A 57,671-nucleotide genomic window follows, 5' to 3' on the forward strand; every position below is an offset into this window, starting at 1 on the left:
GATGAGCGAAACAATCAGATTCTCCGTTGTTGCCCGACATATTTCCTCCCTTCAAGTGGCTTCTTGGCCCCACCGACGCCACACCAGACCAAAGTCGATTACCCATCGAACACGGCGCGCACCGTCCATCGGCGGTACGCCCGATATCTCGTGCTGCACGACGCAGATCAGCGCCTACATGCTATAATCCGCCGCTAGGCCCTGCGACGCAACTTATTGCGACGTTGGGCAGGCAACGGGACAGCTATCTACTTCGGGAGACGCATGACTCGCACCAAGGTTTTCCTCGGTTACATCGCAGCGGCTCTTGCATCGAGTCTTGTATCGGCTTCCTGCGCGCGACAGGAACGGTCGGAGTCCGGAAGTGGCGAACCAGCTGCTCCGTCGCACGCGCCTTCTGTAGCGAAGTCCGCGAACAAGGATCCCGAGATGTCCTCCAGCGAGGTGGAACCAAGCCCGGAGCCCACGCTTCAGCCACAAGCCGCGAACGACTTACCTCAACCTACGCCTCGCTCCCCTCCGATCCTCGAGGCGGACCCGAATTCGAAGGGCGTGAGAATGGGTAAGCCGCTTTTTTCCTGCGGCTACGCGAATTTTGCCTGGGGCAGTAAGGCTTACGGGCACGTCCTTGATGATCAGGGCCGAATTTGGTTCTACGACCTGGGAAGGACCTGGTCTCCCCAACCCGCCGGGGACGGACTCTATCTGGAGACCGGGCTGAGAGAGCGATTCAGAAATCCCGTCCTCCAGTCGCGCCGCGTTCCTCCTGCGCAGCTGGCCGACATGCGGAAGAAGGCGGAGATCGCTCGAGGCGGTCGAATCGAGAAGAAGCGCGCGGGGTATGATGCGGGCAGCGCCGGCTGCGAGGCCTACCTGTGGGAGAGATCCGACGCGTACCGGGAAGTTGAGCTCGGCAGCAGTGGCGGCTATGAGATTCGCAACTCCAGCTTAGAGGCCGGCCATCTCCAAGAGTGGCTACGGGAAGAACTCGGCATGGGCACCCATCCGCAGTCCCGGCGGAAGTAATGGCTCCGAAAGCGTACACGAAGCTGCCCAACTCACGGCTGCACACCGACGAGCGATTCCGTGGCGCCTGCGGCGCCCCTCCGTCGCTCGCGGGTGGCGAACCGCCTCGACGTCGCCCGCGGCGAGCGCCGCTCCGGCCAGCGCTACCCGCCGCGGCGAACGCGCTCGGCGGCGACGTCAATGACGCCGGCAGCATCGACTCCCGGCGCGTCGAGCAGCCGCCCGATCGTCTCGTGGGCGATGCGCGCCGCCTCCACGTCGCCCGCCGCGAGCGCGGGCCCAGCCGGGGCTACCCGCCGCGCCGGGTGCGCTCGGCGGCGAGGTTGATGACGCCGGCCGCGTCGTAAGCGGCCGAGGTGTGGCGCCCCGTTCACGCGTTGCGTCTCGCGCCGCGATTTGGACGGAAAATCCGCATGGATCGGGGAGGTACGAGCTTTGCTCTCACCGCCGTCATGAGTAACTGCTTTCGTTCGCTGGTTCTCGTGGGGGCTCCTTTCATGTTCGTCGCGGGCTGCGGCGGATCGGACGGCGACACGATCGCCGAGCCCACCGCGGCGCCGGCAACCCCGTCGACTCCGGCGGAGGTAAACACCACCTATGAACAGATCGGGCGCGGCTGCGGCGATAACGGCTCCCTCGTTCGCTCGCTGACGCACGTCCCCGCGCTCACCACCAACAACCTCTGGATCGCCCCAAACAACGACGCCGCCGGCCTGGCCGCGTCCAAGGACGACAATGGCTGGGGAGCGAGCGTGGGCGTCTACGAGCTCGGGTTCGAGTCGAGCGGGGACAACATGGAGAGCCGCTCCGCCGAGCAGGCCGCACGATGCGACGCGGTCAGCGAGATCTTCGACCCCGCCGGGGACGGCGCGCGGCAACGCTTCCTCAACGTCCTCGTCTACGCCGGCGATCACCCGCACGCCGAGGCGATGCCCGCTGAGGGTCTCCCCGCCGCGGTCGAGGCGCCGGTCCGCCTGAAGGGCTATCTGGACGTGGCCGCGGGCACGCGCGAGGAGATCAAAGACGGCGTGGTGTACCGGGACGCGCAGCACCAATACCTGCCCATCTACGTTCGCTGCGAGAAGCCCATGGAGATCACCTACGAGGAGCGCCTGTTTTCGCGCGAGGAGGTCGAGGCGCTGAAGATCGACACCCGCATCTGTCGCCCCGTCGCCGAGGACGGCTACGGCTGCCTCTTCGAGCGCCCGCAGCCGATCGAGGGTGCGTGCACGTTTGTGGCGGCCGACGCGAAGTACGTGGCGACGAGCGGCGAGGAGCACAACATATCGCTCGGTGGCCGCATCGAGCGCGGCGAACAACTCAGCTACAAGATCACGGTCGACCGCTTCGCCTTCCGCTGAACGAGGGTCCTCGGTCAGGGAGCGTGACGTCGGAGCGCGGGCACGTGCACCGGGATGCGCTCGAGGGCGCGCCGAGCAGGCGCCCGATGGTCTCGTGGGCGATGCGCGCCGCCTCGACGTCGCCCGCGGCGAGCGCCGCCCGCATGCCTTCCGCCAGCTGACCGAGGAGCACCGTCCGCGGGTCTGCGGGTTTCGTCTGCGATTCGTCCGGCGCACGAGGTTTCGCGCAGTTAGCTGCCGTCGACGGCACGGTTGCCGCCCCCGTCTCATGCAGAAACCCACGCGATCCCTGCAGATCCCCACCCTCGGCAGGCGTTTCGATTCCCGGCGCCTCCACTAAAAAGACACGGTGAGAACCGTGTCTTTTTTCTTTTGTGTGCCCTGCGTGTGACCTGACAAATTTTGGGTCCCTACCCTGTGGTGCAGGTATGAACCGCGACGAGCTGCTGGACCGGATCTCCATCCACCCCAACGTCTGCTTCGGCCAGGCTTGCATCCGCGGGCACCGGATCTGGGTGTCGCTCGTGCTCGACTTCCTCGCCAGCGGCCTGTCCGTCAAGGAGGTGATGGACGAGTACGGGATCGAGGAGGCCGACGTCCTCGCCTGCATCGCCTACGGCGCCGAGATGGCCCGGTTCGCCGACGTCGCGGTGTCGCAGGACGGGAATCGGCCGAGCTAGCTGGGTCACTGGCCGGAGGCCTCGCAGAGTCGGAGCTCCACGGCGGGCACCAGGTCGGCGGGGCGGATCCCGGGTCCGAGTCTACGCGCTGGCGTGCTGGCGCAGCCCGGAGCCGAGCGAGCGGATGCTGCTGACGCGGGAGGCTGGCGGCGAACGGCGGATGAAATCGCTGCCCTGTAGGGCCGGCCGCCATGGCGCCGAGCGGGCTCCTCTTGACACGCGGCGATATCTCCGCTCGCCTCGCAGAGCCGGGGGAGGACCAGATCGAGCTGTCAGCGCCGCATGTCGCCCGGCAAGGAAGCGAGGGCGCCCCGGCAAGCGCGAAGGGACACGCACGTCATGCGATCGGGCAGCACGAGAGCGCAAGGGCGGTCGAGGCCGCTGGTGTCCGGCGCCGCAGGCGCGCTGACCAGCCGTCTGTGAAGCAGGTAGGCGGGCGTCCGCCGACCTGAGGCGCGGACGAGCAGCGCGGAGGCGAAGCGAATAGGACTCGCCCCAAGACGAGCCCGAACCCGGCGGAGAGAAGCGAGCGCAGCCCCGCGCCGCCGCGGGCCACGGAACCTCCAGCCGGTGCCCCGGGCAAGGCGGCGCAGGCGGACGCCCGGCGGTTTGGCGGTCATCTCGTCGCCGAGCGGCGAGGAGCGTGCGAGTTCATGAGTAGACCACCAGGCGACGGGGAACTCGTTGGCGTGGCTGACCGAGGGAGGCGAGTAGAGCGCGATCCTACCCCTCTGCCCCACCGTCCGGCTCCGGCGCTGCTCCCGGGACAGGAGCCGGCGGCGTGCTCGCCTCCAGCAGGAGTGCCCATTCTGGGAACACGGTTTCTCCATGCTCATGCACCGTCAGACGCCCCCTCAGGGTGTACCACTCGATGTACTTGGAGAGCGCGAAGATGCCGAGGATTGCCGCGCCTAGCCCGTCGGTTCCCCACACTGGCGGCAGTTTCCACGGCTTCTCTGGATCCAAGATGTCGATCTGGACCTCCCAACCGTCATCCGGCCGTTGTTGAGGTCGGCCGACGCGAAGGGAAATTTCGCGCTCATGCTCCGCTCCGGCCGGCTGAAAGACGACTTTCCGTTCGCCGATGATGTCCATGATGACATCATAGCACCCGATTTTCTCCCAAGCCCATCAACCGGCGCGTCAGGGACAACGCGCGTGGCATGCGGCGTTTCCAGAAGCCTTCGCGACATGGCAACGAACCTTCCAGTTAGCTGGTACCTGCTTGCAAAACCTGTCGATGACCTCCCAGTACGCCATGCAGGCGTCCTCGCATCTACCGCGCGGGGCCGCATCCGGTGTTGCATCCGTCGCCGCTGGTGTTGCCAAGAGCTCGAAGCTTTCCAAGCCGTCCAGGTTTTGATGGCTGTCCCGCATACCGCCGGAAATGGCCGCGATCCAGGCCTCGATGTCGGCGTCCGTCTCCTGCGTCGCTTCCGGGCTCAGGGCGCACGATGCAGCGCAGAGCGTGCACAAGAGGGAGAGCAGCATTGCTGAGGCGAGATGATGTGTTCGCATGTGCGCTGCCTAAGCGAGTCGCAGGCCACCGCGGAGCGATTACCGAGGGAACGACTGGTCCTCGGCGCGGTCGTGATCCATCTGCCGGCTGCGCACGTCCGGAGCGGATCGATCGGTGGCTCCGGCCCTGGTTACAGGCAGCCCGCCGGGTTCGTGATGCCGTGTGACCTCCGTGTGCCCCGACGTCTGGGCACGGGGCTCCACGAGAGGGCTCTCGGGTATACGAGAGGAATCGAGCCCTCGATGGTCTCTGACACCGTTCCGAGGCCTCCAACGCGGCGTCCGCTGTATCTCTCGCGCATGCGGCCCTCAGATTCGGCTCCGGGTTCGATTCCCGGCGCCTCCACTAAAAAGACACGGTGAGAACCGTGTTTTTTTTCTTTTGTGTGCCCTGCGTGTGACCTGACAAATTTTGGGTCCCTACCCTGTGGTGCAGGCATGAACCGCGACGAGCTGCTGGACCGGATCTCCATGGACCCCAACGTCTGCTTCGGCCGGGCTTGCATCCGCGGGCACCGGATCTGGGTGTCGCTCGTGCTCGACTTCCTCGCCGGCGGCCTGTCCGTCAAGGAGGTGATGGACGAGTACGGGATCGAGGAGGCCGACGTCCTCGCCTGCATCGCCTACGGCGCCGAGATGGCCCGGTTCGCCGACGTCGCGGTGTCGCAGGACGCATGAAGTTCAAGCGGGACGAGAACCTCGGCAGACGAGCGGCCGACCTGCTCTGAAAAGCTGGTCACGACGTCGCTACCGTGCCGGAGCAGGGGCTGTGCTCCGCCTCGGACCCGACCGTGATCGATGTATGCAAGGCCGAGGGCCGGTGCCTGGTCACGCTCGACCTCGACTTCAGCAACCCGGTCCGGTTCAAGCCCGCCGACTACCCCGGCATCGCCGGGCTGCGACTCCCCCCACGGCCAAGCCCCAAGGACCTGACCGATTCGGTGCTCACGCTCCTCAACGCCTTGGCGCAGTCCAGCATCGAGGGGAAGCTCTGGATCCTCCAGCGGGCCGCGTTCGCGTGTACGCGCCGCAGCAGGACCCACAATATCCGGCAACTTCGCAGCCGTTGCCCCTGCTCCCCGCGATCGCCCTTGTTCGTCTTATCCCCCGCGATCGCCCTTGTTCGGCTTATCCCCCGCAACTGGGCCTCTCGCGCTCGCTGGCTGAATTGACCAAAGGACACCGTCGATGCCCGGGACAAGCCGCGGTATCCCTCGTCGATGTTCGCGAGCCGGGCCCCTCAACATGCGTCAGGCCGCCTACCCTTGCAACGCCGCGTCACCCGCCGGCGCCGCTGCTGCCCGACGCGCCGCTCCCGGAGGCGGCGTCGCCGGAGCCGCCAGCCCGGGCGCGCTCGAGCCGTCACCCCGGGGCTCGTCGCCGCCACAGCCCATCGCAGCGCCGGCGCGGACGAGACTGCACAAGTGCCAGAGGAGCAGAAGTCGACGCATTGCTGCACGCTCCTGCTGCAATGATATGCCATCTCCGGTCTCGGAGCCCGGGGCGAAATGCACTAGGGTCGATCGGCCGCTCGAGGCGTGGAAGGGCGCCGAGCTCCGGCGCCGAGTGGGAGCAACGCGATGAACGAGATCAATTTCTACAAGCTTCCGCGTACCATCCAGGACGGCGTGCTCGAGGCGTTCCGCGGGCGGTTCGCGCCGGTGCCGATCCTCAGCCGGCTCGGGACTCGGCGCACCATCGTGGCTTGGCTCGCGGTCAGCGCCGCGGCGGGCCTCCTGCTAGCGGCGCTCTGCGCGGCCGGCTTCGGCGACGTCAACAGCGTCCTCGTGCTCCACCCGACGGCAGCGGCCGCCGCGTACGTGCTGCTCGCCGCGACCACCGCCATCGGCGTGCTCCAGGCGCTCGCCTACAACGCCGACGTCATCACGCTGCCGTTCACGCCCGGCCTGTTCGTCTTCCCCGCGAACCTGATCGACGCGCGCGACCACAGGCTCCGGGTCTTCTCGCTCGCGGAGCTCTCGCGCGTCTCGGCGGCCCCTCGGGGCGCCGTGGTCCTCACGTTCGGCGGCACGCAGCACGCATTTCCTCTCGCGGACCCGTCGCGCTCGGACGACGTGATCCGGGAGGTTGAAGCGGCGTGGAGCCGCATGAAAGCGAAGCCCGAAGCCGCGGAGCTGCGCCGGCTCGATCCATTCGCGCCGCCTGCTATCGAGAGCCCGTTCGCGTCGCCGATCCCGCTCTCGCGCGACGTCCCGGGGTGGCAACGCTATGCATGGCTCCTCGCCGCCGCGGTCGGCGTGGCCCTCGGTTTGGGGCTCTTCGTCCTCCGCAACCGGATGAGCGACGCTCGGATGTACGCCGCGGCGCGGGCGCGCGACGACGTGGCCGCGTACCAGGGCTACATCACGCGCGGCCGCGGCCACGGGGAGGTCGTCTCGCACGTGCTGCTGCCCCGGGCCGAGCTGCGCCTCGCGGTGGCGAAAGGCTCGGTGGAGGCCATCGACGACTTCATCCGCGCCTACCCCAAGACGGGCATCCAGGCCGAGGTCGCCGCCGCCCGCCGCGCCGCGCTCGTCGCGGAGCTCGAGCGGGCGCGGGAGGTGGGCACGCTCGCGGCGCTGCTGGCGTTCGCGGAGCGCTACCCGAAGCACGGCCTGGATAAGGCGTTCAACGACGCCAGGCACGCGCTCTATGTGCGCGCGCTCGATCGGTACAAGAGCGAGATGCCCAAAGGGAGCGAGCAGAACGCGGATTTCGTGCGGCGGCTCCTCGCCTACGCGGAACGCGTGGGGCCCAGGAGCACGCCGCAGGGCATCCGCGGCCCGGCCGTCCACGTCCGCTTCCGGCGGCTTCCGTCGCAGGACCTGGAGCGCGCCGACGATGTCGTGATGAAGAGCCCGATGTTCAGCGGTGTCACGTCCCTGCCGACGCGCTATGTGGATGCGACCCACCTCGATCCCCAGGAGAAGCGGACCGCGTCGGCCCTGGCGGAGGGGCTCGCGCGGGGGTTCGAGCCGGAGCTCGTCACCTTCGAGCCCGGCCCGCCTTTCGAGGGCTCCGCCGAGGAGCAGCTCTCCGTGATCTCCCCCTCCCTCGTGGTGAGCTATCGTGTCGAGTCGTCCGGGATCGCCTATGCCAGCAAGAAGCCGCAGATCATCATCTTGGGGCTCAGGTTCTTCTTTAAAACGGAGCTCATCTTGCCCGGAGACGCTCAAACGCTGCTCACGAGCCACAAGGTCGTGCAGCGGGTCCCGGACGGGATCATAAAACAGCAAACCGTCTTCCCGCCCCCTGGGACCCTCGAGCCCATCATCTACGAGGCCATGATGCGCGACGCCTTCATCGACTTCGGGGAGCGCTACCTCTCCAAGTGGTTCCTGAAGCGCGACGAGCCCCAGTGAAGGTGGACGAGCTCATCAGCGTTCCTGGTACCGTACACGACCTGCCCCGAACTCCGCAGACCACAAGGCCGCCAAGAGCAAGGCCGCCAAGAGCAGGCCCCGCGCCTGGGCGAGCTCCGCGGTGAGCGTTCCCGTGTAACCGTTAGCGCCGTACAACATCCACACCCGCGGCACTGTAGTGGCCCTGCAGGAAGCCCGGAAGCCGCTTGCCGGCTCGGAGGGCTGGCACGCCGGTTGCTCTGTCTGTAGCGTTGGCACACATGGTGTGGATGAAATCCGCAATTCGAGCGTCCTTCGGCCTGGGGCCGCGGCACGACGATCCGGGTTTGGCACACCGGCACACCAGCCCCCGTGCCGCCAAAGGAGCAGGAAAACCCGTGCGCACCCAACGAATTGTCTCCACCCTGGTCAGCGTCGGCTTGCTGGCGGCGTGTTCTGGTTCCACCGAACAGGGCGGGCCGGGCCCCGCAGGTCCCGGCGACGAGCGTCCCGAAGACGTCGGAACCCAAGTGCAGCTCGATCTCAGCTCGGTCGCCGCGACCGAAGTCGAAGCCCAGGTGGCCACCGCCAAACAACACGACGCGGCATCCCTCCAAGAGGCCTACACGGTCTCGTTTTCGAACGATCTGGGGTACGGTCTCAGGGACGTTCAGAACCTCGATCTGATCCAGGGATCAGAGTTGGGTCTGAATGACGCGGAACTCGAGGTCTTGGCTGCGAACGGCTTCGTAATTTCCAGTCGACTTGCCTATCCCAGCTTTCCCTACGCCTACGCTGCCATCTACGTGCACGATTTGCCGGTTTTCGTGAGCGGCGACATGGTGCTCGAAGCCATGCACCGTTCGTACGACGACATCTTGCAGACCCTGGAACAAGCCGTGTTGATCCCGCGTGTCACCCGCTTGCTCGACACGATGCGTGCTCGCTTGGCGTCCGGAGATTCCGGGCTCTCGGAGCAGGCAGCAGCCGACGCGGACTTCTACCTGACCGTCGCGCGCAGTCTGCTGATGGGAGCGCCGAGCGAACCCGTGGCGGGAGCCAGCAAAGCTGACGTCGCGTCCTTCCTGACTCATGCCGAAGCGGCCGACGGAGAACAGAAAAAGTCCATGTTCGGCGTTCCGCGCCGCTTCGACTTCTCTCAATTCAAGCCTCGGGGCCACTACACGGACACGGTGGCGCTCGAGCGCTATTTTCGCGCCATGATGTGGATGGGACGCATCGATTTTCGGCTCATCGAAACCATGCCCGATGGTTCGCGCGTCTTCTGGCGCCGTCAGCTCGAGGCAGCGCTGGCGATGCGTGACTTGATGGATGCCGCGGCGCTGGAAGACTGGTCGGGCATCGATCGAACCGTTACCGCGTTCGTGGGTGAGCACGACTACATGATCGTGCCCGAACTGGACGAGCTGTTGAACGGCCTGGGGGTGTCTGCTACGAGCGGGCTTGCTGCCATCGATGACACGACGATTGCGCAGGCGATCATCGACGGGCACTACGGCGAGCAGCGCATCGCAAGTCACATCATGCGAAAGAACGGCAGCGATCCCACGTTCCCGCTCAATGCGAGCTTTGCGTTCTTCGGGCAGCGCTACGTGATCGATAGTCACGTGTTCTCCAACGTGGTGTACGACCGCACCGCGACACGCGTGGTTCCGAACCCGCTCGACGCCGCGTTCGCCGCCCTGAAGAACGACCATGCGGTGAGCCTGCTCGCGAGTGAACTCGAAGAATGGAACTACGCCGGCGATCTGGCAGCCGTTCGCGCCATCGCCGACGCCCACCCGCCATCGTACTGGGAAGGCAGCCTGTACACGTCTTGGCTTGGGGCGCTACAGACGCTCTCGACAAACGCCACGACCCTGGGGCCAGCCGCGGAAGGTCTACCCAGCGTGGCGCGCAGCGAAGCCTGGGGGCGCCGTTTGCTGAACACTCAGCTCGGATCGTGGGCACAGCTCAGGCACGACACGATCTTGTATGCCAAGCAGTCGTATACCGGCAGCAATGGCTGCGACTTTCCGGATGCGTACGTCGATCCCTACCCCGAGCTGTTTCAAAGGATCGCCAAATTCGCCGACCAGGGCCAGGCCTTGGTCGATACCCTCGACTTCAGTTTGAACGGGAACGAAACGTTGGCGGAGCAGGTGAGTGCCTACTTCGGCACCCTGTCACGTATCGCGACCACCTTGAGTGAAATGGCGGAAGCGCAGCGGACGGGCATGCCGCACTCGGAAGAGCACATGACCTTCATCAAGCAGGCGATTCACATCGAGGGCGGTGGCAGCGGTGACCCCTGGCAAACGGGCTGGTACAAAGATCTGTTCTTCAATCCCATCGACGGCTTGAAGAGCGACCCGACCATTGCCGATGTGCACACGGACATCGGAGGCGAACTGCCGGTCCCGCGATCTCCGTCGGTGTTGCACGTGGGCACCGGCAATCCACGCATGATGGTCATGACGGTCGATACCTGTCAGGGTCCTCGCGCGTACGCGGGCGCAGTGTTCGCCTACCACGAGCACCTGGCAGAGGGCTTCACCCGACTCACCGACGAGGAGTGGGCTCAGAAGCTGTATGAGGATCCGCCGGCCGACGTGCCGTGGATGGCGCCGGTGCTGGCGGAGTAGAAACCGGCGCGGCCAGGCCTCGGCGCGGGGTCGACCTTCAAGCTGGACGAGAACCTCGGCAGACGGGATCCCGTAGAGCCAAGCGCTCTGGGTGCCCTCCTCCAGCGCCACGTACGTGTCGCCAGCGATCGTCTTGAGGCGCTCCACAAGAGCTTGTCCGTTGGTCTCCACGACGTGCGTCCCCAGCCGCTTGCCGCTCTCGCTGAGCACAGCGAACGTCGTGCTGGTGGCGTGCACGTCCAATCCGATGGTTCTCTTCATCGGCGCTCTCCTTTCTGGGGGCTTGTGTGCCTAACCCAAGGTCCCCAAAGGCGGAGGGAGAGCACCATCCTGCCATCCCATGAGATCGCGCGGCCGACAGCTCCTTACGGCAGCCGACCTCGTGCTGCCCTCCCTCCTGCCCCGAGATCGAGCCCCCAGCGGAGCGCCCCTCCGCCGTCGCCTCAGGTGTCCCGCGCCCGCCGCGCCGGCCCGCGCTCGACGGGCAGGTGCTCGCGCCGGCTCCAGTCGACGTACGAGCCGTCGTACATCCTTGTCGGGTAGCCCAGGTAGCGGGATACGAAATAGGCGAACGACGACTGCATGCCGGTGCGGCAATAGACGACCACGGTGCGATCCTCGCGTGCCCCGGCCCGTTCGAACATCGCGCGCAGCTCGCCGGCGGGGCGCAGGCGGCGCGCGTCGCGATCGACGAAGAAGTCGCGCCAGAAGAGGTTCTGGGCCGTCGGGATGTGACCGCGGCGCGCGACGTCCCCATTCCCTGCTTCGCCGCGGAACTCGTCTGGCGGGCGCGCGTCCACGAGCACCACGCCGGGATCGTCGAGGTGGGCAGCCACCCAGTCCGCGTCCACGACGCGCTCGGGCTCCGGCTTGCTCGTCAGCGTGCCCGGCCGAGGCTCCGCGGCCTCCGACGAGATGGGATGGCCCTCGGCCCGCCAGGCACCGAGGCTCCCGTCGAGCAGGGCGGCCCGATCGCCATGCCCGATGACGTCGAGCGCGAAGAACGCGCGGGCGGGCGCGAGGCCGTCCATCCCGCCGTAGAGCACCACCTGGGAGCCATCGACGACCCCGGCGCGCTCGAAGGCGGCCTTCACGTCCGCGAGCGGAGGCAGCTCGTTGGGGACGTCCCGATCGATCGCCAGGGCGTCGACGGACAGGAAGCGCGCGCCGGGGATGTGCTCCCGGTCGTACGTGCGGCGATCGCGGTCGACATGGATCACGACGACGCTCGGATCATCCAGGTGCGCCGCGACCCAGGCCGGCGACTGGAGGAGGCTCGCTCCTGGCTGGGGCGCGCTGGCGCTGGTCTCCAGGGCCTCGGCGCGGGTCACGCAGCCGGACAGACCGAGGGCAGCCGCGATCAGGGTGGCTCTTCGGGATGCGCTCTTCATGGCGGACCTGCGGAGAGCAACCGGCGTTCCGCGCCGGCGCGGCGCAGAGGACGAGCCCGACGCCGCGCTTGCCGCATCCGCCGTATCCGGACGAGAGCCGCCCGCGCGGATGAGCTCATCGAGCGGCTCCCTCTCGGCTATCCGACCCTGATCGGTCGCGGCGGTGTGGCGCTCTCCGGCGGCGAGCGGGCTCGCCGGGCCGGGAGGGGGGCGCCGCCGCCATCTCGCCATCCCATGAGAGCGCGCTCCGCCCTCCCCCGCTCCCGATGCTCGCCCGGGCTGCGGGAGGGGGAGAGGGAGAAGGGAACTTGGCCCGAGGGGGCGCCGCCCGGCAGCGTTACGCGGCGATGGTTGGAGCTCGCCGGTGAGCCATGGCACACGAGGCGGCGGAGGCGGCCGGGGGGCGGGCGCGCGCCCGCCGCACCCGGCGACCGTGGTGCAACGCAAGGGGCTGCCGCCTCACCCGGCGACGGTGGTGCAGCCGAAGGCGCCGCACCCCGCCACGGTGAGCCAGCAGCGGCCACCCCACGCCGCCGCGGCGGTTCAGCAGCGGCGCGCGGCGGGCGCACCGGCCGGCCGGACGGCGCCGGCGCCCGCCGTCGCTCAGCGGTGGTGGATCCTCGACGCCATGTTCGGCAGTTGCACCGATCGGTTCCGGCCAGCCCGTGCCTATGTGCCGCTGGGAAACGTGGCCATCGGTCCGTCGCTCGCCGACCTGCGGGCCATCGCTGATGCCGACGCCATGTTGCAGCGGAGCAACACCATCTCTGGAGACCAGTGTTCGGGGAACGCGAGCGCGGCGTTCGAGGTGCTCACCGGAGAAGATGGTCCGAGCATGCGTGATGGGCGCCGGGACGACTGGGGAGGGTTCGAGCGAGCCTGGGAGCTGGGAGACGGCGTCTTCAGACTGGATATCTCGATCGGGGAGGCGATGCCCTCCTGGGGTCATGCGTTCGTGCTGCTCAAGGTCGGCGGCGCGAGCATGCTCTATCAGGCGTTCCTCGGTCACTACACCATGAAGGAGTGGATCGCCGGCGTCTTCGAAGACGACACGAAGCGCCCCGCGAGGCTCAGAGACCGATGGGACGCGGCGCTGTTCTTCGCGGAGATACGAGCCGTGCTGCAGCTGGTCGCTCGCGACTCGCTCGACGAGGTCAAGGGGGCGTTCGGGCCGCTCAACCGCAAATGGCTCGCGAACGAGACCGACCACGAAATGAGAATGGGCTGGTTTCGCGACTGCTCTGAGTTTCACACGTACTGGCGCCGCGGGGTGCCGCGGATCGGGTGAGCGGCGCCGGAGAGGCCGACGACTTGGCCGCGTTGGGCCCACCCCCCTACCATCTCGCCCCGCGATGTCGTCCTCCCGCTGGAACCCGACCGCAGCACCGGCGGCGCGTCCGCCGCACCCGGCGACGGTGGCGCAGCCGCGGCCGGCCGTCGCAGCGCCGGCGGCGCGACCGCCGCACCCGGCAACGGTAGCGCAGCCGCGGCCGGCCGCCGCAGCGCCGGCGGCGCGACCGCCGCACCCGGCGACGGTGGCGCAGCCGCGGCCGGCCGCCGCAACCCAGGGCCCGTCGCCGCATCAGGCGACCGCGCCGCGCCCCCGAGTGCCGCCACAGATCCCGCCTGCAGACGGCGCCGGGGGTGAGCATGAGATCGCACAGCCGGCGTTCTGGTGGCTGGGCTTGGGTGCCGCGACGGCCGCGGCTGCGACCTACCTCCTGTGGCCCAGCGCCGATCTCGCCTGGGATGATTTCCTCGCCAATCCGAGCGCGGTCCTCGGAAACCTCGATCTCGTGCCCGCCCAGGCGTTTGCGCCGCCCGTTTCGCGAACCCGGCGTGGCACCAGGACGATCCCCACCGTCCGCGAGTACCCCTGCGCGACCACGCGCATCTGCCTGCGACGGGACGACCACCCCCCGCGGTACACCATCGTCGTCGATCGCCATCGAGGCCGCAGATCGCGACCTGCCGCCTACCTGCCGTGGAGCGCGCGGGAGGCATGCCGAATGGAGCTGGATAACACCGCCGACATCTTCCTCACCGATCGCTTGAACGGATGCGGGATCATCTTCGCCGGCTCTCGCGCGAATCCATCGGTGGTCCATGCGAACCACTACACTGGTGTCGAGGACCTCGACGCGACGTATCGCGCGCGGCACAATGACGTGCAGCAGTATGCGCGCGTGAACGCGCTGAGGGAGAACGAGTACCGGAGCCTCGCCCGCGCCATCGGGCTCAATCGCGGAACCATCTTCTCTCCCCGGCAGTACTTCGCCGCGGGGCAACCGGCGCGGGTGTTCGGGGTGCGGAGGCGGGTGGGCTGGACGTTCTATGCCATCACGCGACCGGCGGCGGGCGGGTTCTCGACAGCTCCGATCTGGCCATGACCGCAGCGGCCCGCGGTCGATGCAGCCTGGTCGGCACAGCGGTATGTCGAGATCACCGCTATCCTGGCGTGCCCATCGGCACGAACCTCCAAGCCGAACAACAGGGAAATCAGACCTCGGCCGAGGCCGCCGCCGAGGCGCCGGCGCTCTCGCGCTTCGTCGAGGAAGCGCGCGGCGCCTTGCTGCGCGTGGCGCTGCGCCGACCGTCGACGCTGACGGGCACGTCCCCGTCCACCGTCACCCGGCGCACCACGCGGTGCTGGTCGCCGTAATCGTTGATCGCATAGTGCTGCGTGGCCCGGTTGTCCCAGACCGCCACGTCGCCCACGGCCCAGCGCCACCGCACGGTGTTCTCGAGGCGCGTCACGTGCTCCTGGAGCACCTGGAAGAGGTGCGCGGAGTCATGGGACGAGACGCCGACGAGGTTCTTCACGAAGTGCCCGAGCACCAGCGAGCGCTCCCCGGTCTCCGGGTGGACGCGCACAACGGGGTGCTCGGTCTCGTAGACGGTCGACGTGAACACCTCGTGATAGCGGCGCACGTCCTCCGCCGAGGACTTCGGCTTTCGTGACTGGTAGTCGTACTGGTTGCTATGGACCGCCCACAGCTTGTCGGCGAGCTCGCGGAGCGCGGGCGTGAGGTCCTCGTACGCGGCCACCGTGTTGGCCCAGACCGTGTCGCCGCCGTACGGCGGGACCACGAGCGCCCGGAGGATCGATGCCTTCGGGTACGCGTCGACGAACGTGACGTCGGTGTGCCAGGAGTTGGCGCGACCGCCGTACCGCGAGTCGAGCTCATGAATGAACTCGGTGCCCTGCACGACAGGGACCGTCGGGTGCGCGACGGGCTTGCCGCTGAACAGCGCGGTCAGCGACTCCTGGCTTCCGTCGTCGAGGTGCTGCTGGTTCCGGAAGAAGATCACCTTGTAACGGAGCCATGCCTTGCGGATCTCGCTGACGGTCGCGGCGTCGAGATCGGCCGAGAGGCGCACGCCGCGCACCTCCGCGCCGATCCGGCCGGCGACCGGCACGATCTCGAGAACATTGCTTGTGGGATTGACCTGGGCGCTCATGCGGCTCTCTCTCCTCGTGGCCATTCGGCCGATGGACAAACTGGGATGGCGTCGCGGGACGGCCGTCGGCAGACGGACAGGCCGGCTCAGTGCGACGCGGGCTTGTGCGCGATGGCGAAGAGCCTCTTCCCCTCGAGCCGGATGCCCTCGGGCGTCCGGAAGGCCTCGAGCTCGCGCTTGATGTCCTCGATGGCCTGGCTCCGCAGCGACTCGGGCAGGTGCCCGAGGAAGTTGCCGAACGAGCTCGCCTGCGAGAACGCAATGGCGGTGTTGCCGTCGGGCTGATGGTGGACATTCGCCTGGGCCTCGATCCTCTGCGCGGTGAAGCCGGCGCCGCTGAGCAGGTCAGCCAGCTCCTGCGCCGTGACCCAGTGGGGCGTGCCGGCCTGGGCCTCCGGGTACCGGGCGTAAGGCTCCCTCGACAGCACCTGCTTCTTGATGCTCTGTAGCCGGTTCGGCTGGTCCTTCGCGCCCGTGGTGATCCCGAGCCGGCCACCCGGCTTGAGCACGCGATGGATCTGCTTCAGCGGCTCCGTCTTCTCGGGGAGCCAGTGAAAGACGGCGTTGAGGTACACGACATCGAAGCTGCCCGCCGGGAGCTCGCCGAGCGCGTAGGCGTTCCCGACCTGGAACGACAGGTTCGGCCGCGCCTTGCGCTGGGCGATCTCGATCCGCAGGGGGAGCGGGTCGATCCCGAGCACCTTGCCGGTCGGCCCCACCAGGCCCGCCACGTGCTCCGCGAGCAGCCCGGTGCCGCTGCCGACGTCGAGCACGTGCTCGCCCGCGCGGACGCCGAGCTCGGCGATCAGCCGCTGGCCGTGGAGGAACTGCCGCTCGGCGCTGCGGACCTCGTATTGCTGGGCGAGCTGCGGTGTATCGAAGGAAAGACTGAGTCCACTCATGGGATGCTCCAGGTGAAGGAGTTATTCGGGACGTTGTCGGCGGGGCGACGCCTTGCTCCGCGTCTTCGCCCCCTCGCCTCACTCCGCGCTCCCCGCTATCGCACGCGCCGTGCCAGGCGTCTCCGCGCGGTCTTTCGGGGCTTCGCGCGCCGATTGCTGCGGTATGAGCACGCGGTCAGCAGCTCGTGCTGCGCAGGCCGCATCTCGCCTGCCGCGGGCCACTCCCCTCAATGACCCGACACGTCGTCGACCCGCGCAAACGCCTCGATCAGGCGCTCGCGCGCCCTCGCCGTCAGCGGCGGGGCGTCGATCGACCGTGCGTTCTCCAGCAGGTGCGCCACGCTGCTCGTCCCCGACAGGATCACGTGAGCGCCTGGCTCGTCTCTGCAAAAGCGGTACGCCGCGTCCGGCAACGAGGAGATGTCCTCCCCCTCCAGGAGGCCGTCCAGCCCCTCGGCGGCGAGCTCGGTCGACACCTTGCCCCGCTCTGCCAGGTCGGCGAGCAGCTCTCTCAGCCGCTCGGGTTGGCTCAGCGCGCGCCGGACCGCGAACATGATCAGCGTGCCGACGTTCTTCGCCCGCGTCAGCGGGAATACGCTCGTCCGCGCCGACTGGTTCAGGAGGTTGAACCCGACCATCACGACGTCCCAGAAGTCGTCTCGAAGCGCCTGCTCTAGCATCGCGTGCGACGGGTCGGCGGCGAACGCCTCCGTGATGCCGAGGAACCGGATCTTCCCCTGCTCGCGCAGGCGCAGGAGGACAGGGACGATCCGCTCGCGCAGGTCGGCATAGTGGTGCGGGAGCACGCCGTGCAGATGATAGACGTCGATGTGATCCGTGCCGAGCCGCCCGAGGCTCGCGTGCAGCGACGAGACCACGTCCTCGGGCCGCACGGGCGCATCGAGGCGAGTCGTCTTCTTCGTCGAGAGCACCACGCGCTCGCGCGGCACCTCGCGGAGCGCCTTCCCGAGGAGCGCCTCGGTCCCGTACGCCTCCGCCGTGTCGATGAAGCTCACGCCCCGCTCGATGGCTGCATGGACGAGCCGGAGCGAGTCGGCCTCGGCGATGCGCCCGGAGCCGAGCCGGCTGTCGCCGCCGGCGCCCAGACCGAGCACGCTGACCTCCAGGCCGGTTCGACCCAGGATGATGCGATTCACGTGGTCCTCTCTTTCTGTGTGCGGGGGTGAGCGCCAGGGCGCCCCGACGCGGGGCGCTCGCGCGGCCGCGGGCTCACTCCTTCGGAGCGACCTTCCACGACGTGAAGCGCCGCTCGACGCGCATGAGCAGGTGATTGAACGCCAGCCCGAGCGTCGTGATCGTCAGGATGCCGACATACATGCTCGGGATCTGGAAGTTGTACTGTGCGTAGATGATGAGGTAGCCGAGCCCCGCCTTGGCCCCGATCATCTCCGCCGCGACGAGGACGAGCAGGGAGTACGCGCCCGAGAGGCGAATACCCACGAAGATCGTCGGGACGGCCGCCGGCAGGATCACCTTGCGGAACAGCTGGAGGGGCGAGAGCCCCATGGTCCGCGCCGACTTGATGAGCAGCGGATCGACCCCGCGCACCCCGCTGATCGTGTTGAGGAGGATCGGCCACGTGCACGAGTAGATCACGAGCGACACCTTGGAGGCCTCGCCGATCCCGAGCAGGAGGAGGAACACCGGCAAGAGCGCGAGCGCCGCGGTGTTGCGCAGCACCTCGAGCAGCGGGTTGATGGCGTCCGCCACCCCCTTGTACCACCCGATCGCGAGCCCGAGCGGCACGCCCATCACGATCGCGAGGCTGAAGCCGAGCAGGGAGCGCGACAGGCTCGCCTTGATGTGGCTCAGGAGCTGCCCGTTCTGGAGGAGCTGCCACCCGGTCGCCAGGACCTCGGAGAGCGGCGGCAAGAACGCCGGCTCCACGAGGCCCACCCGCGGCGCCGTCTCCCAGATGGCGGCCACGAGGAGCAGGATCCCGGAGCGGGCGACGGCGCGGCCGAGCCACCTCCCCACGTCGGAGAGGAGGTGCGTCGGCTGCGCCTCTTCGCGCAGATCGAGCGATTGTTCCAGGCTAGCCATTGACCGCGACCGCGACAGCGCGGCTCTCCACTGCGAGCTTGAGCTTCTTGCTCCGCTCCTGTTCCTCTGCCCTGAGCACCTCCTCGCGCAGGAGCGTCCAGATCTCGTGGCGCAGCCGGCCGAACTCCGGCGTCGACCGCGCGTCGTCGTAGCCCCGGAGCTCCTGCGGGATGTCGATGACCCGCTTCACGCGGCCGGGCCGGGAGGTCATGACCGCGACCCGCTGACCGAGGAACACCGCCTCATCGATGCTGTGCGTGATGAAGAGGATCGTCTTGCGCGACTTCTCCCAGATCCGGAGCAGCTCGGCCTGCAGCGACTCCCGCGTCTGCGCGTCGAGCGCCGCGAACGGCTCGTCCATCATCAGCACCTCCGGGTCGTAGGCGAGGCTCCTGGCGATGGCCACGCGCTGCTTCATGCCGCCCGACAGCTCGTGTGGATGCCGATCCTCGAAGCCCGAGAGGCTGACCAGATCCAGGTAGCTGCGGGCGATGTCCCGGCGCTGGCCCACCGGGACGCCCTTGGCCTCGAGGCCGAACTCGACGTTCTCGAGCGCCGTCCTCCAGGGGAAGAGCGCATACTGCTGGAACACGATCCCCCGGTCGAGGGCCGGGCCCGTGATCGGCTTGCCGTCGAGCAGGAGCTTCCCGCTGCTCGGCTTGGACAGCCCGCCGAGCAGGTCGATCAGCGTCGATTTACCGCAACCGCTCGGCCCGACGAGGACCATCAGCTCGCCCGCCCTCACGTCGAGGCAGAGGTCCTCGATCGCCGTGAACCGCGCGCCCTCCTTCGACCCCGACGGCCCCTTGACGGCGAACGTCTTGCTCACGTTGTGAAACTCGATCTTGTTGCTCATGCCGCCTCCTACTGCCATCCTCGACGAGGGAAAGGCCGCTTCAAGGGCCGCCCTTCCAAAACGGGTTGAACTCGTTCGTGTAGATATCGCCCAGCCCGACCTGCCCCTGCTTGAGCTCGCCGTCCCTCACCAGCCAGTCGATCCACACCTGAAATTCGCTCTGCGCGATGACGCCCCCCTTGCCGGCCACGCCCGTGCTCCGCCAGTACTTCAGCGCGTACCCGTCCTCGTGCCGGCCCCTCTTCGCGACGATCTGCTCGAACCGCGCGACGACCTCTTCCCGCGGCGTGGTCTGGGCCCAGTCGATCGCCTTCGACACCGCCTCCACGAACTTGCGCGCGGTCCTCGGGTTGTCGCGGATGAACCGCTTCGTGAGCACGTAGCTGCCCGCGGTGAACGCGCCGAAGAGATCGTAGTCCGTGAACAGCGGGTGAACCCCGCCCCGCTCCAGCGCCTTGTCGCGCAGGATGCCGCCGAGCGTGGCGACGTCGACCTGCTTCTGCCGGAGCGCGAGCTCGCCGTTCACGGGCGGGAGGACGACCAGGGTCACCTGATTCACCTCGTCGCGGCTCAGCCCGTTCCTGAGCAGGTACTCCTTCAGGATGAACTCCGAGTGAGCGCCCAGCGTGTTGACCGAGATCTTCTTGCCGATGAGATCCCGCGGGCCCTTGATCGGGCTGTCGTCGAGGACGTAGAAGCCGCTCCAGGCCTCCTTGTCCACGCCGTAATAGCCGATCACCGCCTTGATCGGCGCCCTGGCCGCGAACAGCTTGATCACGGCCCCGTTGAACGCCCCGCCGAAATCCGTGTCTCCCGTCACGACCGACTGGATGTTGTGGGGTCCGCTGATGGAGCTGCCGACGAAGCTCAGCTTGATGGGCGCGAGGAAGCCGAGGTCCTCCGCGAGCTCGGGGAACGAGACGGCGCCGCTCCCCGCCTCGTAGCGGAGCTCCAGCTTTTCGTAGCCGTCGGCGCCGCCGCCCGCCGGAGCGGAGGCTTCCCTGGAGCAGCCGAGCAGGACGAGCGCGACGAGCATCGCCGCGAGGCTCGTCCAGGCGGCCCCGGGACGGCGCCGGTGGCTGGCAGGGGTGCGGCCAGAGAGCCCAAACGCGCTTCGCAAGTCACGCTCCTCCTGCATGAAGACCACCGCACCTGAAGCGACCCGGCGCCCCCCGCGACCCTGTGCTGAGCTCATCCAAGCGCGGCCGCGGGGGCGCCCGTCTCGATCTTGCCGGAGTGGTTGAGAGGGCCGCCCGCCCCGCACGCGGCTGCGCCAGGGGCGGGGCTGCACGAGCGCGATCGCCGCGCGAGCTCGCCGAACTGGGCGAGGCGAGCGCGCACCACGTTCCGGCTGATGCCGAGCAACCTCGCGGTCTGGAGCTGATTGCGCTCGCAGTACTGGTAGGCGGCGCGGATGATCGTCTCCTCGACGTGCTCGTAGAGGTTCGGGACATTCTGGTCGAAGAGGTCGAGCAGCGCGTCCTCCAGCGAGCTCCGCTGCGCATTGCCGGGCGGCGGCGCCGGCGTCTTCGGCTGGAGCGTGGAGAGCCGCAGATCGGCCACGGCGATCCGGCTGCCGTGGCACACAAGGAGGGCGTGATGGATCGCGTTCTCCAGCTCGCGGATGTTGCCAGGCCAGGGGTGCTCGACCAGGCGCTCTGCGGCCTCCCGCGAGAGCGCGACGGGGCCGGAGCCGAGCCGGGTCGTGTACAGGTCGAGGAAGTAACGCGCGAGCGCGAGGATGTCGCCGGGCCGCTCGCGCAAAGGCGAGAGCGCGAGCGTCGCGACATTCAATCGATAGAACAGATCCTCGCGGAATTTGCGCGCGACAACCGCCTCTTCCAGGTTGACGTTGGTCGCCGCGATGAGCCGCACGTCGATGGGTATCGGCTGGCGCGACCCGAGCCGCACGACCTCGCGCTCCTGCAGCACGCGGAGCAGCTTCACCTGCAGCGGCAGCGACAGATCGCCGATCTCGTCGAGGAACAGCGTGCCGCCGTCCGCCGACTCGAACCAGCCCGCCTTGGCCCCGATCGCCCCGGTGAACGCGCCCCGCTCGTGACCGAAGAGCTCGCTCTCGATCAACGATTCGGACCACGCACCGCAGTTCACCGTGACGAAGGGCTCCTTGTTCCGGCGGCTCAGCTCATGGATGTGGCGGGCGACGATCTCCTTCCCCGTCCCTGTCTCGCCCGTGATCAGCAGCGTCGCGTCGCTCGGCGCGAGCTGGTGGATGCGTTCGAGCAGCTCCCGCGATCGCGGGTCCTCGAAGACGAATGCCCTCGCGCGGACCGATGCTGGAGTGGAACCGACGTGAGGGAGCGCAAGCAGCGGTATTGTCATAGACGTTCGCCGTGTACTTCACCAACGGATGCGTATCCATTATAACGGATGAACCGGTCTTGCCAAGCGACAACTCGCATCGGTGAGGCGATTGCGCGGCCCGCCGGGAAAATCGGGGGCCGGCGCGGCACGGCGGCTGCCCGCGGTGAACGTTCACCTCCGCGCACCGCAGCGCCCCGAATTACACTAACAATGGAATCTGTTGGTACTGTCAGCGATCGCGGCGATCGGCAGAGGATCACCTGGAAGAGCGCCACCCGAGGCCAGGGAGCTCCCTGCCCCGCCCGAGCTCCTACGAGCCTCTCGGCGTCTCGAGGATGTAGCTGCGCACCTCGTCCGCGATGGTCTTCAGCGCGTGGTCCGTCCGATCGCGCGGGTGCGGGACGTCGACGGGGACGACGCGCTTGATGCGCCCCGGCCGCGGCTGGAGCACGACCACCCTGTCGCCCAGGAACACCGCCTCTTCCACGTCGTGGGTCACGAGGACCATGGTGATCCCCTCCTGCTGCCAGATGCGCTGGAGCTCCTGCTGCAGCTTCGTGCGCGTGAGCGCGTCGAGCGCGCCGAACGGCTCGTCGAGGAGCAGGATGCTCGGCTTGTTGACGAGCCCGCGGGCGATGGCCGCCCGCTGCGCCATCCCGCCGGAGAGCTGGTGCGGATAGGCGCGCTCGAAGCCGGACAGGCCCACAAGCACGATGTGCTCCTTGACGGCCCGCGCCTTCTCGTCGTTCGACCACGTCGAGTTCTCCAGCCCGAGCGCCACGTTCTGCTCGATGGTGAGCCACGGGAACAGCCGGTGCTCCTGGAACACGATGCCCCGATCGAGGCTCGTCCCCCGGACGCGCGATCCGCCGACGAGGATCTCGCCCTGGTAGTCGTCGTCGAGGCCGATGACCAGCTTGAGGAGCGTCGATTTGCCGCACCCGCTCGTGCCCACGATGCTCACGAACTCGCCGGGCTCGATGGTCAGGTTCAGCCCGTCCAGGACCGGGAGCACCTCGTCCTTGACGACGTACTTCTTGCTCACATCTCGAATGCTGATGACTTCGGGCTCACTCATGATCGACTCCTTGAATTGTCACACGCTGCGGACGCGCCAGCGGAGCAGGCGGCTCTCCACGACCGAGGCGACGGTGTTCAGCCCGAACCCGACGAGGCCCGTCACGATCACCCCGAGCAGCACGATGTCCATGGCGAACCGCTCGCGTCCGTCGGTCATCAGGTTGCCCACCCCCGGAGCGGGCTCCAGCAGGTACTCGGCGCCGATGGTGCCAAGCCACGCATAGATGAGCGCCTGCTGGACGCCCGCGAAGATCGACGGCGTGGCCGCCGGAAGGATGACCTTGCGCAGGACCTGCCAGCGCGAGAACCTGAACACGCGGGCGACCTCGATGTGCTCTATCCCGACGCTCCGGACCCCCTCGTGGGTGTTCACGACCACCGGATAGAACGCCGCGAGCGCGATGAAGACGACCTTGGCGGCCTCGCCGGACCCGAGCCACACGGACATGAGCGGGATCCACGCGAACAGCGCCACCTGCTTCGCGGCGTGGAAGCTCGGGCCGAGCAGCCGGTCGGCGAGGCGCGACAACCCCATCGCGCCGCCGACCAGGAGGCCGAGCGTCGTACCCAGGGTGAACCCGGCGAGATCCCGGGCGAGGCTCGCCTGCAGGTGTTCGAGGAGACCGCCGCTCGCGAGCTGCGCCTTCGCGGCCGCGAAGACCGCCTGCGGCGGGACCAGGATGTGAGTATTGACGAGGCCATACGCGCAGGCGAGCGTCCAGCCCGCGAGCAGGGCGATCGGGAGCGACAGACCCCGGCGCGCCCTCGCGCCGATGAAGAAATGAGCTTTTGAGTTCATGATAGGACCACCTCGCGAGAGGTCAGACCGCCCCGCGGCGCCAGTGGAGGAGGCGCGCCTCGATCTTCCCGAGCCCCGAGTCGAGCAGGAGGCCGACGACGCCCACGACGAGGATCGACGCGAGCACGAGGTCGAGCTGGAAGAGCTGCCGCCCCCACACGATCAGGTACCCGAGCCCCTCGGACGACGCGAGCAGCTCGACGGTCACGAGCGCGAGCCACGCTTGCGTGAGCCCGTACCGTATCCCGACGAAGATCGAGGGGACCGCCGAGGGGAGCACCACCTTGCGGAGCAGCTGCGCGCGCGAGAACCGATAGACGCGCGCGACCTCGAAGTACGAGCGGGGCACGCCGCGGATGCCCTGGAGCGTGTTCAGGGCGATCGGGATGAGGCTCGCCTGCGCGATGAGGATCAGCTTGAGCGGCTCGCCGATGCCCACGATCATCATGAGCAGCGGCAGCCAGCCGAGGACGGGCACCTGGCTGAGCGCCTTGAACGTCGGATGCAGGTAGTCCTCGACGCGCCGCGAGAGCCCCATGCCGACGCCGAGCAGCAGGCCGGCGGCGCTGCCCGCGGCGAACCCGGCGAGCACGCGTCCAAGGCTGATGGCGATGTTGCTGGGCAGGTCCCCCGTGCGCACGAGATCGACGAGGGTCGCCCAGACGACGCCCGGCGCGGGGAGGATCTGCGGCGGGACGAGCTCGCGCTCCGCCGCCACGCTCCACGCGACGAAGAGCGCCGCCGGGAGGCAGAGCCCGAGCGCCGCGCTCGCCGCCTTCGACCCGAGCCGCGAGACCGCCGTGCCGGGGAGCGCCGCCCGCGACGGCGCGAGGTTGTACGCAATGTCCGGCTGATCGCTGTGAACTGTGGACTGAGTCATCTCTTGAGTGCCTTTCTCACAGCGCGACCGCCGCCTGGCTCACGGCGGCGGTCGCGCTCGGCTATCCGGCTTTGAAGCGCGAGCGGAGCTCAGCTGCCGGGGCGCTTCAGGTTGCCGCCCGCGTCGAACTCCGGCCAGTAGCGCTCGAGGTTCAGCTCCTTGAGCGCTTCCCTCAGGAAGCGCTGATCGATCCACGCGTCGACGTCGAACGTGTTCCGGATGAGCCCGAACTTCTTCGCGTCGGCGACGGCGCTCTTGTAGCGGGCGATCAGGAACTCGTCGAAGAGCGGGCTCGAACGGACCTTCAGCGACTCGCCCGTGTGGTCCTCCTTGTAGTTCGCGAAGGGCACCCCGGACTTCGACCACAGCTGGTAGACGGCGGCCGGGTTCTTCTCGTTCTCCGAGACCCAGTGGGCCGCCTGGACGAGGACCTTCACCACCCGCTTCGTGGCGTCCGGGTACTTGTTCGCGAACTCCTCGGTGACGATCAGGTGAGCGTTCCGGAGGAACGTCGGCGACTGGTTCTTTGTCGAGTAGACGATCTTCACGATCCCCTGGTCCCTGAGCGACAGGAGGTCGGCCCCACCGAACGCAGCGTCGATGTCCTTGGTCGCCAGCGCCGCCTTGGCGGTCGCGGTGTCCATGTTGATGACGCGCAGGTCGCGCTCCGTCAGCCCGCTCCCCGCGAGGATCTTCGCGATCGCGAGCTGGATGTTCGTCCCCTTGAAGATAGCGACCTTCTTCCCCTTCAGGTCGGCCAGCGACGTGACCGGGGAGTCGGCGGGCACCGCCAGGTACGTGTGCTGCCGGATGGCCGTCCCCGCGAGGAGCTTGGTCTTCAGCCCCCCGGCCCTCCCGATGGTCGACGGGAGATCGCCCTGCAGCGCGAAGTCGAGGAGGCCGTTGGCATAGGCCTCGTTCACCGCGGGGCCAGCCCCCCGGAAGAACGACCACTCGATCTTCACGTTGTCGCGCTTGAACTCCTCCTCGAGGAGCCCTCGCCCGTGCACCACGCTCAGGCTGCTCCCGCCGACGACGGGCCGGTTGCCGACGCCGACGCTGGCGAACCCGATCCGGATGACCTTCGGCGCGTCCGCGAGGGCCGCGCCCGCCGGGAGCGCCAGGAACACCACAAAAGCGAGCTTCAGTATCGTGATAAGTCTTTTCATGAAGTGCCTTCTTCCTGCATCTGTCTACGGGCGAAATGGCGACTAGAAGCCGCCCTGGAGCTGAGCGAGCACCTCGTTCCCCGCCCCGAGCGTGTCCGCGCGGTCGTCTCGCCTGTTGTAGTTCAGCTGAAATTTCGACGTCTCCGCGAAGAACACGTTGAGACCGAGCGTGTAGGTGTCGACGCGGCTCCTCGCCTGGTCGAGGTCCGGATCGAAGGTGTCGATGCGGACGAACGGCTGGTAGGTCTTCGGCCACCAGTCGTCGTACCTCCCCTGGTTCCTCATGCTCTTCAGGAACTGCGCGCCGAAGCTGTAGAAGAACGTCGCCACGTGCGCGACGCTCTGCAGCTCGGTCTTCCGCGGGTCCTCGGCCGTCGTGCCGAGCGTCACCGCGTCCTGGCCGTAGATGAACTCGTACGTGATCCCGAACGGGAAGTGGTTGTAGTAGAGATCGGCGCCGTACCGGCGCTTGATCCCCTTCCCCGACAGCGTCTTCTTCTCGTCCTTGAGGAACGTGTTCTGCCAGCCGAAATAGACGCTCCCGCCCAGCGTGATCTGCCGGAGCCACGAGTGGTAGTCGGTCGGCACGGTGAACGCGAGGCGCCCGATGAAGTCCTTCTCGGTGTTGTCGTCGGTCGTGTTGGGGCCGTTCCCGTCGATGACGCCGAGCGCGTACGCCAGCGTGCCGACGCGGTAGTCGTAGCCGTAGTCGACCTGAGGGAACAGGTCGCCGCGGATGATCAGCCCGATGTCGCGCCGGGCGAGCCCCAGCCTGCTCGTGAACTGGGCGTTGGTGATGACCGGCTTGAGCTCCTCGTTGGCCGGCACCTCCAGGCCGAACGGCAAGAGCTGCTGCCCCAGGGTGATCAGGAGGGTGGACTCTTCCGGGCTGATCGTGGGGACCGGAGAGTACGAGATCTGCGCGTCGAGGAGGTTGAGGAAGCTGTTGTTCGTGGCCTGCTGCGGCGAGGCGCCGAAGCGCAGCTGGTAGGTCAGGTTGCGCCCTTCCTCGTAGTCTCGATAGAGCGAGCCGTTGAACGAGAGGAGCGCCGCGCCGATGCTGAAGGTCACCCTGCGGTCATTCACGGTCGCAGAGTTCACGGGCTCATCGCTCCACCCGACGCGCGTCTGGACGACCCCTCCGATGAGGAGGCCGCGGGTCGTGCGGGCGGTGTGCAGGTCCTGCTCGCGCTGCCATTGAAACTTGAAGTTTTCTACATCGGAGCTCAACCCCCGCAGATCGTCCTGCGTCACCTCGTTGGGATCGTAGTCCGGTATCTCGGCCGCGGGCTCCGCCGCCGCAGCGCCAGCGCCTGGCTGCGGCGCCGCGGCGTCCCCCGGAGGGGAGCCCGCGCCGGGTGCGGCCGGCTGCGCTGCGCCGGGTGCGGCGGGTGCTGCGCCGGGTGCGGCGGGTGCTGCGCCGGGTGCGCCGGGTGCGGCGGGCGCTGCGCCGGGTGCGGCGGGCGCCGCCGGCTGCGCAGCGCCGGGGGCGCCCTGCGCGTGTGCCCGTCCCGCGCTGAGGACGAGCCCGCACGCGAGGGCCGCCCATGAAACTCTTCTCGAAGGGTCAAACGTTGTCATCCATCGATCCCGAAAGCTCGTTGTATCGTCACGCATGATTGGAGTGTCGCAGGCGGGTCTACAGGGCCCTGCGGAGCTCGAGGCTCGGCTCCGCGTCGGCGCCGCGCGGGGCTCATGAGATCAGAGCCCCGCGCGGCGCCCGGCCTGTCAGGCCGCCTTTACCTTCCGGAGCTTCTGCTCCACGGCGGTGCCCTTGAAGAACTCGGGGTTCTTGCCGGCGAAGAAGCTGTACGGGTGCGTGAACACGAGGTCGCGGAAGTTCGCCTCCGTCAGCGCCCCGCGCTCGACGAGGCTCCACGTGTCCGCGAGCACCTCGGTGAGGTCCGGAACATCCCAGTGCCCGCTGTCCGACGCCCAGAAGGCGTTGAGCTGCACGCCGAGCGGGTTCACCTTGGTGTTGAACGCGTACGCGATGGTCGGGTCGTCCGCCTCCGAGCCAAAGTAGAAGTTCGGCACGTAGCGATCGCGGATGTCCTCGATCCGCTCGATGCCCGCCGCCGCGAAGTCGTCGAGCGCGCGCGGATCCTGCGGCTGCCGCCGGGAGTTGTTCGACACGCCGAGCGCGCCGCCGAGGACGGCGTTGATGTCGCCGAGGCGCGCCTCGACCTCCTTGCCGCCATACTCCTTGTACAGCGCATGGAGCAGCTTGGCGTCGATGTGATCGGGGTTGTAGTTCTGAACGGCCTTTCCGTTGCGCTTCTCCCAGTGCCCGACGAGATCGGCGTAGAGCGTCGCGCCCCAGGCCGCGCCCCCTTCGAGGAAGCCGACGCGAAGATCCGGGAATCGCCGCGTCACTCCGCTGAAGAAGAGCGACTTCGCCAGCGCCTCCGAGGCAGAGGCGAAGTGGCCGATGTGGTTGTACATGTAGCTCGTGACCGAGCTGCGGCTCGTCCACCCCATCCCGGCGGAGTGGGTGGTCAACACGGTCTTGAGCGCGACCGCCTTGGCCCAGAACGGATCGTAGTTGTGCTCGCTGTCCACGCCGAACGTATCCAGCCAGTTCGCGTGCCGCGCGACGTCGGGATGGTGGCGCGACGGATACTTGTCGGCGATCTCCCGGATGGGCCGGCGGAGGTTGCCCGGGATGAGCGCGACCTTCAGGCCGAGCTGGTTGACCGCGAACTCGATCTCCTCCACGCCCTCCTCCGGGGTGTGCAGCGGGATGGCGGCGACGGGGGTGAGCCGGTCGGCGTAAGGCCGGTAAGCGTCGGCGTGATAGTGGTTGACCGCGCGGACGAGCGCGCGGCGGAGATCCTGCTTGCCCACGTGGGTGGCGAAGGTGGAGACGTTCGGGAACAGAACGGCGTAGTCCGTGCCGGACTCCTCCAGGCGCTCGTGCAGCAGCCGGGGCAGCGACACCGTCGCGAGGTCCAGGGTGTTCTTCGTCGGAAGAGCCCACCACGGCGGGCGCGTCGCGCGCCGGGCGGCGCGCTGCTCCGGCGAGAGCTCGTACCACTCGTTGCTCAGGTAGCCGAAGCCCTGGTTGATGGCCTTGCGGAACTCGTCGACCGCGCTCGCACCGCCGTATTTCGCGATGTAGTCCTCCAGGATCGGCGCGAACTCGATGGTGTGCAGGTCGGTGTCGATGACCGGGTAATCGAGGTTGGCGCGGAGCGCCTTCGAGCGCGACGGCTTCTTGAACTGCGTGGTTCCCATGACGGTATTCTCCTCGCGCGGTCGCCGGCGGGACTGCCGGGCCGCGTTCGCTTGGCCTGGTAAGGTGAGCTCTCGAGCCGGAGCGCCGGCTACCTCGGGTTGCCCTCTGTCCCGTACGAAGGACAGCGGTCCACGAGGCGGATCAGCGCGAGCGACACGGCGGCGAGGCGAACCAACAGGTGCTTCATGGGATTGCGAAGGAGGACAAGCGGGTGCGGCTGGCGTCGCGTCGCTCGTGGTCGAGCCCTCGAAGCCTGGGTCGCGCTCCTCACCGACGCGTGCTCAGCTGGTGCTTGCAGGGGATAGCAGGCGGCGTGCCAAGGCCCGGATCCGTTTTAACGGACGAAACGCCCATGAGGCGGGCAGCGGGTGCTGCGCCAGCAGCAGCTCCGTGCTTCCGGGGTGCTGCGCCAGCAGCACGAGGCGGTGCGGGACGTCGGGTTCAGCCGCGGGTTCGGCGCGCTGGAGGCGAACCGCGAGCTCGTGGCGTGGATGCGGCGGTACAATGCGGACCCGTCGCGCCGCGTGAAGCGAACGCTCGGCGACCGCTACGCCGTGGTCGGCGCGGGGGCTCCCTCCGCGTCCCGGTGCGTCATCCGCGCGCGGGGCGCGGGCCGCACAGCGGGCGCAGCGCGTCGCGCTCGGCCGGGGAAAGCACCGTGACCGGGTGCTTCGGATGGCCGCTCGCGCGATCGAAGAACGGGTGTGGCCACGCCTTGCCGCCGAGCTTCCAGCCAAGGAACTTCCGGATCGTGTGCGCGAGGAGGCGCACGTTCGGCTTCACCGACCCAGGCGGCGGCTCGCCGATCGCGAACTTGCCGAAGACCCCGCCGCGCGACGCGCCGAAGACCTCGTCGCACGGGCGCGCGCTCGGCGCTTGCTGGAACAGCGCGGTGACGATGCCGACGAACGGCAGTCGCGGCGTGAGCGTGTTGCCGAGCGGCGTCTTGCAACAGCTCGCGTACCAGCGATAGAGGCCCTTCGGCGTGAGGCGCACGGCGGTGATGAGCTCGCTGCCGCGGTCGAACGAGATCGACGAAGGAGCGACCTGCACGATGTCCGAGCCGCCGTGCTCGTCGAGCAGGTCGGCGCGGCCGAGATGATGCAGGAATGCCTGACAGTCGTTGCAGTAGCAGACGGCGCGGTTCACCGTGCTCGGCGCGGCATCGCGCAGCCATCCGTGGACCTTTCCGCAACGACACTGGAGCTCGACGTCTCTGGACATGGGGCTCGCATACCATGTCTCGACGGAGCTGTCATAGCTCCTGGTCACGGCCGACCTGGATCGACGCGAACGCACGTCCCGAGCGGTCAGGTCTTCACGGCGCCCGCGGTGAGCCCCTGGACGAGGTAGCGCTGGAGCAGCAGAAACCCGGCCACCACGGGCACGCTGACGACCACCGAGGCGGCCATCACCTGGTTCCAGTAGATGTTCGACTGCGTCGCATACCCCTGCAGCCCCACGGCCAGGGTGCGGCCGTCGTCGTCGGTGAGCACCGAGGCGAACAGGACCTCTCCCCACGCCGTCATGAAGGCATAGATCGCGACCGCGACCACGCCCGGCTTGGCCGCCGGGAGCACGACCCGGAGGAGCGCGGTGAGCGGCCCGGCGCCGTCCACCAGCGCCGCCTCGTCGAGCTCGCGCGGGATGGTGTCGAAATACCCGGCGATGAGCCAGATCGAGAACGGCAGCGAGAACGTCAGGTACGTGAGGATGAGGCCGAGCCGCGTCCCGTGCAGCTCGAGCCCGGTGGCCCGCTCGATCGTGACGAAGAGGAGAAACAGCGGGAGCAGGAAGAGGATCCCGGGGAACATCTGCGTCGACAGCACGGTGGTGAGGAACACGCGCCGGCCCCAGAAGCGGTAACGGCTCACCGCATACCCGGCGAGGATCGCCAGCGTCACCGAGAGCACCGTCGCGGCGGCCGCGACGACCGCGCTGTTCACGAAGTACCGCGCGAGCGGCACGGTCCGCCACATGTCGACGAACGGCTGCAGCGTGACCTCCGTCGGCACCCACGTGAAGGGCCCCTGGACGTCGCGCAGCGGCTTGATCGCCGAGATCAGCATCACGTAGAGCGGGATGACGGTGAAGACCGAGAGCGCCGCGAGCACGGCGCGCCGCAGCCAGACAACCCACGCAGCCTCACGCATGGCGAGCGCTCCTGCCGGTGATCAAGAGATAGCCTGTCGTGACGACGAGCAAAAAGCCGACCAGGAGCACGGACATCGCCGAGCCCAGCCCGAAGTTCCACGTGATGAACGACGCCTGGTAGATGTGGATCGCGATGACGTCGGCCTCCGGCGGCGCCGCCCGCCCGAAGAGCGTGTACGGCGTCGTGAAGTCGTTGAAGCTCCACAGGAAGAGGACGAGCAGCAGCACCTGGTTGACCGGCCGGAGCATCGGGAGCGTGATCGACCGGAAGCGCGTCCACGGGCCGGCGCCGTCGACGCTGGCCGCCTCGTAGAGATCCGACGGGATGGCCTGCAGGCCCGCCGTCACCGTGAGGAAGGCGAACGGCCACGTCCGCCAGATCGCCACCACCACCAGGCTGACGAAGCTGTTGTCGCCGAGCAGCCAGAACGGGCGATCCTGGACCAGGCCGAGCTGATCGACGAGCACCGTGTTCACGATGCCCGTGTCGCGCTGGAGCATGAAGCTCCACGTGATGACGCCGGTGAAGATCGGCATCGCGAACGGGACGAGGAACAGCGTCCGCAGCGCCGAGCGGCCGCGGAACGGCCTCTGCAGCGCGACGGCGGCGGCCGTCCCGAGGAGCCACGAGCCGCCGACCACGAGGACGCTGACGGCGACCGTGACCGCGAAGGAGCGCAGGAGCTCGACGCCGACAGGAGAGCTGAAGTCGACCGCGATGCGGTAGTTGGCGAGCCCCGCGAACGGCGCCTTGCCCCAGTGGCGGATATAGCGCTGCGTGAGCTGGAGGAAGCTCATCCACGTCCCGACGAACATCGGGACGATGTGGACGGCGAGCTCGGCGACGAGCGCGGGCAGCAGGAGGACGTACGGAAACGCCCGCGGCCAGCGCGAGCCCACCCGCGGCCTCGCGACGCCGCGCGCCGCCCCGGCGAGCCCGGGCGCGTCCCCCCCGGCGCCTCCCGCGCTGCCCTCCTGCATTACTTGCCGCTCGCCATCTGCTGGTTGGCCCTGGTCAGCTTGGCGCGGATCGCGGCCTCGTCCACCGCCTTGCCGGAGGCAGCCTCGGCCAGGAGGTCCTTCATGGCCGTGCCCACGAGCGTCTCGAACTGCGCCGTCTCCTCGATCATCGGCATCGACTCCGCCGTCTCGGCGAGCACCTTCTGGAACACCTGGATGTTCGCGGTCTTGAAGCGCTCATCCGAGTAGGCCTCCGTCACGACCGGGAGGGAGTTGAACGCGGCGTTCAGGATCTTCTGCTCCTCGGCGCTGGTCATGAACGCGACGAGCTTGAGCGCAGCGTCCTTGTTCTTGCTGTCCTCGAAGACGGCGATGTTGATGCCGGCGACGTGGCTGTTCACCCGCTTGCCGTTCGCGGGCAGCGGGTCGGGCAGCGGCATCGGCGCCACGCCGTAGGCGTCGCGGGTGAGGCCGTTCTGCTCGATCGCCGTGGCGGCGTAGCTCTGGATCATGAGCATCGCCGCCTTGCCGCCGGCGAAGTCCTTGAGGATCTGCGTGTCGTTCACGTACTCGGCGTTGCTCGGGTTCACGACCTTGTGGACGCCGAGCAGGTCGATGTACTGCTTGACGCCGGTGACCATCTCCGGGTCGTCGAAGCGCGCCTGCTTGCCGTCGAAGATCTTGGCGCCGTGCTGGCGGCCGAACATGAACGCGAAATGGGCGTTCTCGCTGTAGCTGGCGCCCATGATGGCGAGGCCGTAACGGCCGCTCTTCGCGTCGGTCAGCTTCTTGCCGACCGTGACGAGCTCGGCCCACGTGGCCGGCGGCTTCTCGACGCCCGCGTCGGCGAACATCTTCTTGTTGTAGAAGAGCCCGTAAGCGAGCCCGTAGAGCGGCACCGAGGCGGGCGGCTGGCCCGGCGCGCCGGTGGCCGACATGCTCGCCGGGATGAACCGGTCCTTGCCGCCGATCTTGGCGAGCGCCGCGTCATCGAACGGCAGGAACGCTCCGGTCGCCTGGAGCGACGCAGACCACGAGTTGCCGATGTTGAGGACGTCAGGGCCCTTGCCGCTCGTGGTGGCGCCGAGGATCCGGTTGAGCAGGTCCGACCAGGGGATGACCTCGAGCTTGACCTTGATCCCGGTCTGCTTCTCGAACTTGTCGAGCTCGGGCTGCAGGATCTTCTTGTCGTCTTCCACGCTGGGCGCCTGGTTGCTCGCCCAGTACGACAGCATCACCGGCGCGGCCCCCGGCGAAGCCGCCGCGGCCGACCCTGACGGCGAGGACGACGACGACGGCGCGTCGCCCCCGCTCTTGCCGCACGCGGCGGCTCCGACGGCGAACAGGGCAAATGCGGCTACGGCATCGATCGTGCGTGACCTCACGGTGACTCCCTCTCTGTCTGAAGATTCACACCCTGTCGCGCGGGTCGCGAGAGCCCGGGCAGGCTACCCCCTGCGCGGCCGGGCTTGCAACGGGGAGCGGGACGAGCCGCCGCTCGGCGCCCGAACGCGGGCTCACGACAGAGCGCGCGAGCAGAGCACTTAATCGGTTCAGAGTCAACGACCAGGAGCGGGCGGCGCGCCCCGCCCGACCCGGGCTCGCGGGCTCGCGGGCGTGGCCGGCGGCGCGGGGGGAGCGCCGCGCCGCCGGCTCCCGACCGTGTGACGCCGCCATGGCGACCGGGCGACATCATGCACGCGATGCATGACGTCCATGCTGCCTTCGAGCTGGAAGGACGCTGGCGGCTGACATAAACACTCGTCGTCGCGCCGATTCGACGAGACCTCGCGCAGGCGGTCCCGCTGGACAGCCGCGCCTCCCCTTGCGCTCGACGTGGGACCCCGACGGGACGCGTCCTCCGCTGACGTTCGCACCTCGCAGAGCGAGACACGGCACGTGTCCATCGCGTCGAGCGCGCGCCCGACAGACGGAGATCGCAGCCCCACGGGCTCGCGGCGCAAGGCGGGCGACGAAGCGCGGGGTATCGGGATCCTCGGAGCGACAGGAGAAGCAACCCGTGCGCGCACCTGTATATGCTTTGCTCTCATTGTGCTTGGTCGCCTGCAGCGTGGAGGGTTACGGCGAGACCTCCGAGGAGATCGCCGCGACGGACGACGCGCTGATCGGGGGGCAGCCGGCCCTCGAATCGCAGTATGCGTCGACGGTCGCCGGCCCGGGGTGCACCGTGGCGAAGGTCGGGCCACGGCACTTCCTGACCGCCGCTCACTGCGTGGATGACGAGTTCACGGCCACCGTGCACCCGGCCTACGGGCCGGGCAGCTCCTACTCGGTCACCGCCGACAACACGCCCCCGCTCTCGCCCTACGTCAACCTGACGATCCAGCAGACGTACCTCCACCCGGAGTGGATCGAGGACTGCGCCGCCGCGCTGTCGGGGGGAGCGACCGATTGCGCGGTCAACGTCCTGAACCCGGGGCACACGCCCGACCTCGCGCTCGTCGTCGTCAACGAGCTCTCGCCGACGATCCCGGCGGCCGTGGTGGACGGGGCGCCGGTCGCGGTGGGAGATCCCGTCGTGGCGACCGGCTACGGCTGCGAGGACCCGAGCGGCTCGGGCGGCGGCCTCTTCAAGCTCCAGAACCTCAGCGCGTCGCCTTCCTCGATCCTGAATCACCCCGGCTCCTACGTCTCCGGCCCCGCCATCAACGACGTCGCGGCGGCGTACGTGCTCACGCCGGGCTACGCCAGCAGCACGAGCTACGCCAGCCTGTGCCCCGGCGACTCGGGCGGCCCGCTCTACCGCCAGAGCTCGACCGATCTCGTGGTCGTGGGCGTCAACGCCTATTACACGTTCCCGTCCGGCTGGAGCGGCCCGGCTCCCTCGCAGACCAACTGGCACACGCGGCTCGACACCGGGGCGCGCTACCCGGTGACGTCGTGGCTCCAGGCCCTCGGGGTGAGCGTGATCAACGGCGGCACCGCGCCGACCTGCACCGACGGCGTGCAGAACGGCACCGAGAGCGACGTGGACTGCGGCGGCACGTGCACGGCCGACTGCGCGAACGGCGATTCGTGCAACACCGGCGCGGACTGCACAAGCCAGAACTGCGTGGCCGGGATCTGCCAGCCCAGCACCGGGACGGCGCCGTGCAGCAACCTGTGCACGAGCCCCACCGTGTTCACGGGCCCGGGCTACAGCTCGGGCAACCTCGGCACCGGCGCGCGCTGCTTCGAGACCACGGCGAACCTGAGCGGCATCAACTGCGGTAACTTCATCAACGGGCGCTCGCTCGCGATCAACGGCGCGGCCGTGACCTGCAACGGCGGCAACCTCACGCCGCCCGCCGAGCGGAACGGCGGCTACTGCTTCCAGGCCGCCGCCGGCGACCCGGCGTGGGCCTACTTCACCACCTGGTGAGGCGAGCCGCGTCCTGACCGGTCCGCGGCCGCCCCCCCCAGCGGCCGCGGACGCTCGGTCACCGGAGCGCCGCCTTCTCCTTCGCCGGCGGCGCCTCGAGCCCGAGCTGCTTGAAGAGGAACGCGAACACGTCGGCTTGCTCCTCGATCTCCTCCGCGAGCGGCGTCCCGATCCCGTGGCCCGTCGAGCCGCTCGCCCTGAGCAGGATGGGCGCCGAGCTCGACGTGGCCGCCTGCATCCGCGCCGCCATCTTCCGCGAATGGAACGGGTCCACCCGCGCGTCGTTCGCGCCCGTCAGGAGCAGCGTGGCGGGGTATGCGGTCCCGTCCTTGACGTGGTGGTACGGCGAGTAGGCGTGGAGCGCCTTGAAATGCTCCGGGTCCTTCACCGTGCCGAACTCGGTGACGTTGAACGCCCCGTTCGGCGTGAGCTCCACCCGGAGCATGTCGTAGATGCCGACGTGCGAGACCACCGCCTTGACCCTCTCCGGGTGCTGCGTGAGCTGCGCGCCCATCAGCAGGCCGCCGTTCGAGCCGCCGAGGATCGCGAGCCGGTCCGGGCTCGTCATGCGCCGGTCGACGAGGTGCTTCGCGCACGCCGCGAAGTCGTCGAAGACGTTCTGCTTCTTCGTCAGGTTGCCCCCGCGGTGCCACGCCTCGCCGAACTCGCCGCCGCCCCGCAGGTTGGCGACCGCGAACACCCCTCCCTGGTCGAACCACAGCCGCCAGATCGGGTTGAACCCGGGAGCGACGCTGAGCCCGTAACCCCCGTATCCGGTGAGCAGCGCCGGCGCGGTCCCGTCGAGGACCGTGTCCTTGCGGCGCAGGATGCTGATGGGCACCTGGGTCCCGTCCTTCGACGCGCACGCCTCGCGGGTGACCTCCACGTCGGCATAGGAGACGGGGGCGGTCATCGCGAGCGGCGTCTTCGTCACCTTGCCGTCCCTGGCCGAGTACGCGAACCAGGCCGCCGGCTCGGTGTAGCTGACCCCGCGGAAGAGCATGTCGTCGCCGGTCGCGCGCACGAGCTGCCGCACCGACGAGACCGGCGGGATCGGCACGGTCCCGAGCGCCTTGCCCTTCAGATCGAAGACGCGGACCTGGGACGGGCCGCCGAGCAGATCCCGGACGTAGAGCCGCCCCCTCGTGGGCAAGAAGCCCTGGATCACCGCCTCGCTCTCGGGCACCACGAGCTCCGCCTTCGCGAGATCCAGCTTGCCCGGCGCGAGGCGCACCACCTTGCCGCGCGGCGCGTCCTTGCGCGACAGGAGGTAGAGCCGGTCGTCGGCGCCGAACCCGGCGTGGATGATCTTGTCGGGCAGGTCGGCGAAGCGGGTCCATTGGCCCGAGGCGTCGAGGAGGTAGTGCCAGTACTCGCCTCCATCGCCGTTCTGCACGCTGGCGAGCACGAGCCTGCCGCTCTCGCTCGTCGTGAGCTCCACCTCGGCGATGCGGGGGAATTCCTTGCCGAGCGAGTACTTGTCTTCCTTCTCCGGCGCGCCGAGCTTGTGGAAGTAGATCTGCTGGAAGAAGCCCATGTCCTCCTGCGGGCGCTCGCCGGGGCGCGGGTGGCGGGTGAAGTAGAACCCCTTGCCGTCACCGCTCCAGGCGACGCTGCCGCCCGCCGTGCCGCTGCTCGCGTAAGGGATGGTGTCGCCCGTCTCCTTGCCTGTCGCGACGTCGTAGACGCGCACGGTGCCGTTCTCGGTGCCGCCCTCGGACAGGGAGACAGCGACCTTCTTGCCGTCGCGCGACGGGACGAACCAGTCGATGGTCGTGTGCCCTTTCGGGTCGACGACCTCCGGGTCGACGAGGATCCGCTCGGAGGCGGGCTCGCTCGCCGACCTCAGGACCACGAGGAACGGCTGCTGCTTCGGCGGCTGGTCCTTGAGCGCGAAGAGCTGCCCGCCGGCGTCGTCGAGCGCGTAGTAGTTCGCGGAGGTCGCCGACAGGATCTCCTGCACGCGCGCCCGGACGGCGCTGCGCGCGGGCAGCGCGTCGAGGTAGCCGCGCGAGAGCCGGTTCTGCTCCGCGATCCAGCGCTGGACCTCGGGAGAGCTCGCGTCCTCGAGCCACTGGTAGTCGTCGACGACCTTTGTGCCATGGTACTCGCTCGTGACCGGCCGCTTCGCGGTCTGCGGGTACGGAAGGCGAGCTCCCCCTGCCGGGAGCGCGGCAGGCGCAGCGAGCGGCGGCGGGGCCGCGGCGGTGGGGGCCGCGGCCGGCTCGTCCGGCGGCCTCGGCGCAGGCGCGCTGCACGCCGCGAGCAGCGGCAGCGCCAGGGTGATGGCGGGGATCGTGCGCAGGCGGTTCATGCCGTCGAAGCTAGCCGCGGCCACGGCCGCCGCGAACGAGAATCGGTCCAGCGGGCGGGCGCCTCGCGGTCCTGCAACGGTGCAAGGCCGCCCTCGCAGGATCGAAACCGCAGGTCGATGTCCGAGACAAAAACGCGGGGAAATCCGCAGGGGTGGACCTGGTACGGACGATGCTTAGCCCCCGGCCAGCACCGCCGGCGGCCTCCGCTTCCCCCGAGGCGCCCGGCGGCGCTGCTATTTTGTCTCCCGATCTCGGGAGCTCGTCCCCTCGCCCCTCCTCGTCTCCTCGTGGTTGCGGGCGCGGCGAGGGGTGCGGCCAGGATCGCGCGAGTTGCTGGAGCGGGTCTGGGCCGGCCGCGCGGGCGCCGGCGTCACGGCGTCAATGGCAGAGGTCGCCCAGGCGCCGCGGGCAGCGCGCGGGGGCGCGGCGCTCTTCGTGCTAGCGTGCGCCGCATGACGACCTACGAGAAAGAAGGAGCGACCCTGACCGCAGACGTCGAGGTCCGCGAGGTCGATGACGGCGTCCTGAAGGATCTCGAGTCGAAGTACGCCGACGTTGCCTGCCCGATGCACGGCGGGCCGCCGACCTTCGAGCTCGCCACCGACGGGTCGGTGGTCGAGCGCTTCTGCTGTCCGGCCCTGCTCTCGATCGTCCGCGAGCTCCAGGTCGCCGCGGGCGAGCGGCCCCCGCCGGCGGATGAGGGCGAGTAGAAAGAGCCTGTGCTCCTGAGCTACCTCTCTCCACGGCAGATGGCCTGAAGGATCTCGCGCGTGTGTCCGCGCAGCCATGCGTGTGCCTTGTCGCTCTCGTAGCGCTGGTGCCACAGCTGGACGATCCGGAGCTCCGGCACATCGAGCGGCAGCGGGAGGGCGCTGAGGCCCACCGTCCGCAGGGTCGGGCCGCAGACGCGCGCCGGCAGCACGACGACGAGATCGCTCTCCTGAACGAAATGGATGGCGGCCGCGCTCGTGGGCGCTGCCGCGACGACCCGCCGCCGCAGCCCCAGGGCCTCGAGCGCGTCGTCGATGGGATCGCGCAGGCGACCGCGGCGTGACACGATGACGTGGAGCGCCTGGGCATAGCGCCTGGCGGTGAGCCGGCCGCGCGCGAGCGGGTGGTCCCGGCGAACGGCGACGACGAGGCAGTCCTGGCCGACCAGCTCCCCGCGGATCTCGGGGAGGGCGGGCTCCGCCGCGCCGATCTCGAGATCGACGCGCCCGTGACGCAGGTCGTCCGTATCTCCCGTGGGCTCGCCCAGGAGCCGGAGCTGCACATGAGGGGCCTGCTCCTGCACCGCGCGCAGCAGCCGCGTACCGAGCGCCGCCGTGAGGGCGTCGTGGCAGCGGACGGTGAAGGTGCGGTCGAGCTTCTGGAGGTCGAGCTCCCGCTCGGGCGCGAACACCGCATGCGCCCGCTGGACGATCGCCTGAACCTCCTGCCGCAAGGCCAGCGCGCGCGGCGTCAGCGCCATCGTTCGCCCGGTGCGCACCAGGATCGGGTCCCCCGTGGCGTCCCTGATGCGCCCCAGCGTCCGGCTCATCGCGGGCTGGGAGAGGTGCAGGCGGGCCGCGGCAGCGCTGACGCTCCTCTCCTCGATCAGCGCGTCCAGGGCCGTCAACAGGTTCAGATCCACATGCATGGCGGTAATCCTTTGAATACCAACTATGCATTGGACGACATACGTCGTCCAGCGTTTACTCCTGCGAGCGAGGGCTCGCGAGGACGCGCGAGCCGCTCGACTCAGGAGGATTCATGTCGACACATTCCGAGCCGATGACCGACCGCGCGACGCGGCGGGACCGAAGCGCGGGCCACGAGGAGGACGATTCCCTGCTGCCCGCGGTCGTCGCGGCGCTCTCCGCGGCAGGCGAGCGGCTCGTCGGCCGCTTCTCGACAGAGCCTCGCCTCGGGAGCCGCGAGGACGTCCTCGCCGCGCTCCGCGAAAGCGATGCGGTCTCGCTCGACGCGATCCGCGAGCCGCTCTCGCGCGCTCGCCCGGGTGCCGGGTGGGTGGAGGACGAGCTCGCGTGCGGGCCGCTCCCGGAAGGGGAGTGGTGGGTCACCGACACCGTCGAGGGGAACATCAACCACGTTCACGGGATGACGGACTGGTGCGTCACGGCGACCCTCGTCCGCGACAACGAGCCGGTGCTGACGGTGGTGCACCTGCCCCTGAGCGGCGAGACGTACACCGCCCGGAAGGGCGCAGGCGCAACCCTGGGCACCAGGAGACTTCGCGTGTCGGCGAAGACGGCGCTCGACGCTGCCTACGTCGGGACCGGCCAGGCGAGGCCGGGCGAGGACGAGGAGACGTACCGGCGGATCGGCCAGTCCGTCACCGCGATGCTCGGGAGCGCGCTCGTGCTGCGCGTGTCGGTCCCGGCCACCCTCCTGCTCGTCCAGGTCGCGGCAGGCCGGATGGACGTCTTCTGGCAGTACAGCCAGATCCGCTCCGGGCTCGTCGCGGGCGCGCTGCTCGTCGCCGAGGCCGGAGGCGCGGTCACCGACACACGCGGGGACCGCTGGAGCTTGACCAGCGAGGACTTCCTGGCTGCAGCGCCGCGGCTTCACGCCGGCGCGGTCGCCGTCCTGTCAACCGTTCGCTGAAAGAGGGGGTCTGAACATGGAGCGCGTCTTGAAAAATATCGGAATCCTCGGCTCGGGCCGGGTCGCCACGGTCCTGGCAAACAAGCTTGCAGGCGCCGGGCACGCCATCACGATCGGCACGAGGGACCCCGCGCGAGCAGCAGACCGATGGCCGGGTGCGCGCGTCGAGCTCAGGGATCCGGCGGAGACCGCGCGCCGGGCCGCGGTCGTCGTCAACGCGACGCCCGGAGAGACGAGCGTCGAGCGGCTCGGCGCCCTCCGTGATGAGCTGAAGGGGAAGATCTTGATCGACGTCTCCAATGCGACGGTGCGTGGCCAGGACGGCCTGCCCGGCAGCCTGCTCTACCCGAACGGCAGCGTCGCCGAGCGCCTGCAGGGAGCGCTGCCGGAGACGGCCGTGGTCAAGACGCTGAACACCATGCTGTTCACCGTCATGGCGGATCCCACGAGCCTCCGCGTCCGCCCGACCGCGTTCCTGTCCGGCAACGACGAGGGCGCGAAGGCGGTCGTCGGAAGGCTGCTCGGCGACCTGGGGTGGCCGGCTGACTGGATCGAAGATCTCGGAGACATCGCGACCGCTCGCGGGCCCGAGGCGGTCGTCTTGCTCGTCGCCTCCGTGCTGAGAAAGCGAGGGCTCGCTCCGTTCGCCCTCGCGCTCGCCCGGTGAACGTCACGAGGAGCGGCGGCGATCGGCGCACCTGAGCGCATGCCGCCTGCGCGGCAGGGCCGAGCGCGAGAATTCGTCAGCCGTCTCTAAAGGACCCGGGGGATGACGCGGAATAGGGTCATCGATGAGGCGACGCACCCCGGGGGCACATGAGCTGCGGATCATGGATCGCACGCCGGTCGTGGACCAGGAGAGCGCTCCTGGGCTGCGGACGCAGCTCGGCAGTCCCCTCGCCTCTCGAAAGAAGCTCAGGGCGCGCTCGCTGCTGCCCTGGCTCCTGGGGATGGCGGGATGCCTGCTGCCCGCGCTCGCCGGAGCCCAGCCGGCCGCCGGGCCCGAGACGTCGGTCGAGCCGACGGCGAAGGCGTCCCAGGCGGCGAGCTCCGTGGTTCCCCCGCGCCTCCTGTTCACTCCCGAGCCACCGTATCCGCCGGGAGCGACGGGCGACGCCTCGGTCGTCCTCATCGTGACCGTCGATACCCAGGGGACCGCTCGCGAGGCAGCGCCGATCGAGCAGGACGAGCCGTTCTCCAGCGCCGCCGTCCGGGCCGCCCTCGCCTCTCGCTTCGAGCCGGCGACACGGAACGGCGTCGCCGTGGCGGCGAAGATCCGGATGCAGGTCGACTTCACGGCGCCTCGCGAGGTCACCGCGCCGCCCCTCGATGGGGCGCCCACCCCGCCCGCGAGCGCCGCGCCACGTCACGACCGTCCGGCGGACGGTCCGGCCGGCGCGGCGCCGATCGACGTCGTCGTTCGCGGCGAGCAGCTTCCGCCCGCCACCCGGTCCATCGCGCGCGCCGAGGTCAGGCAGCTGCCGGGCGCCTTCGGGGACCCCTTCCGCGCCGTCGAGGTCCTGCCCGGCGTGACCCCCGTCGTCTCCGGGCTCCCGTACTTCTATGTCCGCGGGGCGCCGCCGGCGAACGTCGGATATTACCTCGACGGGATACGCGTCCCGATCCTCTATCACTTCGCGGCCGGACCGTCGGTCGTCCATCCGGCGCTCGTCGACCGCGTCGACCTCCACTCCGGAGGCTACCCCGCCCGGTACGGGCGCTACGCCGGCGCCATCGTGGCGGCCGAGACCACAGACCCGCGCCCCGAGCTTCACGGCGAGGGGAACATCCGGCTGTTCGACGCAGGCGCGATGGTGGAGGCGCCGTTCGCGGGCGGGCGCGGGACCGTCCTGCTCGGCGGCCGGTACTCGTATACGGCGGCGCTCGTCTCGCTGATCGCGCCGGGCGGGGTGATCGACTACCGCGACTACCAGGCTCGCCTGACCTACGACGTCACTCCGGACGATCGCCTCACCGTCCTCAGCTTCGGATCGTACGATCTCCTCGGGGAGGAGGACGACGACGGGCTCGCCGTCCTGTTCGGCGTCGAGTTCTATCGCCTCGACCTCAGGTACCGGCATCGGTTCCCGGGCGGCGAGCTGCGGCTCGCCGTCCTCCTCGGGCTCGATCGGACCGCGCTGGACGGCAATCGCACCGCGCGAGATCGCATGTTCGCGACCCGGGCGGACGCCATCTATCGAGTCCATCCCGACGCCGAGGTCCGCCTGGGCGTGGACGAGTCCATGGACTCGTACGTCACCGACATCGTCGGTTATACGATCAGCCGCGGAGGCGCCAAACGGCTCGAGCAGGAGTACGGCTCGCGTGACGACACGGCGCTGGGAGCCTACGCCGACCTCGTGCTCAAGCTCACGCCCCGGATGGAGCTGACCGCCGGCTTGCGCGCCGACCTGTTCGTCTCCGGCGGCGCGACGGCCGTCGGGGTGGATGGCCGGCTCGCGTCCCGGCTCGACGTGACGAAGGGCCTGCGTCTGGTGAACGCGTTCGGCATCGCGCATCAGCCACCATCGAGCGTGATCCCGCTCCCCGGGGTCCAGGTGGCGGGCCTCCGCGGTGGGCTCCAGAAGAGCGCTCAGGGGAGCGCTGGCATCGAGGCGGATCTCCCCGAGGGAGTCACCGCCGGCGCGACCGCATTCTACAGCGCGTATCTCGACATGACGGACGCGCTCGGCGCCGTGGCGCACGAATGGGACGATGACTACGATGACCTCGCGAACGTGCCCCGGAGCCTCGGATCGAGCTACGGGGTCGAGCTCTACGCGCGGCGACGCCTCACCCGGCAGCTCGGCGGATTCGCCTCGTACACGCTCTCGCGCTCGACACAGGCCGTCGGACGCGCGCGGTCTCCCGCCCCGTTCGACCGGACCCACGTCGCCAACGCCGCGCTGACCTACCAGATCGACCGGCACTGGCGCGCCGGAGCGAGGTTTCTGTTCTACACGGGCACCCCGGGCGCCCCGCTCCGCGCGGCGGACGCCGGCGGCCCGGGCGAAAGAGCGAAGATCGACCGCGATCCGCCCTTCTATCGGCTCGACGCGCGCGTCGAGAGGCGCTGGTCCATCGGCAAGCGCGGCTGGATCTCGGCCGTCCTGGAAGGGCTGAATGTAACTGCGAACAAGGAGGTGATCGGTGGAGAGCCAATCGGTCCTGTCACGATTCCGAGCATCGGTGTGGAAGGCGGGTTCTGAGCTCCGGAGGGACCGATGAGATCTCGCGCTTCGTGGATCGCGATCGCCGCGCTCTCTGCCCTGGGAGCTTGCCTGCCGAGCGAGACCAGGCCCGAGCCCGGCGAGGTCGTCTACACGCTCTCGGGCGCGGCAGACCTCCTCGGCGGGGTGCAGAGCTCGGACGGCTGGAGCATCGAGTTCTCGAGGTTCCTGCTCGCGGCGGACGGCGTGTTCACCTACGAGTCATCCGAATGCGCCGTGGTGGGCCTGGCGTACACGCCCACGCTCGTCGACGTCCGGGTGCCGGGGAAGCACGAGGTCAACAGGGTCCTCGCCACCGGCGAGTGCGGCTTCTCCTACTATATCGGGCCCCTGCATCGCGAGCACCACGACGACCTCGAGGTGAAGGAGTGGTTGGGTCCTGGCGTGACCGACAAGGATCTGACCCTCCTCGAGTCGCTGTCGGCCGGCCTGTACGTGGAAGGCAAGGCGACGAAGGCGGCGGTGACCAAGGTGTTCCGGTGGAGCTTTGTCTCCCAGGATTTCTGCCATCCAGGGTTCGATGAGGGCGCTGGCGAGGGCTCGGGCGCCACGTTTCGTGTGGGCTCCGGCGCGACCGAGCGGGTCGACCTCGCGATCCGCGGCGACCATCTCTTCTTCGACCGGCTGGACGAGGCGGCGGCCGAGGTTCGATTCGACCCCATCGCCGGGGCGGACACCGATCCGGCCTATGGAAACGCCGACGGCGAGGTGACCCAGGGAGAGCTGCTGCGCGTGCCGCTCTCGGCCATCGAGCGGGCTGACGGCGCTTACTTCGCCGAAGGGCCGATCGACCTCGCCACGTGGATAACCATGCGCATGGCCCGCGTGGCTCACCTCGGCGGTACGGAGGTCTGCTCGTCCTCCGATCTGGAGTAGGTCGGCTGAGGTACCCCTCGCCCCGGGTTCCGCGATCGTGCGCCGCTCAGGATCGTGGATCTCCGGTGCGAGCGCGTCAGGCGCGGCTCTCGTCAATCATGGGCTCGCCGTCGGCGAGCAGCCGCTTGAGCGTGGCGAGATCGACGGGCTTCACGAGATGCTCGTTGAACCCGGCTCCGCGCGCCCTCTCGCGGTCGCCCTGCTGCCCGTAGCCGGTGAGCGCGATCAGATAGACGTCCTTGTGCTGGGGCTTCTCGCGCACGCGGCGCGCGAACTCGAGGCCGTCGATCCCGGGCAGCCCGATGTCCACGATGGCGATGTGCGGGAGCACCTCGTCCATGAGCTCGATCCCCGAGATCCCGTGGTCCGCCGAATGGCACTCGAACCCGGCGCGTTTCAGGAGCGCGCAGAGCGCCTCGCGGCTGTCGGCGTTGTCCTCCACGACGACGAGCCGCGATCCCCTGGGGAACTTCTTGAGGTGCGAGCCGCGCATCGCCTCCTTCTCGGACGTCCGCTCGGTGATCGGCAGCTGCACCTCGAACTCGCTGCCTTTGCCCTCCCCGTCGCTCCGCGCGCTCACGGTGCCGCCGTGCTTCTCGACGAGGCCCCGGACGAGCGTGAGCCCCACGCCGAGCCCTCCTGCCGACCGGTCCAGGGTGCGGCTCGATTGCACGAAGAGCTCGAACACGGTGTCGAGCATGTCCTTCGGGATCCCGACGCCATCGTCCTTCACACGGACCACGGCGTGTCCGTCCACGCGCCTGGCCTCCAGGGTGACATGACCGCCCCGCGAGGTGTACTTTGCAGCGTTGTTCAGCAGGTTCACGTGAACCTGCTGGAGCCGCGCGGGGTCGCCCTCGACCCAGATCGGCTCGGGATCGACCACCGCCGAGAAATCGACGCCGCGCGTGTCCATGAGGTTCTTCACCGCGTCGGCGGCGTCCTTCACCACGGAGCCGAGGTCGAGCACGCGCTTTCGAAGCTCGATCTTGTTCTGCGTGACGCGGCTCGCCTCCAGCAGATCGTCGAGCAGGCGCGCCATCTGCGCGGACTGACGCTCGAGGATCTGGAAGACCTTCTCGTCGAGCCCGGACGCGCCGTTCGACGCGGCGCAGTCTTCCTTGAGCAGCGCCGTGGCGTGGACGATCGCGCCGAGGGGGTTGCGGAGCTCGTGCGACAGCATGGCGAGGAACTCGTCGCGCCTTCGTACGGCGTCCTTGATCTGCTCCTCCGACCGCTTCTGCGCGGTGACGCTCCTGAAGATCCCGATGATGCCCACGATGCGGTGCGCGGCATCGATGAGCGGGAGCCGCGTGACGAGGTCCCACTCCACGCCGCCATCCTGCCGCACGCGCTTCTCCAGCTTGTAATGCTGCGCCTCGCCGGACCGCAGCACCACCTCGTCCTGCTGGTGAACGGCCAGCGCCGTCTGGTGCCCCGGCAGCTCGAAGCCGGTCTTGCCCGCGGCCTCGCGCGGATCCGAGAGGCCGAGGCGCTCGGCCATGGCGTGGTTCGTGCGAATGAACCGGCCGCGCGCGTCCTTGAAGTAGATCGCGTCGGGCACGCTGCCGAGCAGGCTATTCAGGAGATAGCGCTCGTGGAAGAGCGCGTCCTCCGCCGCTTTCAGGCCGCTCACGTCGATGAGCGTGAGCACGACCCCCGCGACGGTGCCCTTGGCGCGGTAGGGGAGGATGCGGAGGAAGAACGAGCGATTGTGCCGATCGCGCAGCTCGCGCTCCACGCGCTCCCCCGTCGCGAGCACGCGCCTGAGATCCTCGGTGAGCTCCGGGTGGTCGACCGCATACGTGAACGTCTCGATCGGCCTGCCGACGTCCTGCAAGAGCAGGTTGAAGCTCTCCGCGATCTGCGGCGTGAATTTCCGGATCTTGAGCTCCTTGTCGAGGAAGATGGTGCCGATGTCCGTGCTCGACAGGAGGTTCTCCATGTCGTTTCCGAGCTCGGTGAGATCGGCGATCTTCCGCTGGTACTCCGCGTTCACCGAGTAGAGCTCCTCGTTGACGCTCTGGAGCTCCTCGTTCGTGCTCTGCAGCTCCTCGTTGGAGGCGAGGAGCTCCTCGTTCGCCGCCTGCAGCTCCTCGTTGCTCGCCTCGAGCTGCTCGGTCGTCGCCTGCAAGGTCTGCTTCGTGTAGCCGAGCTCCGCCTCGAGCGCGCCGAGCTGCTCGCGCGAGACGTCGTCCAGGTCGATCTCCTTCTCCGGCATCGCCGCCCGCCGCGGCGCCCCGTCGATCGCGTCGAAGGTGATCAGGACGTGGGGCAAGGTGCCTCGTCGGCTCTCGACCCGGCGCATCGTGATCTTGTAGACGCCGCCCTCCGCTTGCACCCCCTTGAACACGATCGCCGTGCGCTCCTTGATGACGCGCTGCAGGCCCCCCGTCAGCACCATCTTGAGGTCGCAATCCAGCATCTCGAAGGCGTCGAGCCCCTGTCTGCCATCCTTGACCTTCAGGAACCGGCTCGCGCCGCCGAACGCCTGGACGAGCTCGCCGGCGTCGTTGACGAGGAGGCTCGGAGGCATGAACTCGTCGAGCAGCGCGTCGTAGGTCCCGAGCAAGTGCGACACCGGGTGGCGCGCGACGGGCGCGTTGATCCCCGAGCGCGGGGCGCTCTGGCCCTTCGGCGACGCCGGCTGAAAGCGGGGCTCGACCTGCATCCGCCGGTCGCTGTACTTCCGGTAGATCCGCCACTGCTTGTCGACGATCTCGAAGTCGTGCGCGAGGTGCCCCGGGGTCTCGCTGGGCCCGAGGAGGACCACGCCCCCGCGGTTCAGCGCAAAGTGAAAGAGGCTCAGGACCTTCTGCTGCGCCGCCGGCTGAAGATAGATGAGCATGTTACGGCAGCTGATGAAGTCGACGCGCGTGAACGGCGCGTCCTTGATCACGTTGTGGTGCGCGAAGACGACCGCCTGGCGCAGATCGGGGACAATCTGGTAGGTGCGCCCGCGCCGGATGAAGTGCCGGTCGAGGCGCGCGGGCGAGACGTTCACCACCGCCTCTTCCTCGTAGAGCCCGCGCGTCGCGATCTCGAGCGATCCGTGGTGCACGTCGGTCGCGAAGATCTTGAACGGGCGGTGGCCGCTCCGGGACGTGAGCTCGTGGAGGAGGATGGCGAGCGAATAGACCTCTTCGCCCGTCGCGCAGCCGGCGACCCACACGCGGAACGGCGCGTCGCGCGGCCCCGCGCGCAGGAGCTCGGGGAGCACCTCCTGCTCGAGGCGGTCGAACGCCTCCTCGTTCCGGAAGAAGCGCGTCACGCCGATGAGGAGGTCACGGTAGAGCACGTCGAGCTCGCTCGACTCGCTCTTCAGGCGCTTGACGTACTGTTCGATATCGTCCGTATGCGCGAGCTGGATTCGTCGCTCGATGCGCCGGGTGACCGTGCTCGGTTTGTAGTGCGTGAAGTCGATGCCGAACTGCTCCTCGAGCATCGTGTAGACCGCGCTCATCCCCTGATCGGCGCCGGCCGCGCTTCGCTCCGGCCGGCGCCCCTCGGACCTCACGTGCTCGAGGAGGACGCGCGGCATGTCCTGGGGAGGCAGGACGCAGTCGGCCACGCCGGCGTCACGCGCGGTCTTCGGCATCCCATCGAACTGCGCGCTGTCGACGTCCTGCACGACGACCAGCCCGCCCGCCTCGTGGACCGCGCGGATCCCCCGTGAGCCATCGCTCCCACCCCCGGAGAGGACCACGGCGATCGCCCGCGGGCCGCAGTCCTGCGCGAGGGATCGAAAGAACACGTCGATGGGCAGCGTGAGCTCCTGGTCGCGATCCCTCTCGCTGAGGAGGAGGCGGTCGCCGGAGATGATCATCTCCTTCTTCGGCGGGATCAGATAGATGTGGTCGGGCTCGACAAGCATGCCGTTCTCGACGAGGTGAATGGGCAGCTCGGTGCGGCGCCCGAGGATCTCGTCCATCAGGCTCTTGAAGTCCGGCGACAGGTGCTGGACCACGACGAAGGCCATCCCGCTCTCCTTCGGGATGTTGTCGAAGAAGTGCTCGAGCGCCTCGAGCCCCCCCGCCGAAGCGCCGATCCCCACCACGTAAGGCGCCACGGCGGGTCGGGCTGCGCGGGGTCTTGTCGTCATGGGGTCGCGCACATCGCGTTCGGTCGACATAGCCGGCCTCAACGGCAGCAAGCATGCCCAGGCTGTGACCGCTCGCAAATGCCTTCACCGGGGCCAAATCCTCGGAATTTGGGCGATCCGTGGGCGTCCGAGGTGTGACAAAATGTCACGCTGTGCGCCACCTGTGGTGGTCTTGCGGAATCGATGTCCAACACGAGCGAGGAAGTGACGGCCGCGCGCCACGTCACGCCGCCGGGCGGGCACCTCGCAGCTCCGCCGGACCTCCAGGAACAGCGCCCGTCGCGAGCGTTGACACGGCGAGCGTTGACACGGCGAGCGCGCGCCGCGAGCATCGTGCGCTCCAGCCATGCGTCGACCTTCCCTCTCTGTGTGTCTCGTGGTGGTGTCGGCGCTCGCATACGGCGGCCCCGGCTGCGGTGATGACCAGCTCTGCGCCCCGGGCGCGCGCTCCGTGTGCTTCCTCCCCGACGGGGCGCTCGGCGCGCAGCAATGCAACGAGGAGGGCACCGCGTTCGGCGCCTGCGGCAGCGCGCCGGGGGGGCTCGGGAGCGGGTGCGGCCACCTGAGCGAGGCCTGCTGTCCCTCGCTCCCGGCCGAGCTCCGGGCGAGCTGCGACGCGGCGGCGGCGGCGGCGAACGACGCCGCGTGCGACGACTATGCCGGCAGCGCCAGCGCGGCCGGGTTCTGCGGCGGCGGCGGCGCCGCGCCGGACGGCGTCCCCTACGGCCCGGGCTGCGCCGGCCTGCTGAACGACTGCTGTGCGTCGTTGCCCGCGCAGCTCGGGTCCGCCTGTCACGCCACCGGATTCCGCGGCAATGAGGGGCTCTGCCACAGCTTCCTCGAGCGGGACGCCCAGGCGAGCGGCTTCTGCGAGGGGGCCGATCACGCGGCCGAGAGCTGCAGCTACCTCGCCGACCGGTGCTGCCCCTCGCTCCCCGGAGGTCCGCGCGAGCGCTGCGAGGACCTCGCCGCCGAGGCGGACACGGACCTCTGCCTGGACTACCTGAGCGGCGCCTCGGACGCGGGCCGCTGCCCCACGCTCGGCGGCGGCGAGCCGCCCTCGGCGGCCGCGTGCGACGCGCTGCTCGAGACCTGCTGCGGCACGCTCGAGCCCACGCTCGCCCACGAGTGCGATCTGAGCGCGCTCTCCGGGAGCCGCGCGCGCTGCGAGGCGTTCGAGGGCGCCGCCCGGGCCGCCGGCCTGTGCCTTGGCGACGGCGGCGGCGGCGCGGGCGGCGGCTGCGGCGACACGTCGAGCGACGTGGACAACTGCGGCTTCTGCGGGAACGTGTGCGGCGACCAGCACGCCGTCCCCTCCTGCGCGGCCGGGGCCTGCTCGCTCGCCTGCGACCTCGGCTTCGGCGACTGCGATCGCGACGCCGCGACCGGCTGCGAGGTCGATTTCGAGAGCGACGCCGGCAACTGCGGCGGCTGCGGCGAGGCCTGCAGCGACAGGAACGCCTCGGCCGCCTGCGAGGCGGGCGCGTGCGTGGTCGCGTGCGATGCGGGCTTCGCCGACTGCGACGGCGCGCCCTCGACGGGCTGCGAGGTCGAGCTCGCCTCCGACCCGTTCAATTGCGGCGCCTGCGGCAACAGCTGCGCCGGCGGCGCCTGCGAGGACGGGACGTGCGGCCCCGGCGCGCTCCAGCTCGCCTCGGGCCTCGCGGTCCCCTCCGCGCTCGCGGTCGACGCCGCGTCCGTTTACGTCGTCGGCTTCCAGCCCGCCGGCGGCATCGCCGTCCGCGTCGACAAGGCGTCCGGCGCGACGACCTGCCTCGCCACCGGCGCGGCGCCGGGCGCCTCGGCGTGCGGGAGCGAGCGCTTCGAGGGCATCGCCCTGACGGGCGCCGGCGCGTTCGTCACCGGCTCCACCGGCGTGCTCCGGTTCCCGCCCTCCGGCGCCGCGGCCACGGTCACCGCGAGCGTGCCCGACCCGTGGGCCGTCGTCAGCGACGGCGCCGCGGTCTGGTTCACGTCGCTCTCCCAGGGCGGCCTGTACCGCGCCGAGGCGCTCTTCGCCGGGCAGGTCGCCGCCGAGATCAGCGGCGCCGCCGGCGATGTGGGCGGCGCGCTCGCCGCCGACGCCGATCACCTCTACTGGACCTGGTCGGACGGCACCGTCATGAAGCTCCGCAAGGACGGCTCCGAGCCGCGTCAGATCGCGTCGGCGCAGGATTTCGAGCGCACCAACCTGACGCCGCAGTACCTCGCGGTCGACGCCGCGCACCTCTTCTGGAGCACGCCGAGCGGCTATCTCTTCCGGCTCGACAAGGACGGCGCCGGGCTCGTGGCGCTCGCCGACGGACAGCCCGGTCCGGCGGGGATCGCGGTGGATCCGGAGGGCGGCGGGGCCCTCTACTGGGTCAACCGCGTCGGCTCGGTGCGCAAGGTGCCCAAGGCGGGCGGCGACGTGGACACGCTCGCCGTGGGGCAGGTCGGCGCGATCGCGATCGCCGTGGACGAGGCGTTCGTCTACTGGGCGACCCAGGCGGGCGACCTGCGGAGGATCGCCAAATGAGCCCCGTTCATCGACCCGGCCGCCGCTCGCTCGCGCGTCTGTGCGGCGCGGCCGCCCTCCTGCTCGTGGGCGGAGGGCTGCTCGGCGTGGGCTGCAGTCAGGAGCCGCCGGCGGGCGCCCTCGCGCCGCCGCCGCTCGGGCCGCAGGCCGACAGCGACGCGTGCGAGTGCGCCGCGGGCTTCTATTACAACAACGAGCCGATCCCGCCCGAGGAGACCCGCTGCGACGCCTTCGCGTGCGGGCGCGACCTCATCGCCTATCAGTGCCTCGACGGCGACACCGCCGCCGACACGTGGCGGAGCTATCCCGAGAACCGGTGCGGCGAGCTCGCGTGTACGGCCAACGGGACGTTCTGCGGCGAGGACGTGGTCAACGGCGAGCCGGCCGCGCTCTACGAGTGCCCCGGCGCGGGGCAGATCCCGCTCTCGTGGCGCATCTGCCCGGGCGGCTGCGAGGACGGCGCCTGCACCGGCGCGGCGAGCGGCGAGTGCCCGTGCCCGATCCCGCCCATCCCGGGGGGCGATCGCATCCCGCTCCGCTGCGGGATGACCCTCTGCTTTCCCACGGGCGTCGGCGACGCCGGCGTGAGGCAGGTGTGCTCGGCCGAGGGCTGGCGCAGCCTCGGGCTCTCGTGCAATCAGCCGCGAGGCGCCTGCCCGGCGTGCCGCGGCGTGCAGGACAGCTCCGGCCGCGAGGTCACGACCACGGCCTGCGGCGAGGAGGTGTGCGGCCTCGGCGTCGGGAACCGCAGCCGCTGGGTGTGCGGGGAGGAAGGCTGGATCGACCTCAACCTCCCCTGCGATCCCGGCAAGTCGACGGGAGAGGCGAGCGCGGAGCTCGGCCGGTGTCCGGTGGAGTTCCGCGACAACGATGGCCAGTGGAAGGGCGTCGAGCCGGGCCAGACCTTCTGCGGAGATCAGGTGTTCGGCGGCCGCGCCAACAAGGACCTCGCCATCAACTCGGGCGAGCAGGACCTCCGCATCCGTGGCCGGGCGGATCATCTCTACTCCTGCCCGGGCCCCGGCGCGCGCCCCGTGCCCTACCGCAGCTGCGGCGCGGGGAACGGGAGCGGCGCGTGCATGCCCGTGCGGGAGATCCCGCCCGTGCGCTACCATGAAGTGACGGGCTACCAGTCCGCCGCGAACGCGCCGAAGCTCCGTGACTGGGACCGCTGCGACGAGTCGTGCCCGCCGGTGAGCAACCCGTGCCCACCGGGGGACGCGTCGTGCAAGCCGGTGCGCGACCTCAAGTACTTCCACATCCCCGGTGGGAACAACGGGTACAACGATTGCCAGCATCTCTTCTGCGGCCAGCACGAGATCACCGGCCGCGTCGGAACCCTCTATCGCTGCGCCTACGAGTTCGGTGCCTCGTACACCTGCCCGCCCTCGGCGGGGGACACGGCGGCGGTCGTGGGACGCCCCGTCCCGTACGAGGAGTGCCCGAGCGGCTGCGGGCTCAGGGATGTCGGGAGCAACAGCGACCGGTGCGACGGGCAGTCGGAGCAGCAGCCGTTCGGCATGCCGGATCCCACGCCCACTCCGAGCATCACGTCGGAGTGCGATCCGACCGTCGACTACCAGGGGAACCCGGTGCCCGCGCGCTCGCTCCGCCTGGGCTCGCAGATCTGCGGCCCGGGCGGGCAGGTGCTCGCGTGCGACGAGCGCCGGCTGAACCGCCCTGACGGCTGGCGCGCCACGGCGATCTCCTGCGGCACTTCCTGCGGCGTCTGCAGCCCCGACCCGTACGGCGCGCAGACCCCCGTCTGCGAGTACTTCGCCAGCGCGGAGGGCCTCACGTGCGATGACGCGAGCTTCGGGCAGAGCTGGGATCCATGCTTGAACGGCAACCGGAACGTCAGAGAGAACGACCCGGCGTACTGCGGGCACAACCTCGCCGGCCGCGCCGCCGGCGACCCCAACATGCTGTATTTCTGCAAGGCGTACTGCACGCGCATCGAGGGCGGGAAGACCGTCGTGGAGCCGTGCGACGGCACCGAGGGCGATGGCCAGGGCGGGCGCTCATGGACGCGCGAATACCGCTTCGAGCGCTCGGTGTACTGCGCGTTCGGCTGCCAGAAGAACGACCCGGAGAGCGACGAATGCAAGCGGCCCGGGGGCGGGAAGCGGATGGCTCCCCTCCGTGACAGCCGCGTGATCCGGGGGTTCGGCGTCGTGGCCGAGGACTACGGCGGCCGCCACCTCGGCGAGGATCTCGTCATCTCGGGCGGCACGGCGGGCGCGGAGGTGCATCCCGTGGCCAACGGCAGGCTCCTCTGGAAGGGCATCAACAGGTCGCAGTACCTCGGTGTGGCGCTCGTGGAGCACCCGCCCAAGGCCGAGACCGGAGAGCGCTACTGCTCCTTCTATGGCCACCTCGACGTCGACGGGCTGGGGCTGGACCTCGTGGCGCTACAGGAAGTGACGACCGACGACGTGCTCGGGAAGGTGGTGCGCTGGAACGATATCCCTCGCCTGCACAACCTCAACTTCGCCGACAAGTGGGTGGAGTGCCCGACGTCCTCGAAGGATTTCGACTGTGATCTCGTCGTCGGGCCGCGGGACAACTCGCACCTGCACTACGCGGTGCTCTCCGACGAGCAGTGCAAGCTCTTCACCGGCAGCGTGGGCACGCCGTACGGTTACGACGAGTGCAAGACGCCCGACAAGGACGCCGTCGCCCTCACCGCGATGACGGCGGCAGACGACTGCACGGCGCCGATGTCGGGGGCGACGACGGAGGGGTACATCTCGCCAACGTGGTTCCTCGAAGCGCCGCCCCAGTGAGCGGCGCTCTCCTCAGCGGGCGACCGCCGCTCCCTCAGGGCTTGCCGAGGAAGTCCATCTTGCCGATATCGAGCCCGTTGTGTCGCAAGATCGCGTAGGCGGTCGTCACGTGGAAATAGAGGTTGGGCAGGGCGAAGTGCAGCAGATAGACCTGGCCCTTGAACTTCAGCGGCTGATCGCGCGTGGGGATCGTGATGTCGCGGTCCTCGGAGCCGTCGAGCTGCTCGGGCCGCAGGCTGTTCAGGAACTCGATCGTCTTGGCGATGCGGGCCTGCAGCTCGTCGAAGCTGGCCTCGTTGTCCTCGTACTTCGGCACGTCGACGGCCGCCAGCCGCGCCCCACAGCCCTTGATCGTGTCGCTGGCGATCTGCACCTGGCGCGTGAGCGAGAGCATGTCCGGGGCGAGGCGCGCGTCGAGCAGGACGCGCGGCTCGATCTTCTTCGCCTCGGCGTACGCGGCGGCCTTCTTGAGGATCGCGGACAGGTTGCCGAACGTCCTCACGAACACGGGAATCGAAGCCTGATACATCGAGATCGCCATCTTTATCTCCTTGCTATCACACGGTGCGGAAAGCGCGGCCCCCGGGGACGTCACGGGGAGCGCGGTGCGGGAGCACCGCCGGCGGGGACGCGCGCAGGCGCCAACCTTGTGGTCGCCCCGCGGCCTAGGCAAGCGCTCCGCCGCACAGAAATCACCTGTGCCCTCCCGGGCGCTCCGGCGCCGCCCTCGTCCGCCGGAAACCACGTACTCCGGCGCCGAGAGCGCGCCCCGCAGGCGCTCCGCCGCGGGGAAAACCTGTGAAGTAATGTAAAACGTCTTGACGAACCAGGGTTCCGGCCTTCTTGCAGACCCAGGTTCGGGCGAGCACAGCCGCGCGTTGGTTCCACATGTCGTGAAAGGATCCTTGTCGGTAGAAACCAGGCCACGCCGCTCGCCCTGTCGCCTGCGCGCGCTCTCCGCCGTGGCCCTCGGTCCTGCGGAGTGGAGCCGCTCGAGGATCAGCGATCCTTGGACGGCGCCGAGGCGGCCTTGAACGGCGCTGTCGACGGGCGACGCGGGCAGCGGCGTCGAGCGCTCCCGAGGAGCGCGCGGCGGTGCTCCTCGACGGCCGCGCCGGCGGTGCGCTATACGAGATGGTCATGCGGAATCATCTTGTTATCTGCTTGATCTCGGCGGCGTTCGCGGCCGCGTGCGGCTCCACGACGACCGATCCCGATCCGACCGGGAGCGGCGGGTCGACCGCCAGCTCGACGAGCGCCAGCTCGACGAGCGCCAGCTCGGCCACCGGGACGTCGTGCGTGCCCGGCTCGACGATGCCGTGCACCTGCCACGCCGTCAGCGGGCCGGGCGTCGCGACGTGCCTCCCCGACGGCAGCGCCTACGGGGCGTGCATGGGCGAGGACGGCAGCGACTGCACCTGTCCCCCGGGGCGCGGCGACGGCTGCTGTATGGGCGACGGCCTCTGCTGCGCGTGCGTGCAAGGCTGCGATCCGGGCACGGATCCGCAGCAGGATCCCGAGACGGACGCGCTCATCGACTGCGTGTGCGCGGCGGGCGTGTGCGCGGACGAGTGCGAGGTGGAGTGCGCCGGCGGGGGCATCACGGCGAACTGCGCGCCCTGCGTGCAGCAGGCGGGGATGGACGCGTGCAAGGTGCAGTACGAGGCCTGCGGCGGGACGTGAGCCCCGCGGCGCGGCGCTCGGGGGGGCGCCGCGCCCGCATGGCGTTCAGTTCGATGCTCTCCAGTCCATCCTCGCTCTCGACGAGGCGCGCGGCAGGTCGTGTATCGACCTGGATTCCCGCGGCGCTGCACATGCGCCTGGGGCGGCTGAGCTGAAGCGGCCCCCGGCCAAAGTATTCCTCGCCCGGGAGCAAGGGCAGCTCTCGCCCGGCGCGCAGTAGTCCCCCAGGGCGCTCTCCTCGATGTGCTCGAGCCCGCCGGTCCTTTCCCCTTCGACGAGCCGCTCTCGAACCTCGACGCCGCGCTGCGCGCCGAGCTCCGGGTCGAGGTCGCGGCGCTCTCGCTGCCCGCCACTCCGGGCGTGGCGCTGCTCTACGCGCCCGCCTCCCTCCTGGAAAATTGAATCTGTATCAAATATCCATGCATCGAAGGAGCGGCCTTCACTCCACAGCCTGCTGGGCTCGATACCCACGTGCCTGGGCGCATCGAAGACAGAAACGATCAGTCCCTCTGGATTCTGGGAAGCGGAGTTGAGCCGGTGGTACTGGAGGCTAAAAGGATGCTGATCTTGAGATCAAAATTCGCGATCGCGGGAATTGCTCAAGACCCATGGCAAAAATCGCGCGCGTAGGCGCGGCGGACTGGACAGTCTTGGCAGCGGGTCTCTCCCTCATGCGATTCGCATGCCGATCGGCAGAGGATCCCCAGATGCCCAGCCCGACGGGCGGGACATCCGCGTCTGGCGGCGGCGCAAGCGTGGGCACGGGAGGGGCCGCCGCTGCTGCTGGGGGAGCCCCCCCCAACTGGCGGTACTAGCAGTGGCGGCGAGGGGAACCCCGCCACTGGCGGGCTGATCGCGAGTGATGGCACCGGTGGCACCAACGGCGGTGTCTACAGTCCTGATTTCAAAGAGTTTCATGGTGAGGATCGTCATACCGGTGAGCCCCTGGAGGTAAACACCAGCAAGGAGATCTCGCCCAATGATCGATAAATATACAGGCACCGTAACAACAGATGTTCTTGTTGACGGCGCATGTATGCCACTGGTAGAGTGCGGCTGCCCGCCCGCTGTGGGGTGGACGTGCCTGACGGACTGAGCTTAACCGGCCTGCGAGAGCGATATGCTATTTAACGACCTGCACCACGCATCTGCAACCTACCGCCGTACATCCCGACGACGCCTGGCCACTCTCGTGGCACTGACCGCGTTGGCACTGAGCGCATGCGGTGGTGAAGACGACAACTCGTTAAGCGGCGCGGCGGAGGGCGGCGCCGGCGCCGGGGGCCCCGGGGCGACGACAGGCGGCGCAGGCGGCCCGGGCTCGGGCTCCGGCGCGGGCCCCGGCTCGGGCCCCGGCTCGGGTTCCGGCGCGGGCCCCGGCTCGGGCTCGGCCGGTGTCGGTGGCAGTGGCGGCACGGCCGACCATGAAGATATGAGTGACCACTGCGTGTACGGCTACCCTCCCCACGAGACCGACTCGAGCCCTACGATGAAGGATGGCGCCGCGGACTTCTTTCCGCCCGGCAACAACGATCCGAACATCGTTGATACCACCGTGCAGCCGGAGGTCCTGAAGTGGATGTATGACAACTCCTGGCAGGTGGCCCACATCGAGTGGCACGCGGTCCGCACTTGCAATGGCCCCTTCGGCGGTGGAGGGAGCAAGGTGGGCATTTGCGACTTCAAGCAGCTGATCCCGGCGGATCAGAACTGTCAGACCCCGGGCGACGGCTATCAGTTCCTTGTGTTTCACCGCCACATGATTCAGGCGCTGAAGCAGCTCTGGCCCAATCATAGCGAGCAGTTCACGGGCTTCACCAAGTTCCCGACCTCGGCCGAAGACGTGCCGCCCCAATGGCGCTCCGCGTGGCGGGACTGGGATGCGTCCGCCCTCGAAGCCGGGAGGATCGGCGACGAGATCGACAAACCCGAGAACCTCGCGAGGTTCCCGGACGAAGGCACGCTCGGCTTCTGGCTCCAGTGCAACGTGGGTCAGGCGCTGAGGGGGGCGACCAACATGCCGTGGGTGGGCCTTCACTTCGTGCTGCACGCCAAGTGGGCGCGGCCGGGCAACACGACGCACGGCGTGAACAACACCGAAGCGAACATCGACAACTACATGTTCTGGAAGCTCCACGGCTGGATCGACAACGTGTGGGAGAAGTATCGCATCGCCAAGGGGATGCAGCCGACGGATCAGAAGTTGAAGGACGATCTCGTCGCGCAGTGCCGCGAGATGGACACCCACATCAAGATCATCAAGCAGAACCTGGACCCCGACGACGTCAACAATCCCAATGAGCCTTTGCCGGTGGAATCAG

Annotated in this window: 45 protein-coding genes (1 of these 45 cut by a window edge); 20 read left to right on the plus strand and 25 right to left on the minus strand. The window is 69.2% G+C overall.

Annotated elements, in window-relative coordinates:
- Positions 1-558: 558 nt before the first annotated feature.
- From WMF36_RS32970 to WMF36_RS32980, 3 genes are all read left to right on the plus strand, one after another.
- Positions 559-1,026, plus strand: a complete 468-nt coding sequence (locus tag WMF36_RS32970) for a hypothetical protein (RefSeq protein ID WP_437574748.1) — start codon at positions 559-561, stop codon at positions 1,024-1,026.
- A gap of 482 nt (positions 1,027-1,508) precedes the next feature.
- Entirely contained in the window at positions 1,509-2,387 is an 879-nt protein-coding gene (locus WMF36_RS32975; protein WP_437574749.1) for a hypothetical protein, read from the plus strand.
- A gap of 428 nt (positions 2,388-2,815) precedes the next feature.
- Entirely contained in the window at positions 2,816-3,067 is a 252-nt protein-coding gene (locus tag WMF36_RS32980; RefSeq protein ID WP_437574750.1) for a DUF433 domain-containing protein, read from the plus strand.
- A gap of 723 nt (positions 3,068-3,790) precedes the next feature.
- Here the strand turns inward: WMF36_RS32980 and WMF36_RS32985 are convergent.
- Complete coding sequence (locus WMF36_RS32985; RefSeq protein WP_437574751.1) at positions 3,791-4,162, minus strand: hypothetical protein; 372 nt, start codon at positions 4,160-4,162, stop codon at positions 3,791-3,793.
- 48 nt (positions 4,163-4,210) lie between these two features.
- Entirely contained in the window at positions 4,211-4,558 is a 348-nt protein-coding gene (locus WMF36_RS32990) for a hypothetical protein (RefSeq protein WP_437574752.1), read from the minus strand.
- Positions 4,559-5,023: 465 nt separating this feature from the next.
- Here WMF36_RS32990 and WMF36_RS32995 point away from each other — a divergent pair, with 465 nt between their 5' ends.
- From WMF36_RS32995 to WMF36_RS33010, 4 genes are all read left to right on the plus strand, one after another.
- Positions 5,024-5,263 (plus strand): DUF433 domain-containing protein, encoded by a 240-nt coding sequence (locus tag WMF36_RS32995; RefSeq protein ID WP_437574753.1) that lies wholly within the window; start codon positions 5,024-5,026, stop codon positions 5,261-5,263.
- A gap of 74 nt (positions 5,264-5,337) precedes the next feature.
- Positions 5,338-5,757: a DUF5615 family PIN-like protein gene (locus WMF36_RS33000; protein ID WP_437574754.1), complete on the plus strand. Its 420-nt coding sequence runs from the start codon at positions 5,338-5,340 to the stop codon at positions 5,755-5,757.
- Between the two features lie 408 nt (positions 5,758-6,165).
- A complete protein-coding gene (locus tag WMF36_RS33005; protein ID WP_437574755.1) occupies positions 6,166-7,947 on the plus strand; it encodes a hypothetical protein in 1,782 nt (593 codons plus the stop codon).
- A gap of 377 nt (positions 7,948-8,324) precedes the next feature.
- Entirely contained in the window at positions 8,325-10,571 is a 2,247-nt protein-coding gene (locus tag WMF36_RS33010; RefSeq protein WP_437574756.1) for a DUF3160 domain-containing protein, read from the plus strand.
- A gap of 443 nt (positions 10,572-11,014) precedes the next feature.
- Here the strand turns inward: WMF36_RS33010 and WMF36_RS33015 are convergent, their stop codons facing one another.
- Positions 11,015-11,962 (minus strand): sulfurtransferase, encoded by a 948-nt coding sequence (locus tag WMF36_RS33015; RefSeq protein ID WP_437574757.1) that lies wholly within the window; start codon positions 11,960-11,962, stop codon positions 11,015-11,017.
- 472 nt (positions 11,963-12,434) lie between these two features.
- Between WMF36_RS33015 and WMF36_RS33020 the strand changes: the two genes are divergently transcribed.
- Together WMF36_RS33020 and WMF36_RS33025 are read left to right on the plus strand one after the other, a co-directional pair.
- Positions 12,435-13,250, plus strand: coding sequence for a hypothetical protein (locus WMF36_RS33020; RefSeq protein WP_437574758.1), 816 nt, complete (start codon positions 12,435-12,437; stop codon positions 13,248-13,250).
- A 247-nt stretch (positions 13,251-13,497) separates the two neighbouring features.
- Complete coding sequence (locus tag WMF36_RS33025) at positions 13,498-14,352, plus strand: hypothetical protein (RefSeq protein WP_437574759.1); 855 nt, start codon at positions 13,498-13,500, stop codon at positions 14,350-14,352.
- A 109-nt stretch (positions 14,353-14,461) separates the two neighbouring features.
- On the opposite strand, the gene WMF36_RS33030 is transcribed toward WMF36_RS33025, so the two are convergent.
- The 17 genes from WMF36_RS33030 to WMF36_RS33110 form a co-directional block, all read right to left on the minus strand.
- Positions 14,462-15,424 (minus strand): TauD/TfdA dioxygenase family protein, encoded by a 963-nt coding sequence (locus tag WMF36_RS33030; protein ID WP_437574760.1) that lies wholly within the window; start codon positions 15,422-15,424, stop codon positions 14,462-14,464.
- Positions 15,425-15,510: 86 nt separating this feature from the next.
- Positions 15,511-16,326 carry a class I SAM-dependent methyltransferase gene (locus WMF36_RS33035; RefSeq protein ID WP_437574761.1) on the minus strand — a complete coding sequence of 272 codons (816 nt, stop codon included), beginning with the start codon at positions 16,324-16,326 and terminating at the stop codon, positions 15,511-15,513.
- Positions 16,327-16,553: 227 nt separating this feature from the next.
- Positions 16,554-17,483, minus strand: a complete 930-nt coding sequence (locus tag WMF36_RS33040) for an aldo/keto reductase (protein WP_437574762.1) — start codon at positions 17,481-17,483, stop codon at positions 16,554-16,556.
- 73 nt (positions 17,484-17,556) lie between these two features.
- Positions 17,557-18,390: an ABC transporter permease gene (locus WMF36_RS33045; RefSeq protein WP_437574763.1), complete on the minus strand. Its 834-nt coding sequence runs from the start codon at positions 18,388-18,390 to the stop codon at positions 17,557-17,559.
- Complete coding sequence (locus tag WMF36_RS33050; protein ID WP_437574764.1) at positions 18,383-19,246, minus strand: ABC transporter ATP-binding protein; 864 nt, start codon at positions 19,244-19,246, stop codon at positions 18,383-18,385. Before WMF36_RS33050 ends, WMF36_RS33045 begins: the two co-directional genes overlap by 8 nt.
- 40 nt (positions 19,247-19,286) lie before the next feature.
- Positions 19,287-20,282, minus strand: a complete 996-nt coding sequence (locus tag WMF36_RS33055) for an ABC transporter substrate-binding protein (RefSeq protein ID WP_437581985.1) — start codon at positions 20,280-20,282, stop codon at positions 19,287-19,289.
- A 155-nt stretch (positions 20,283-20,437) separates the two neighbouring features.
- On the minus strand, positions 20,438-21,583 hold the full coding sequence (locus WMF36_RS33060; protein ID WP_437581986.1) for a sigma-54 interaction domain-containing protein: 1,146 nt from the start codon (positions 21,581-21,583) through the stop codon (positions 20,438-20,440).
- 298 nt (positions 21,584-21,881) lie between these two features.
- Positions 21,882-22,649, minus strand: coding sequence for an ABC transporter ATP-binding protein (locus WMF36_RS33065; protein ID WP_437574765.1), 768 nt, complete (start codon positions 22,647-22,649; stop codon positions 21,882-21,884).
- Positions 22,650-22,667: 18 nt separating this feature from the next.
- Positions 22,668-23,450 carry an ABC transporter permease gene (locus WMF36_RS33070; RefSeq protein WP_437574766.1) on the minus strand — a complete coding sequence of 261 codons (783 nt, stop codon included), beginning with the start codon at positions 23,448-23,450 and terminating at the stop codon, positions 22,668-22,670.
- A 22-nt stretch (positions 23,451-23,472) separates the two neighbouring features.
- Positions 23,473-24,330 carry an ABC transporter permease gene (locus WMF36_RS33075; protein ID WP_437574767.1) on the minus strand — a complete coding sequence of 286 codons (858 nt, stop codon included), beginning with the start codon at positions 24,328-24,330 and terminating at the stop codon, positions 23,473-23,475.
- Between the two features lie 89 nt (positions 24,331-24,419).
- Positions 24,420-25,499 carry an ABC transporter substrate-binding protein gene (locus WMF36_RS33080; RefSeq protein ID WP_437574768.1) on the minus strand — a complete coding sequence of 360 codons (1,080 nt, stop codon included), beginning with the start codon at positions 25,497-25,499 and terminating at the stop codon, positions 24,420-24,422.
- Positions 25,500-25,541: 42 nt separating this feature from the next.
- A complete protein-coding gene (locus tag WMF36_RS33085; RefSeq protein WP_437574769.1) occupies positions 25,542-26,753 on the minus strand; it encodes a hypothetical protein in 1,212 nt (403 codons plus the stop codon).
- Between the two features lie 474 nt (positions 26,754-27,227).
- Positions 27,228-28,736, minus strand: coding sequence for an amidohydrolase family protein (locus tag WMF36_RS33090; protein ID WP_437574770.1), 1,509 nt, complete (start codon positions 28,734-28,736; stop codon positions 27,228-27,230).
- A 592-nt stretch (positions 28,737-29,328) separates the two neighbouring features.
- Positions 29,329-29,961 carry a DUF6151 family protein gene (locus tag WMF36_RS33095; protein ID WP_437574771.1) on the minus strand — a complete coding sequence of 211 codons (633 nt, stop codon included), beginning with the start codon at positions 29,959-29,961 and terminating at the stop codon, positions 29,329-29,331.
- Between the two features lie 86 nt (positions 29,962-30,047).
- Positions 30,048-30,890: a carbohydrate ABC transporter permease gene (locus WMF36_RS33100; protein ID WP_437574772.1), complete on the minus strand. Its 843-nt coding sequence runs from the start codon at positions 30,888-30,890 to the stop codon at positions 30,048-30,050.
- Positions 30,883-31,872, minus strand: a complete 990-nt coding sequence (locus WMF36_RS33105; RefSeq protein ID WP_437574773.1) for a carbohydrate ABC transporter permease — start codon at positions 31,870-31,872, stop codon at positions 30,883-30,885. Before WMF36_RS33105 ends, WMF36_RS33100 begins: the two co-directional genes overlap by 8 nt.
- Entirely contained in the window at positions 31,872-33,236 is a 1,365-nt protein-coding gene (locus WMF36_RS33110; protein ID WP_437574774.1) for an ABC transporter substrate-binding protein, read from the minus strand. Before WMF36_RS33110 ends, WMF36_RS33105 begins: the two co-directional genes overlap by 1 nt.
- 671 nt (positions 33,237-33,907) lie before the next feature.
- Here WMF36_RS33110 and WMF36_RS33115 point away from each other — a divergent pair.
- The gene (locus WMF36_RS33115) at positions 33,908-35,233 is read left to right on the plus strand and encodes a trypsin-like serine protease (protein WP_437574775.1); all 1,326 of its coding nucleotides are present in this window, start codon (positions 33,908-33,910) and stop codon (positions 35,231-35,233) included.
- 58 nt (positions 35,234-35,291) lie between these two features.
- Here WMF36_RS33115 and WMF36_RS33120 read toward each other — a convergent pair whose 3' ends face one another.
- Complete coding sequence (locus WMF36_RS33120; RefSeq protein WP_437574776.1) at positions 35,292-37,547, minus strand: prolyl oligopeptidase family serine peptidase; 2,256 nt, start codon at positions 37,545-37,547, stop codon at positions 35,292-35,294.
- A gap of 453 nt (positions 37,548-38,000) precedes the next feature.
- Between WMF36_RS33120 and WMF36_RS33125 the strand changes: the two genes are divergently transcribed.
- A complete protein-coding gene (locus tag WMF36_RS33125) occupies positions 38,001-38,258 on the plus strand; it encodes a hypothetical protein (RefSeq protein ID WP_437574777.1) in 258 nt (85 codons plus the stop codon).
- 20 nt (positions 38,259-38,278) lie between these two features.
- Here the strand turns inward: WMF36_RS33125 and WMF36_RS33130 are convergent, their stop codons facing one another.
- The gene (locus WMF36_RS33130) at positions 38,279-39,187 is read right to left on the minus strand and encodes a LysR family transcriptional regulator (protein ID WP_437574778.1); all 909 of its coding nucleotides are present in this window, start codon (positions 39,185-39,187) and stop codon (positions 38,279-38,281) included.
- Between the two features lie 113 nt (positions 39,188-39,300).
- Here WMF36_RS33130 and WMF36_RS33135 point away from each other — a divergent pair, with 113 nt between their 5' ends.
- From WMF36_RS33135 to WMF36_RS33150, 4 genes are all read left to right on the plus strand, one after another.
- Positions 39,301-40,155: an inositol monophosphatase family protein gene (locus WMF36_RS33135; protein WP_437574779.1), complete on the plus strand. Its 855-nt coding sequence runs from the start codon at positions 39,301-39,303 to the stop codon at positions 40,153-40,155.
- Positions 40,156-40,183: 28 nt separating this feature from the next.
- Positions 40,184-40,822, plus strand: coding sequence for an NADPH-dependent F420 reductase (locus tag WMF36_RS33140; RefSeq protein WP_437574780.1), 639 nt, complete (start codon positions 40,184-40,186; stop codon positions 40,820-40,822).
- 124 nt (positions 40,823-40,946) lie between these two features.
- Positions 40,947-43,364: a TonB-dependent receptor domain-containing protein gene (locus WMF36_RS33145; protein WP_437574781.1), complete on the plus strand. Its 2,418-nt coding sequence runs from the start codon at positions 40,947-40,949 to the stop codon at positions 43,362-43,364.
- Positions 43,365-43,379: 15 nt separating this feature from the next.
- The gene (locus WMF36_RS33150; protein ID WP_437574782.1) at positions 43,380-44,261 is read left to right on the plus strand and encodes a hypothetical protein; all 882 of its coding nucleotides are present in this window, start codon (positions 43,380-43,382) and stop codon (positions 44,259-44,261) included.
- 76 nt (positions 44,262-44,337) lie between these two features.
- Here WMF36_RS33150 and WMF36_RS33155 read toward each other — a convergent pair whose 3' ends face one another.
- Positions 44,338-48,363: a chemotaxis protein CheB gene (locus tag WMF36_RS33155; RefSeq protein ID WP_437574783.1), complete on the minus strand. Its 4,026-nt coding sequence runs from the start codon at positions 48,361-48,363 to the stop codon at positions 44,338-44,340.
- Positions 48,364-48,709: 346 nt separating this feature from the next.
- On the opposite strand from WMF36_RS33155, the gene WMF36_RS33160 reads away from it, so the two are divergent.
- Together WMF36_RS33160 and WMF36_RS33165 are read left to right on the plus strand one after the other, a co-directional pair.
- A complete protein-coding gene (locus tag WMF36_RS33160) occupies positions 48,710-50,881 on the plus strand; it encodes a hypothetical protein (protein ID WP_437574784.1) in 2,172 nt (723 codons plus the stop codon).
- Positions 50,878-53,667, plus strand: a complete 2,790-nt coding sequence (locus WMF36_RS33165) for a hypothetical protein (RefSeq protein ID WP_437574785.1) — start codon at positions 50,878-50,880, stop codon at positions 53,665-53,667. The genes WMF36_RS33160 and WMF36_RS33165 overlap by 4 nt, the downstream gene beginning before the upstream one ends.
- Before the next feature lie 34 nt (positions 53,668-53,701).
- Here the strand turns inward: WMF36_RS33165 and WMF36_RS33170 are convergent, their stop codons facing one another.
- Both WMF36_RS33170 and WMF36_RS33175 read right to left on the minus strand, forming a co-directional pair.
- Positions 53,702-54,208, minus strand: a complete 507-nt coding sequence (locus WMF36_RS33170) for a DUF1993 domain-containing protein (RefSeq protein WP_437574786.1) — start codon at positions 54,206-54,208, stop codon at positions 53,702-53,704.
- 607 nt (positions 54,209-54,815) lie between these two features.
- Positions 54,816-54,992, minus strand: a complete 177-nt coding sequence (locus tag WMF36_RS33175; RefSeq protein ID WP_437574787.1) for a hypothetical protein — start codon at positions 54,990-54,992, stop codon at positions 54,816-54,818.
- Between WMF36_RS33175 and WMF36_RS33180 the strand changes: the two genes are divergently transcribed.
- The 3 genes from WMF36_RS33180 to WMF36_RS33190 all read left to right on the plus strand — a co-directional run.
- Positions 54,982-55,350 (plus strand): hypothetical protein, encoded by a 369-nt coding sequence (locus WMF36_RS33180; RefSeq protein WP_437574789.1) that lies wholly within the window; start codon positions 54,982-54,984, stop codon positions 55,348-55,350. The two genes, WMF36_RS33175 and WMF36_RS33180, sit on opposite strands and share 11 nt — an antisense overlap.
- Before the next feature lie 243 nt (positions 55,351-55,593).
- Positions 55,594-55,752 carry a hypothetical protein gene (locus WMF36_RS33185; protein ID WP_437574790.1) on the plus strand — a complete coding sequence of 53 codons (159 nt, stop codon included), beginning with the start codon at positions 55,594-55,596 and terminating at the stop codon, positions 55,750-55,752.
- A gap of 1,030 nt (positions 55,753-56,782) precedes the next feature.
- Positions 56,783-57,671, plus strand: the 5' portion of a protein-coding gene (locus tag WMF36_RS33190) for a hypothetical protein (protein WP_437574792.1). 377 nt of this gene lie beyond the right edge of the window; the window shows 889 of its 1,266 coding nt (coding positions 1-889); it begins with the start codon at positions 56,783-56,785; its stop codon lies off the right edge, out of view.

It is taken from the genome of Sorangium sp. So ce887, from assembly GCF_051521455.1.
In the GTDB taxonomy this organism is placed as follows: domain Bacteria; phylum Myxococcota_A; class Polyangia; order Polyangiales; family Polyangiaceae; genus Sorangium.

What these genes read in the sequence shown, in the direction of transcription:
- WMF36_RS33030 (WP_437574760.1), bottom strand. Translation starts at nt 15,424, where the DNA reads ATGAGCGCCCAGGTCAATCCCACAAGCAATGTTCTCGAGATCGTGCCG.
- WMF36_RS33035 (WP_437574761.1), bottom strand. Translation starts at nt 16,326, where the DNA reads ATGAGTGGACTCAGTCTTTCCTTCGATACACCGCAGCTCGCCCAGCAA.
- WMF36_RS33105 (WP_437574773.1), bottom strand. Translation starts at nt 31,872, where the DNA reads ATGCAGGAGGGCAGCGCGGGAGGCGCCGGGGGGGACGCGCCCGGGCTC.
- WMF36_RS33170 (WP_437574786.1), bottom strand. Translation starts at nt 54,208, where the DNA reads ATGGCGATCTCGATGTATCAGGCTTCGATTCCCGTGTTCGTGAGGACG.
- WMF36_RS32995 (WP_437574753.1), top strand. Translation starts at nt 5,024, where the DNA reads ATGAACCGCGACGAGCTGCTGGACCGGATCTCCATGGACCCCAACGTC.
- WMF36_RS33160 (WP_437574784.1), top strand. Translation starts at nt 48,710, where the DNA reads ATGCGTCGACCTTCCCTCTCTGTGTGTCTCGTGGTGGTGTCGGCGCTC.
- WMF36_RS32980 (WP_437574750.1), top strand. Translation starts at nt 2,816, where the DNA reads ATGAACCGCGACGAGCTGCTGGACCGGATCTCCATCCACCCCAACGTC.
- WMF36_RS33100 (WP_437574772.1), bottom strand. Translation starts at nt 30,890, where the DNA reads ATGCGTGAGGCTGCGTGGGTTGTCTGGCTGCGGCGCGCCGTGCTCGCG.
- WMF36_RS33045 (WP_437574763.1), bottom strand. Translation starts at nt 18,390, where the DNA reads ATGGCTAGCCTGGAACAATCGCTCGATCTGCGCGAAGAGGCGCAGCCG.
- WMF36_RS32990 (WP_437574752.1), bottom strand. Translation starts at nt 4,558, where the DNA reads ATGCTGCTCTCCCTCTTGTGCACGCTCTGCGCTGCATCGTGCGCCCTG.
- WMF36_RS33125 (WP_437574777.1), top strand. Translation starts at nt 38,001, where the DNA reads ATGACGACCTACGAGAAAGAAGGAGCGACCCTGACCGCAGACGTCGAG.
- WMF36_RS33130 (WP_437574778.1), bottom strand. Translation starts at nt 39,187, where the DNA reads ATGCATGTGGATCTGAACCTGTTGACGGCCCTGGACGCGCTGATCGAG.
- WMF36_RS32985 (WP_437574751.1), bottom strand. Translation starts at nt 4,162, where the DNA reads ATGGACATCATCGGCGAACGGAAAGTCGTCTTTCAGCCGGCCGGAGCG.
- WMF36_RS33080 (WP_437574768.1), bottom strand. Translation starts at nt 25,499, where the DNA reads ATGAAAAGACTTATCACGATACTGAAGCTCGCTTTTGTGGTGTTCCTG.
- WMF36_RS33095 (WP_437574771.1), bottom strand. Translation starts at nt 29,961, where the DNA reads ATGTCCAGAGACGTCGAGCTCCAGTGTCGTTGCGGAAAGGTCCACGGA.
- WMF36_RS33070 (WP_437574766.1), bottom strand. Translation starts at nt 23,450, where the DNA reads ATGAACTCAAAAGCTCATTTCTTCATCGGCGCGAGGGCGCGCCGGGGT.
- WMF36_RS33165 (WP_437574785.1), top strand. Translation starts at nt 50,878, where the DNA reads ATGAGCCCCGTTCATCGACCCGGCCGCCGCTCGCTCGCGCGTCTGTGC.
- WMF36_RS33075 (WP_437574767.1), bottom strand. Translation starts at nt 24,330, where the DNA reads ATGACTCAGTCCACAGTTCACAGCGATCAGCCGGACATTGCGTACAAC.
- WMF36_RS33155 (WP_437574783.1), bottom strand. Translation starts at nt 48,363, where the DNA reads ATGACGACAAGACCCCGCGCAGCCCGACCCGCCGTGGCGCCTTACGTG.
- WMF36_RS33065 (WP_437574765.1), bottom strand. Translation starts at nt 22,649, where the DNA reads ATGAGTGAGCCCGAAGTCATCAGCATTCGAGATGTGAGCAAGAAGTAC.
- WMF36_RS32970 (WP_437574748.1), top strand. Translation starts at nt 559, where the DNA reads ATGGGTAAGCCGCTTTTTTCCTGCGGCTACGCGAATTTTGCCTGGGGC.
- WMF36_RS33015 (WP_437574757.1), bottom strand. Translation starts at nt 11,962, where the DNA reads ATGAAGAGCGCATCCCGAAGAGCCACCCTGATCGCGGCTGCCCTCGGT.
- WMF36_RS33090 (WP_437574770.1), bottom strand. Translation starts at nt 28,736, where the DNA reads ATGGGAACCACGCAGTTCAAGAAGCCGTCGCGCTCGAAGGCGCTCCGC.
- WMF36_RS33150 (WP_437574782.1), top strand. Translation starts at nt 43,380, where the DNA reads ATGAGATCTCGCGCTTCGTGGATCGCGATCGCCGCGCTCTCTGCCCTG.
- WMF36_RS33145 (WP_437574781.1), top strand. Translation starts at nt 40,947, where the DNA reads ATGAGGCGACGCACCCCGGGGGCACATGAGCTGCGGATCATGGATCGC.
- WMF36_RS33135 (WP_437574779.1), top strand. Translation starts at nt 39,301, where the DNA reads ATGTCGACACATTCCGAGCCGATGACCGACCGCGCGACGCGGCGGGAC.
- WMF36_RS33005 (WP_437574755.1), top strand. Translation starts at nt 6,166, where the DNA reads ATGAACGAGATCAATTTCTACAAGCTTCCGCGTACCATCCAGGACGGC.
- WMF36_RS33180 (WP_437574789.1), top strand. Translation starts at nt 54,982, where the DNA reads ATGCCGTGCACCTGCCACGCCGTCAGCGGGCCGGGCGTCGCGACGTGC.
- WMF36_RS33050 (WP_437574764.1), bottom strand. Translation starts at nt 19,246, where the DNA reads ATGAGCAACAAGATCGAGTTTCACAACGTGAGCAAGACGTTCGCCGTC.
- WMF36_RS33120 (WP_437574776.1), bottom strand. Translation starts at nt 37,547, where the DNA reads ATGAACCGCCTGCGCACGATCCCCGCCATCACCCTGGCGCTGCCGCTG.
- WMF36_RS33055 (WP_437581985.1), bottom strand. Translation starts at nt 20,282, where the DNA reads ATGCTCGTCGCGCTCGTCCTGCTCGGCTGCTCCAGGGAAGCCTCCGCT.